Below are 55,681 nucleotides of genomic sequence, written 5' to 3'. Positions count from 1 at the left end.
TTGCGTGCGACGGCGGTGGCGGGCCGGCGCCGGGCGCCGCCGAGCCACCACGGGCTGCTGTAGGCCAGTCCGCGGTCGTTGCACGGGTGGTCGAACGGCGCCGGCGCGTCGTTCGGGCGGGCCGGGTCGGAGACGCGCAGCACCACCCAGTCGCCGTCGGCCGGGTCCAGCGGCACGCTGAACCGGATCGGCTCCGGGCCGCCGGCCGTGGCCTCGACGACGGCGGCGACGGCGGGCACCTGCGGCCCGGGCCGCAGCACCTGGATGGTCACCGGCGTGCCGCCGAGGTCCGGGCCGAGGTCGAGGTCGAGCTCGAACGCGACGTCGCCGGTGGGCTCCGGCACCGGCTGCCCCATGGGGATGCCGTCGGCGGTCGCGGCCAGCGCCAGGCCGGCCTCGCGGGTGGCGAACACCCGGCGCGACAGCAGCGCGTCGCGGACGCCGCGGCGGGTCAGCGTGCGCAGCCAGAGGCCGGCCCGGCCCTTGCCGACCTCGGACCCCCAGTTCGGCTCGTGCTCGTCGGTGACCCCGATGATGCCGACGTGCCAGCCCGCGTTCAGGCAGGCCACCAGCGGCGAGGCCATGCCGTCGCGGACGCCCTCGAACAGGTAGTCGTCGCGGCGGTTGAACAGCTCGAGGCTGACGACGCGGCCGGCCACCCGCTCGTCATAGCGGAAGCCGTCGAACACGTCGGGCTCGCGGTTGGGGTGGTTGAAGCCGACCAGCGCGTCGGAGCCGCCGCCCTGCGGGTGCCCCGGCCGGCGCAGCATCCAGTCGTACAGACGGCGCATGCCGGCCGGGTCCTGGTCGCGGACCGACGCGATGAAGCCGGCGATCTCCGCCTCGGTGAGCAGCGCGCCGAACTCGGTGCGCAGCAGCACGGCCAGCAGCTCCACCGGCAGCCCGATGCCGGCCAGCCCGTCAGCCGTCAGGCCGCCGGTGCGCAGCGGGTCGACCCACTCCTCGCTGAACCAGACGTTCATGTGTCCGAGGTACGGGCTGGACCACTCGAACCCGGACAGCGCCGTGTACTGCGCCGGGGCGTCGGCGTCGTCGGCCAGCGACCGGACCAGCTGCCAGCCGTCCTCACCGAGGCCGAACAGCTCGCGGCACGGGTTGCGCTCGCCGACGGTGTTCGGCACCGGCGCGCACACGTCGCGGCCGAACGCCGACGCGCCCACCGTGTGATCGGTCAGCGCGGCGACGTCGATGCCGGCCGCACGCAGCGTCGCGTAGAGCTGGGTGGGGTCGCCCATCCCGTCGGACAGGTGGCTGTGGTTGTGCAGGTCGCCGTGGACCAGGCGCACGCCCGGGAACAGCGCCGAACGCCGCGAGGCGCCCTCGGCCCGCCCGGTCCAGAGCGGCTGGGCGAACGTCTGCGCCGGCTGCAGCGCGAGCACGGCGCCGGTGGCGAGGCCTCCGGCGAGCAGCGTGCGGCGGTCGATCCTCATGATGCGCCCCCGGATGTCCGAATGATGAGGATCCAGGATGCGCCGGTCGCGTGTCCGCCCGGCGACGTGCAGGCGAGCAGTACCCGTCGGAACCCCGGCCGAGAGGTGTCACCGGCCGGAGTGCAACGGCGGCGTCGAGCCGCCGGCGCCCTCGGCCATGCCCACCAGGGCCTCGCGCAGCGCCTGCCGGCCGGTGCGGACCGGCTGCCAGCCCAGCTCCCGGCGGGCGCGGCCGCTGTCCAGCGTCGGCAGCGACAGCAGCAGCCGCAGCAGCTCGTGGTCGGCCGGGACCAGCCGCAGCCGCCAGGCCGCCTCCGTCGCCAGGACCGTCACGCTCTCGGGCACCGCCACTGTGCGCGTCCCCAGCACCTCGCCCAGCGCGGCCACGTCGATGACGTCGTCGGTGGCCAGGTTGTAGGCGCCGCGGGCCTCGCCCGTCACCACCCGCCGGACCGCGTCGGCGACGTCGTCGGCGTGCACGGCCTGGAACCGCAGCCGCGCGGGCACCGGCACGACCGGCAGCCGGCCCGGCCGCAGCAGCGTCCGGGGCAGCAGCGGGCCGGCGAAGATCCGCGCCTGCTCGCTGGCGGCCGGCCGCTGGAAGACGAAGCAGGGCCGCAGGCGCACCACGCGCACGTCGGGGTGGCGCAGCTCGAACGCGTCGAGGTAGCGCTCGAGGTAGGCCTTCTCGCGCCCGTACGCCGCGGTCGGCAGGCTGTGCGTCGGCCAGGTCTCGTCGACCTGCCGGCCCGCTCCCGGCGAGTAGGCGCCCACGGACGACACGTACACGAGCGTGCGCACACCGGCTCGCGCTGCCGCCTCGAACGTGGCGATGCCGCCGCGCACGTTGACGTCCCAGGTCCGCAGCGGGTCGTGCGTCGGCTGGAACGCCCAGGCCAGGTGCACCAGCGCGTCGCTGCCGGCGAGCGCGGGCCCCGGGTCGCCCCGCGCGATGTCGGCGACGGCGAAGGTGGCGCGGGCGGGCAGCCGCTCGGGCCGGCGCCGGGCGATCGCCACCACCTCGGTGACCCCGTCGGCGCCCGCCAGCATCGGCACGATGCTGCTGCCGAGGTTCCCGGTGGCGCCGGTGACGGCCACACGCATGGCATCCACTCCCCTCAGGCCGGCACGCCGAAGACGCGTGCGGCGGCGCGGATCCGCAGCGTCTCGAGCAGCGCGGACTGCGACGTCGCCCGGTCGATGAGGTGATCCACGCGCTCCGGGTCGGGCCGCCCGCGAGCCGCGCCGACGGCCCGCAGCGTGCGCCAGCCGCTGGCCTTCCCCTCGATGCCCAGGCGCAGCATCTCCAGCTCGACCACGGTGCTCAGCGGCGACCGCGTCAGCAGGTGGCCGTTGAGCTTCAGCCGCCCCGCGAGCTCGGCGGCCGCGGCCGTGTAGATCTTGTAGCGGCGGACCGGGACATTCAGCTCGGCCATGATCGCGAGCAGGTCGGCGTGGTCGGCGGCGATCTCCTGCGCCAACCCGGCCAGGGGCTCCTTCAGCGGAGTGCCGCGCAGGCCGCGCGCGAGCCGGCGGACCAGCCGGACGCCGGCCGTCGAGCCGGCCAGGTGGTCGTTGAGGTAGATGCCGAGCAGCCGGGGCTCCGGCCGGACGGCCTCGTCTGCGGGTTCGGACACCGCGACTCCTCACGGGTGGGCGACGTGCGTCCGATTACCCGGTCCGGCGGCGCACACACTCCGCACGGGGAACAGTTGAAGGTTGCGACCCCGGCCTCCGCAGCGAACCGGGGCCGCAACCTGCACCCGACGTCATCGTGGTACGTCGGGCGTTCTGGGGCCCTGACGGTCTGGACCGTGAGGGCGATCGCCGGAGCCGTTCCCGCTGCCCTGGCCCTGGCCGTTTCCGTCTCCGGAGCCGTTGCCGTTCTCCTGGGAGCCGCCGTTGCCGTTGGGCTGGTCCGGCGTCGCGGGCCTGTCCTCCTGCCCGGGAGGCGTGTCGGGCTTCCCCGGACTCTCGGGCTTGCCAGGCGGGGACTCGGGCTTGCCAGGCGGGGACTCGGGCTTGCCAGGCGGGGACTCGGGCTTGCCAGGCGGGGACTCGGGTTTGCCCGGAGGCTCCTCCGGCCTGCTCTCGGGCTTCTCCGGGTTGCCCGGCTCATCGGGCCTCCCGGGAGGTGTCTCTGGCTTGCCGGGCGGCTGAGTCACCGGCGAGCCAGGGTCTTCGGTGGTGGACGAGTCGCCTCGGCCGGAACCGGGGTCGCGGACGTCCTCGACGGTGTCCGGGGCGGGCTCGTCGCGCTGGAAGCTGATCGGCGTCACCGTCTCGATGATCGTCTGCATGCGCGCCTGGGCGCCGCCTGGCAGCGCGCCCGCGGCGGTGGCGGCCGTGAGGCCGGTGACGAGGACGACCGCGCCGGTGACGACGCGGGCCCGCGGGCTGACGCCGGCGAGCCAGGTCCGCAGCCGGTGCGAGGGCGGCTGCGGGGCGGGCGAGATGCCGGTGAAGTCACCGCTGGCCAGCCGCTGCGCCAGCTCGGCCGACGGCCGCACCGGCTGCCGGGCGGCAGCCCTCAGCTCCCCGACGGCCCCGGCCAGCGGCGCCAATCCGGGCGTGACCGGGCGACCGGCCAGCAGGGCCTCGACGGTGTCGTCGTCGAGCAGGTGGAGTGGAAGCATCTCGTCCCTGTGATCGCCGCGAGCGCCCCCGGGGGTACGGGGTCACCCGATTTTTTTCCGCAGCGCCGCCAGGCCGCGTCGCTGCAGGGCCTTCACGGCGCCGACGGAGCGGCCGACGGTGCGGGCCACCTGCTCGACGGTGAGGTCGCCGACGATGCGCAGCAACAGCACCTCGCGCTGGTCCGGCGAGAGCGTGGCGCACAGCTCGTACACCCGGCGCAGCCCCAGCGCGTCGAGGGCCTCCGCCTCGGTGTCGCCGCCTCGGCCATCGAGCATCGCGGGGTCGGCGGTGGGCTCCGCCGGGCGTCGCACCGCCCGCCGTCGTTCGTCGACGAGCCTCCGGTGCGCGATGGTGAACACCCAGGACCGGAACTGTTGCTCGGACCCGGTGAACGAGGACAGCCCGGCGAACACACCGAGGAAGACCTCGCTGGTCAGATCGTCGGGTTCGGCCGAGCCCTGCAGGCGCAGATAGCCGGTGACGACGGGCGCGAGATCGGTGTACAGGCGCTCGAAGGCCCACGGCGCGCCCGCGCGCGCCGCGCCGAGAACGATCTCGAAGTCTTCGCCGATGACCGCTCGCCTCCCCGTGGCGCCCGCCGCACAGTGTGATCACCTCGCTGGCCAGAAGGTTACGGGCAGACGGAGCCCAGCCGGAACGCCGATGGCGGCGAGCGGTCACAATGGTCCGGTGGACAGTCTGATCATCGACCTGCGCACGGGCACCGACCTGGTCACCGACGTGACGCGCGAGGTGCTCGAGTTCTGCCGCGGCCGCGGCGACGGGCTGTGCCACCTCTTCGTGCCGCACGCGACGGCCGGGCTGGCGCTCATCGAGACCGGCTCCGGCACCGAGCCCGACCTCGCCGGCGCGGTCGACCGCCTGCTCCCCCGCGAGGACGTCTACCGGCACCGCCACGGCAGCCGGGGCCACGGCCGCGACCACGTGCTGCCCGCCTTCATCGCGCCGTCGCTCACCCTGCCGGTCCTGGGCGGCGCGCCGGCGCTGGGCACCTGGCAGAGCGTGGTCGTCGTCGACTCCAATGTCGACAACCGCGAGCGCCGGCTGCGGCTGTCGTTCCTCGCCGGGTGACACGCCCCGCACCGCGGCCGGACGGTCAGCCGGCGGCCTCGGCCAGGACGGCGTCCCAGTCGGAGAGGAAACGCTCGAGACCGTAGCGCGACAGCGCGGCGTCGCGGGCCGCGGTCCCGGCCGCGCGGGCGGCGTCCGCATCGCGAAGGAACGAGGCCACCGCGTCGGCCAGCTCCGACGGCCGCACCGAGACACACCCGGCGGCGGGCGGCACCGCGAACGGCGCCTCGGTGCAACCCAGCACCACCACCGGCATCCCCAGGTGCATCGCTTCCAGCAGTGACAGCCCGAGCGATGTCCAGCGGTGCAGGTGGACGTACACCCGGCGGCGCGCCAGCTCGGCATGCATGCGGTCCTGAGACAGGTCGGCGAACGTCCGCAGCCGCCCCGCCGGCACCAGCACGGCGCCGTGCAGGTCGTCGACCGCCATGCCGAACACGTCGAGTGGTGCGGCGCGCGCCAGCTCCGGCACCAGGTCGGTGCCTACGGCGCGGCCGCGGCGGACCGGTTCGTTCACGACCACGCCGGCCGCCTCGATCTCGCCGGTGTAGCGGTGTCCGGGGTCGACGATCCCGTGCTCGATCACCCTCGCCGGCGCCGCGCCGGAGTCCCACACCAGGGCGTTGAAGTGGGTCACGTGCACGATCGGAATGTCCCTCTGCCCGGCCAGCGGGTGCACGGTCGTCACCGCGCCGCCGCCTCCGGGCGTGTTGTGCTCGAGATACACCGCCGGCACGTCTGCTCCCGGCCGCCGGTCCAGCCACTGCGCCGCCAGCGTCACCTCGTGCGGCCGCTGCAGGATCACGACGTCGACCTCCTGGTCGCGCAGGTCGCCGGGCGACACCTCGAGGGCGCTGCGCGGCCACAGGTAGGTGTCGGCCCGCCCCCGTCCGTAGGGGCCGCGATCCGGCATCACCGGAACCAGGTAGTCGTGGCCGCCTTGGACCAGCGACGTGGTGTAGGCGCCGTGCACGTGCCAGACGAGAACCCGCATGCCGCGGCAATGCCCGGCGTTACTCGGTCCATGCACCCTGAGAAACGCTTCGCAGTCGAGGTGTTTCTCATCGGCGAACAGGGGAATGGAGGCGGGGACCCGCCATTCGCCCGGAAGGCACGTCCCATGAAAGTACTGGGCATCAACGCGATCTTCCACGACCCCGCAGCCGCCCTGGTGATCGACGGCGAGGTCGTCGCCGCCACAGAGGAGGAACGGTTCAGCCGCCGCAAACACGGCAAGCGGCCGGTCCCGTTCTCGGCGTGGGAACTGCCTGAGGAGTCGGCGCGGTGGTGCTTGGAATACGCCGGCCTCGAGCCGGCCGACCTCGACGCCGTCGGCTACTCCTTCGATCCGGCGCTGGCCCGGCCGACCGCGGAGATGGGCCTGCACGACCCCTGGGACCACCTGCGGCTGACCTACGCCGAGGCCGCACCCCGGTTCATCGCGACCGCGCTGCCCGGGCTCGATCCGCGCCGGGTCCGCTACGTCGCCCATCATGTCGCCCACGCGGCATCGGCCGGGCTGGCCGCGCCCTTCGAGGGCTGCGACGTGCTGGTGCTCGACGGCCGAGGCGAGCGCGCCAGCCATCTGGCCGGCCGGTACGACGAGTCCGGCGCGCTGAAGACGCTGGTCACGCAGGAGCTGCCGCACTCGATCGGGCTGCTCTACGAGGATGTCACCGAGCACCTGGGATTCCTGCGCAGCAGCGACGAGTACAAGGTCATGGCACTGGCGGCCTATGGTCGTCCGCGCTACCTCGACGCCGTCCGCGACGCGGTGTACGCCACGGCCGACGGCGGCTTCCGCACCGACCCGGTCGACTGGGCCGTCTACGCGCCGGCCCGCAGGCCCGGCCAGGAGTGGACCGAGGCGCACGCCGACCTCGCCGCGAGCGTGCAGCGCCGGCTGGAGGAGGTGCTGGTCGAGCTCACGTCGTGGCTTCGGGCACAGAGCGGCGGCACCAGGCTGACCCTGGCCGGGGGCGTCGCGCTGAACTGCGTGGCCAACACCGTCGTCGCTCAGGAGAGCGGCTACGACGAGGTGTGGGTGCAGCCGGCGGCCGGTGACGCCGGGACGGCGCTCGGCGCGGCTCTTCACGTGGCCCGGTCGGTCGGCGACGCCGTGCGGCCGATGCCCGGCGCCGATCTCGGCCGCGAGTGGACCGACGACGAGCTCGAGGGCGTCCTGCGGACCGCCCGGCTCCCGTACGAGAGGCCGGCCGACGTCGCAGACGCGGTGGCCGGCGCGCTGGCCGCTGACGGCATCGTCGCCTGGTTCCAGGGCCGCAGCGAGTACGGACCGCGGGCGCTCGGGCACCGGTCGCTGCTCGCGCACCCCGGTCGGGTGGCGAATCTGGCCCGGCTCAACGACGTCAAGGGCCGCGAGCAGTTCCGGCCGGTCGCGCCGATGGTGCTGGCCGAGCGGGCCGGCGACGTGTTCTCCCGCGGCCCGATCCCGTCGCCGTACATGCTGTTCACCCATGAGGTGAACCCGGCGTGGCGCGATCGCGTCCCGGCCGCCGTCCACGTCGACGGCACCGCGCGCATCCAGACGGTCGACCAGAGGGCCGAGCCGCTGGTGGTCCGCATGCTCTCCGCCTTCGAACGGCGCACCGGGCTGCCCGTCGTCATCAACACCAGCCTGAACACCGCCGGCCGGCCCATGGTCGACAGCCCGCGGGACGCGCTGGAGTGCTTCGGCTCCGCGCCAGTGGACCTGCTCGCGCTCGGTCCGTTCGTCGTCCGCCGCCCGGGGGCTGGGTGATGCCGGTGCTGCCCACCACCGTCGTGATCCCCACGGTCGGGCGGCCGAGCCTGGGGGTGTTGCTCCGGTCGCTGCGCGAGTCGCGCGGTCCGCGACCGGCCGACGTCATCGTCGTCGACGACTCCGCGACCAGGTCCGGCCCGGCCGCCGCTCGCAATCGCGGCTGGCGGCGGGCCCGGACGCCCTGGGTGAGCTTCCTGGACGATGACGTGATCGTGGGGCCGGACTGGCTGCAGCGCCTCGCTGAGGATCTGGCGACGGCCGCCGATGACGTCGCGGGCAGCCAGGGCCGGGTGACCGTGCCGCTGCCGGAGCACCGGCGTCCGACCGACTGGGAGCGCAGCACCGCCGGGCTGGAGGCGGGACGGTGGATCACAGCCGATCTGACCTACCGCCGGGAGGCACTGGCTGCAGCGGGCGGCTTCGACGAACGATTCCCGCGCGCGTACCGCGAGGACTCCGACCTGGCGCTACGGGTGCGGGCCGCCGGTGGCCTGCTGGTCCGCGGCGGCCGCGGCATCGTCCACCCGGTTCGGCCGGCCGGCTTCTGGACCAGCGTGAAGGTGCAGGCCGGCAACGCCGACGACGTGCTCATGCGGCGGCTGCACGGCCCGGACTGGCGGGCACAGGCCGGCGCCGGGCCGGGTCGCCGCCGGGCCCACCTGGTGACGACGGCTCTGGGCGCCGGTGCGCTCCTCGCCACCGCCGCGGGCCGGCACCGGGCGGCCGCCATGGCCGCGGCCGGCTGGCTGGCCGCGACCGGGGACTTCGCCGTCGGCCGGATCACCCCGGGTCCACGCGACCCCGCCGAGATCGTCATGATGCTGGTGACCAGCGCCGTGATTCCGCCCGCCGCGATGTGGCACACCGCCCGCGGCTGGTGGCGGCACCGCGGCGCCGGCCAGTGGCGCGGCGTCCCGGAGCTGGTACTGCTGGACCGGGACGGCACCCTGGTGCGCGACGTGCCCTACAACGGCGATCCGGAGCTGGTCGACCCGATGCCGGGCGCGGAGGCCGCACTCGGCCGATTGCGTGCCGCCGGTGTCCGGCTCGGCGTGGTCACCAACCAGTCCGGCGTGGCCCGCGGACTGCTCGCCGAGGACGACGTCGAGCGCGTGAACACCCGCGTCGAGCAGCTGCTGGGCCCCTTCGACGTCTGGCGGGTGTGTCCGCACGGACCCGGCGACGGCTGCGGCTGCCGCAAGCCCGCGGCAGGCATGGTCCTGGCCGCGTGCGCCGAGCTCGGCGTCGAGCCGGCCCGGTGCGTCGTCATCGGCGACATCGGGGCCGACGTCGACGCAGCCGAGGCGGCCGGTGCGACGGGCCTGCTCGTGCCCGGCCCGCAGACCCGTTCGGCCGAGGTGAGCGCCGCGCGGCACGTCGCTCCCGACCTCGGGCGCGCGGTCGAGACGGTGCTGGGAGGTGCGTGGTGAGCTCCCGCGTGCTCTGCGTGCGCCTCGACGCCACCGGCGACGTACTGCTGGCGGGGCCGGCCATCCGTGCCGTCGCCGCGTCCGGTGCCACGGTCGACGTGCTGGCCGGCCCGCGTGGGGGCACGGCGGCCCGGTTGCTGCCCGGCGTCGAGGACGTCCTCGTCTGGCAGTGCCCCTGGGTCGGCCTGAACCCGTCCCCCGCCGATCCCGGCGACGTGGCCGCCCTGGTCGCGACGCTGCGGGACCGGCGGTACGACGCGGCGCTGGTCTTCACGTCCTTCCACCAGTCCCCACTGCCGACGGCGCTGCTGCTGCGACTGGCCGGCGTCGGCTGGGTCGGCGGCATCAGCGAGGACTACCCCGGCGCGCTGCTGGATCTGCGCCATCGCCTGACCGACGACCGCCCGGAGTCGGAGCGAGCGCTGTCGCTGGCGCTCGTCGCGGGATACCGGCTGCCCGCGGGCGACGACGGCCGGCTCGCGGTGCGGCGGCCGCTGCCCGACGTGCGGTCCCTGACGGGAGCGCCGCCCTACGTCGTCCTGCATCCGGGTACGTCGGCGCCGGCCCGGGCCTGGCCGCCGGACCGGTTCGCCGCGGTCGCACGGCTCCTCCATGACGCCGGCCACCGGGTGGTCGTCACGGGAGCCCCGGCCGAGACCGCGCTGACCGGCATGGTCGCGGCGGACGTCGCCGTCGATCTCGGCGGCCGCACCGACCTGGCCCAGCTGGCCGCCGTGCTCTCCGGGGCCGAGGTGGTCGTGGTGGGGAACACCGGTCCGGCGCACCTGGCGGCCGCCGTCGGCACGCCGGTCGTCTCGCTGTTCGCCCCGACGGTGCCCGCCGCCCGCTGGGCGCCGTACGGGGTGCCGCGCGTCCTACTCGGCGACCAGCACGCCCCTTGCCGCGACAGCAGGGTGACGACGTGCTCGGTCCCCGGACATCCCTGCCTGTCGTCGGTGACCGCGGACGAGGTGGTCCGCGCCGTCGCCGCGATGTCCCGTCTCGTGGAGAAGGTGGTCTGATGCGGATCGCGATGGTGTCCGAGCACGCCAGCCCGCTCGCCGTCATCGGCGGTGTCGATGCCGGCGGCCAGAACGTGCACGTCGCCGCGTTGGCCGCACACCTGGTCGCACGTGGTCACGACGTCACGGTCTTCACCCGGCGCGACGACCCTCAGGCGCCGCCGCGCGTGCGGGCGCCGGACGGTTACGTCGTCGAGCACGTCCCCGCCGGGCCTCCGGCCGACGTCCCGAAGGACGAACTGCTGCCACACATGGACGCGTTCGCGGCGTACCTGACCGACCGATGGGCCACCGAGCATTACGACGTCGCCCACGCGCACTTCTGGATGAGCGGCCTCGCCGCGGTCCGGGCCGGACAGGCGACTGGTGTGCCGGTCGTGCAGACCTTCCACGCCCTCGGCACGGTGAAGCGACGCCATCAGGGCCGCAAGGACACCAGCCCGGCGGAGCGCATCGCGGTGGAGTCCGGGCTCTGCCGCCAGGCCGACCACGTCATCGCGACGTGCACCGACGAGGTGGCCGAGCTGTGCGGGATGGGTCTGGGCCCCGGCCGCGCGACGATCGTCCCGTGCGGCGTCGACCTCCAGGCGTTCGGCCCGCAGCCGGCCCCGCCGCCGGACCGGCGGCCGCGGCTGCTGGCCGTCGGCCGGCTCGTGGAGCGCAAGGGCCTCGCGGACGCCGTCGAAGCCCTCGCCGAGGTGCCGGGCGCGGAGCTGGTGGTCGCCGGCGGGCCCTCCGCCGACGCACTGGCCATCGACCCCGAGGCCCAGCGGCTGCTGGCGCGGGCGCGGGACAACGGCACGGCGGACCGGGTCCGGCTGCTCGGCCGGGTCGACCGCGCCGCAGTGCCGAGACTGATCGCCTCCGCCGACGTCGTGGTGGCCGTGCCGTGGTACGAGCCGTTCGGCATCGTGCCCGTCGAGGCGATGGCGTGCGGGCGGCCGGTCGTCGGCACCGCGGTCGGCGGCCTGCTCGACACCGTCCGGCCCGGAGTCACCGGCGAGTTGGTGCCACCGCGACGGCCGGACCTGCTGGCACGGGTGCTGCGCGACCTGCTGGCCGCCCGGCCTCGGCGCGAGGCCTACGGCCGCGCCGGCGTGCGCCGCGCCCGCCGGCTCTACGGCTGGGACCGCGTGGCCCGCGACACCGAACGCGTCTACGCCCGCGTCGCCGCGGCCGTCTCGACGGAGGCGCCGGGATGACCGTGCGACTCACCGTGATCGGCGACGTGCTCCTCGACGTCGACCTGGTCGGACAGGCGACCCGGCTGGCCCCGGACGCACCGGTGCCGGTCCTGGAGGACCTCACCGAGCACCCGCGTCCCGGGGGCGCGGCGCTGGCCGCCTGGTTGGCCGCCGGCGGTGCCGACGTGACCCTGGTCGCACCCATGGCCCACGACGACGCGGCGCGCACACTGTGTGACCTGCTGGCCGGGCGGGTGACGGTGCTGCCGCTGTCCTCCGTCGGGCACACACCAGTGAAAGAGCGCATCCGCGCAGGTGGGCAGTCCGTCGCACGGCTGGACAGGGGCGGCGAGCCCGCGGAGATCGGCGAGCTCACCCGCCCGGCGGTCAACGCGCTCTCCGAGGCCGACGCGGTGCTGGTGTCGGACTACGGGCGCGGGGTCACGGCGGTGCCGAGCATCCGGTGGTTCCTCGAGACTCTGCCGCGGAGGGCACCCGTCGTCTGGGACCCGCACCCGCGCGGCGACCGCCCCGTTCCTGGCGTCCATCTCGTGACGCCCAACGCGATTGAGGCGAGCACGTGGGTCCGGCGCACCGGTGGGACCGGTGACTACAGCGCGAGCAGTTCGTGGGCGCGGGCGGCGCATGACGCTGACACCCTGGTGCGCGAGTGGGGCGCCGGCGCGGTGGCCGTGACGCTGGGCGCCCGGGGTGCATTGCTGTCGCACGGCCAGGGCGCCCCGGTGGCGGTCCCGGCGCCGTCCGCGCCGGACCTCGACCCGTGCGGGGCCGGCGACATGTTCGCGGCGGCGGCGGCGACGCTGCTGGGTGCGGGCCGGATGACCGGCGAGGCGGTGCGGCACGCTGTCGTGGCTGCGACGGCGTACGTGGCGGCCGGGGGCGCGACGAGCCTGGCGATCTCCGACGGTGCGGAACCGGCGTCCGGGCCGGGCGGGCGGTACGGCCGCGACGTGATCGCCGAGGTCCAGGCCCGCGGCGGCGTGGTGGTGGCGACCGGCGGCTGTTTCGACCTGCTGCACGCCGGGCACGTGGCCAGCCTGCAGGCGGCCCGGCGGCTCGGTGACGCCCTGGTCGTCTGCCTGAACTCCGACGCGTCCGTGCGCCGGCTCAAGGGCCCGGCCCGTCCCGTGGTCGCCGCCGCGGACCGGGCCCGGGTGCTCCAGGCGCTGGAATGCGTCGACGCCGTCGAGATCTTCGACGACGACACCCCGGTGCCGGTGCTGCGCCGGCTGCGACCGGACCTGTGGGCCAAGGGCGGCGACTACGCCGGAGCCGAGCTGCCGGAGGCGGCGGTGGTCCGCGAGTGGGGCGGGCAGATCGTCACCCTGCCGTACGTCGACGGGCACTCCACGACGGCGCTGGTCCGCGCCGTCGCCCGCTCGGCGGCCAAGATCCCGGAACTGACCACGAGGAGGAGCTCATGACGCTGGGAACCGTGCTGGTCACCGGAGGAGCGTCGGGTCTGGGCGCGGCAGTGGCCCGGGCCGTCGACGACGCCGGCGGCCGGCCCATCGTGCTGGACCGGGTGGCACCGGACGCGCCGCTGGAGCACGTCGTCGCCGACCTCGCCGACCCGGGCGCCGCGGACGGCGCCGTCCGCGCGGCCGTGGAGCGGACCGGCGGGCTGGACGCCGTCGTCACCTGCGCCGGGGTCGACGCGTGCGGGCGGCTGGAGGACGTGCCGGCGACCGACTGGGAACGGGTGATCCAGGTGAACCTGCTGGGCACGGTCAGGGTGGTCCGGGCCGCGCTGCCGCTGCTGGAATCCCGGAACGGGCGCATCGTGACGGTCGCGTCGACGTTGGGGCTGCGGGCGGTGAGCGATGCCACCGCCTACTGCGCGTCGAAGTTCGGCGTGGTCGGGTTCACCCGGGCGTTGGCGGCGGAGACGGCCGGACGGGTCGGCGTCACGCTGCTCGTGCCCGGCGGCATGGACACCCCGTTCTTCGACGGCCGCGACGAGCAGTACAAGCCACCGCCGGACGCCAAGCTGAACCGGCCCGCCGACGTGGCCCGGACGGTGCTGTTCGCCCTGGAGCAGCCGCCCGGCTGCGAGGTCCGCGAGCTGGTCGTGACGCCGTCGGTCGAGAGCTCGTGGCCGTAGTCCTGGTCTACCGCGCGATCGGCCTCGGTGACTTCCTCACCGGCGTGCCGGCGCTGCGGGCGGTCCGGCGCGCCCTGCCGCAGCATCGCCTGGTGCTCGCGACGTCGCCGCCGCTGGCCCCGCTGGTCCCGCTGGTGGGCGGCATCGACGAGATGCTGCCGACTCGTGCGCTGCGGCCGTTGCCCTGGGCCGGCGATCCGCCCGACGTGGCGGTGAACCTGCACGGGCGCGGGCCGCAGAGTCACCAGGTGCTGGCGGCGTTGCGCCCTCGCCGGCTGATCGCGTTCGGCAACGAGGAGGCGCGTCTCCGCGGCCCGGTGTGGCGGGCGGCCGAGCACGAAGTGCGCCGTTGGTGCCGGCTGGTCGCGGCCGAGCTGCGGGTCTGCGCGCCGGACCACGATCTGGTGCTGCGCCGACCGGCCGCGGCGCCGCAGGTCGAGGGCGCGCTGATCGTGCATCCGGGTGCCGCGGCCGCCGCCCGGCGCTGGCCGGCCGGCCGCTTCGCGACCGTGGCGCGGTGGCTGGCGGCGTCGAAGGCCGGACCTGTGGTCGTCACCGGCTCGGCCGCGGAGACGGAGCTCGCGCGGGCCGTCGCCGACGCCGCCGGGCTGCCGCCGTCAGCCGTCCTCGCCGGCCGGACGGCGCTGGACGAGTTGGCCGCGCTGGTGGCCGCCGCACGGCTGGTCGTGGCGGGCGACACCGGCATCGCGCACCTGGCGTCGGCCTACCGGACGCCGTCGGTGGTGCTGTTCGGGCCGACGTCGCCGCGCGCCTGGGGGCCGCCGGAGACAGGGCCGCACATCGCGTTGTGGCACGGTCCCGCCGGCGACCCGCACGCGGACGTGCTCGACCCGGCGCTGGACCGCATTCAGGTCGACGAGGTGATCGCGGCCGTCGACACGCTGGCATCGCTGGTGCGCGTCTGACCCGTGGGCACACCATCGATCCCGTGGTCGGCGAACCAGCGCACCGTCTGGGCCAGGCCGTCTGCCAGCCGCACCCGCGGCTGCCAGCCCAGCAGGCGCACGGCTCGGGACAGGTCCGGCCGGCGCAGCCGTGGGTCGTTCTCTGGGAGCTCCACGAACCGGATCGGCGACCGCGAGCCGCTGATCGCGCGGATCCGCTCGGCCAGCTCCAGGACGGTGACCTCGTGGGTGCCGCCGATGTTGACCGGACCCGCGTGCTCGCTCTGTGCCATGGCCAGCAGCCCGCGCACGGTGTCCGTGACGTGGCAGAGAGTGCGGGTCTGGCTGCCGTCGCCGGCGACGGTGATCGGCTCGCCCGCCAGTGCCTGCCGGATGAACGTCGGCACCGCCCGGCCGTCGTGGGCGCGCATCCGCTCCCCATAGCTGTTGAAGATGCGCACGATCGCGGTGTCGACGCCGTGTTCGGACCGGTAGGCGCTGGTCAGCGTCTCGGAGAACCGCTTCGACTCGTCGTACACCGCACGGGGCCCGATCGGGTTCACGTTGCCCCAGTACTCCTCCGGCTGCGGATGACACAACGGGTCGCCGTACACCTCCGATGTCGACGCGAGGAGGAACCGGGCGCCCTTGGCCCGGGCCAGTTCCAGGGCGTGCGTGGTACCCGCCGAGCCGGCCCGCATCGTCTCCAGCGGGAGCCTCAGGTAGTCGGCCGGAGAGGCCGGCGACGCCAGGTGCAGCACGAGGTCGACGGCACCGTCCACCGCGACGGCGTCGGACACGTCGCAGCGCACGAACGTGAACCCGGTCCCCTCGCGCAGCCGATCGAGGTTCGCCGGTGTCGAGGTCACGTAGTTGTCCAGGCAGACGACATCGGCGCCGGCCTCGACCAGCGCCTCACACACATGCGATCCCAGGAACCCCGCTCCGCCGGTGACCACGACTCGCGATCCGTTCAGCATCGGTACGTACCTCCTCGCGGGCCCGGTACCCCTCCCGCCGGAGCGCACGCACGCCGTAGCGTCCGGCGGGTTGGGCCGCTCGATCGGGGGTATCGGTCGTCGGTCCGTATCGGGAAGGAGCAACCATGGCGGCGACCAGTCACACCACGACCGACCACGACGAGATCCGCAGGTGGGTCGAGGAGCACGACGGCATACCCGCGATCGTGCGCGGCACCGGCGATGGCGACGGGGGCGTCCTGCGCATCGATTTCCCCGGCGGCGCGGGCGAGGACGAGCTGGAGCACGTGGACTGGGACACCTGGTTCGCCACGTTCGATGACCGCGGCCTCGCCTTCCTCTACCAGCAGGAGAAGGCCGACGGCACGGACAGCACGTTCGTCAAGCTGGTGAGACGCGACGACGCCGGCTGATCGTCAGCCGGCGTCGTCGTCCTCGACGGTGTCCGTGTCCGCGTCCGTGTCCGGGTCCGTGTCCGTGTCGGGGACGATGGCGCCCTCGCCCGCGTCATTCGGGTCGGGCACCCGCAGGTCGCCGTCGGCGCCCATGACGCGGTCGGTCTCGTCGGCGTCACCGCGCACGCGGGTCTCGTCGTCGAGGGAGTGCACCGCCATCGCGCGGTCGCGCTCCTCCTGCGTCGTGTGGTGCACGCCATCGGGGTGTTCGGTCATCGCTGTCTCCCTGTGCCGGTGCCCGGGCGCTTCTCCCGAGTCTCCACGGCCCTTACCCCACACGAGCCGATGGGCCCCGCCGAATCTCGGCGGGGCCCATCGATGTGCACTGATCTCAGCCGGCCCACTCCAGCAGCGGCTGGTGCCGCTTGGGGTCGCGCAGCTCGGAAAGCGCCAGCTTCTCCAGCTGCCGCACCCGCTCCTTGGTGAGGCCGACGCGCTCGGCGACCTCCTGCAGCGTGTGCTGCTCGCCGTCCTCGAGGCCGAAGCGCATCGAGACGATCAGCGCCTCGCGCGGGGCGAGGGTGCCAACCAGCTCGCGGACCTGCTCGCCGAGTACCTTGAACTCGATGACGTCGGTGGCCTGCGGCGTCTCGGTGTCCTCGATGAGGTCGCCGATGCTGGCGCTGCCCTCGTCGCCGAGGGGGGTGTCGAGGCTGACGGTGTCGCGCGAGATGCGCCGCAGCTCCGTCACCCGTGCGGGGGCGAGGTCGGTCTCGGCGGCCAGCTCGTCGGCCGTGGGCTCGCGGCCCAGGCTGACGGCGAGCTTGCGCTCGGCCTTGCCGATCTTGGACAGCGTCTCGAGCACGTGCACCGGGAGCCGGATCGTCCGGGCCCGCTCGGCCTTGCCGCGCTCGATGGCCTGCCGGATCCACCACATCGCGTAGGTCGAGAACTTGAACCCCTTCGTGTAGTCGAACTTCTCGACCGCACGGATCAGGCCCAGGTTGCCCTCCTGCACGATGTCCAGGAACGGCAGGCCGCTGTTGCGGTAGTACTTGCGCGCCGCCGACACGACCAGGCGCAGGTTGGCCCGGATCATGTGGTCCTTGGCCTGCTCGCCGTCGCGGACCAGCGCCTCGAGCTCGGCCCGCGACGCGTCGCCGTACACGCCGCCGTCCAGCAGCGACGCGGCGAACACGCCTGCCTCGATGCGCCGTGCCAGCTCGACCTCCTGGGCCGCGCTCAGCAGCGGCGTCGTGCTGATCTGCCTGAGGTACTGGCCGACCATGTCGTAGTCCTCGTCGCGTCCCCGTGCCGGGGCGCGCACATGCTCCTCCACCATCGTCATTCCCGTTCGTTCTCCTCTGCTCGTCGACACGTCTGTGACGACCCACGGCACACCGACGCGGCAGCATCGCTCGCATGGGCGCGAACGACGGCACGGACCGCCGATGCGTGTAGTGGGTTCGCCCTGCGGGAGCCGTGGACCTTCCGGTCCGTCTCCCTGAGTCCCGGGGCCGATGACGGCCTGCCGAAGACTTCCGATCGATAGAACGCCCCGGCCGTGCCGGGTATTCCATGGTGCCCTGCTTGTCGCCGGGCCGCGACCCGACGACGATGGAACGGATGAGCGACGACGACGGTTCCGGCGGCCTCGCGGAGTACCAGCGCAAGCGGTCCTTCGACAAGACCCCGGAGCCGCGCGGCCGCCGTCGTTCCTCGAAGGAGCAGGCCGAGCCGCGGTTCGTCGTCCAGGAGCACCACGCCCGCCGGCTGCACTGGGATCTGCGGCTGGAGCGCGACGGCGTGCTGGCGTCGTGGGCATTGCCGCGCGGGTTCCCGCGCACGCCCGAGGAGAACCACCTCGCCGTCCACACCGAGGACCACCCGCTCGAGTACCTCACGTTCGACGGCGAGATCCCGGCCGGCGAGTACGGCGGCGGCAGCATGACCATCTGGGACCACGGCACGTACGAGGCGGAGAAGTTCCAGGACGACAAGGTCGTGGTGCGGCTGCACGGTGAGCAGGTCAGCGGCCGGTTCGCGCTGTTCCGGACCAAGGGCCAGGACTGGATGATCCACCGCATGGACGGCCCGGCCGACGACGGCGAGCCGCTGCCGGACGACCTCGTCCCCATGGCGGCGACGCTGTCCACGCTGCCGCCGGACCAGGACGCGTGGGCCTTCGAGATCAAGTGGGACGGCGTGCGCGCCCTCGCCTACGGCGAGCCCGGGCGGCTGCGCCTGGTGGGCCGCAACCTGCGCGAGTTCACCCGGCAGTACCCCGAGCTGCGGCCGCTGATGAACGCCGTCGGCGCCCACCGCCTGGTGCTCGACGGCGAGATCGTGGCGTTCGACGACGACGGCCGGCCCAGCTTCCAGCGGATCCAGCCGCGCATCCACCTCGCCTCCGAGGCCGACATCCGCCGCCAGTCGCAGCTCACGCCCGTGGTCTACGTCATCTTCGACCTGCTCTACCTGGACGGGCGGTCGCTGCTGAAGGAGCCCTACGAGGAGCGCCGCCGCGAGCTGGCGAAGCTCGAGCTGGCCGGGCCGCACTGGCAGGTCCCGGACTACCAGCGCGGCGACGGCGACGTCCTGCTCGACGCCACCCGCGCGCAGGGACTCGAGGGCATCGTCGCCAAGCGGCTGGCCAGTCCGTACCAGCCGGGGAGACGCAGCCGCGACTGGCTCAAGGTCAAGAACGTCCGCCGGCAAGAGGTCGTCGTCGGCGGCTGGGTGGCCGGCCAGGGCCGGCTGAGCGGCGGCTTCGGCGCGCTGCTGGTGGGCGTGTACGACGACGGCGGCAGCCTGCGGTTCGCGGGCAAGGTCGGCACCGGCTTCGACAGGCGCACCCGCGACGACCTGCAGCGACGCCTCGACGAGCTGCGCACCGACGAGAGCCCGTTCACCGGCCGGCAGCCGCAGAAGGAGGCCGTCTTCGTCCGGCCGGAGCTGGTCGCCGAGGTCGAGTTCGCCGAGTGGACCAGCGGCGGCACGCTGCGGCACCCCTCGTACGAGGGGCTGCGCGAGGACAAGCCGGCCCGCGACGTCGTCCGTGAGGAGCCGGTGCCGCCACCGGAGAGCTGAACTCGGACATTTCGGGTACGAGTTCAGCGCCGCGGCCACCGTGGCCGCGGCGGAGGGAAGGTGCCCGACATGAGTACCGAGCTCGTCATCGTGCTGATCGTGCTGGTGGTGCTGATCGCGATCGCCGCCTGGGTCGTCGCCCAGCGGCGCCGACACGGGGCGGAGGCGCGGCGCGAGGCCGCCATCCAGGAGCGCAGAGAGGCGGAGGCCGCCGAACGCACTGCGGCGCTGCACCGCTCGGAGGCCGACGAACTGGCCGCCCGGGCCCGGCGCCAGCAGGTCGAGGCGGAGGAGCGGGCGGTCGAGGCCGAGCGCATGCGCGCCGCCGCGGAGGACGAGGCGGCCGCCGCAGCGGAACGCCGTCGCTCCGCCGACGCGCTGCACCCCGACGCCGACGCGACCACCGGCGACCGCGACGTGGTCGACGGCCACCGCACGGTGGCGGACGACCGGCGCACGGTGGCCGAGGACCGTACCGACGACGACGTCGTGACCGATCACGACGTCGTCGCGGACGACCGGGATCGCGGGGGCCGCGGCTGGTGAACCGCGCGGCAGGGTCAGCGGGTCAGCTGGAGCGGCGCAACCCCCGCCTGCGCCGTTCCAGCTCCCGCCGCTCCTCGGCGTCGAGGCCGCCCCAGACGCCGTACTGCTCGCCGCGGGCCATGGCCTCATCGAGGCAGCGCTCACGCACCGGGCAGGTCTGGCAGATGCCCTTGGCCTTCTTCTCCTGCGCCCGCTTGCGGCTGGGTGACACGCCGTCCGGCACACAGAACAGGTCCGCGTCCCACGCCCGGCACAGCGCGTACTCCCACCACGAGGTGGCGTCGACCCGCGCGCCGGGATCGTCCGGACTGGGGACCACCACGCCGCTGCGGTGGTCGGCGTCGGCCCTCCGGATGATCCGCATCAACCCGACTGTCATGCACCCCGGTTACCCAGGGGTCGAGCGGACAAACCGGGCTGCCAGGAGGCCGGGGAGAACCGGCGGGGAGCAGGCCGGAGGTCTCCTCCGATCAGGGCTCGTCGGGCAGCCGGCCGGTGGCGATGACCCGCTCGGCGACGCTGCGCAGTTTGGTGTTCGTGTGGCGCGAGTAGCGGCGCAGGACGGCGAACGCGCGATCGGCGTCGAGGCCGTACCGCTCCATGAGGATGCCCTGCGCCAGCCCGATGAGATGACGCGCGCCGATGGCCTGGCGCAGCCCGTCCTCCTCGCGGGCCGACGCCAGCGCGATGGAGGCGTGCCGGCCGAAGATCTCGGCGACGTCGACGTCGTCGTCGTCGAACATGCCGGGCCGGCCGCCGTAGAGGTTCAGCGCTCCGAGCGTGGTGTGGGCGGTGTGCAGCCGCACCGACAGCACGCTGCGCAGGCCGAGCTCGGCGGCCCGCGGGCCCCATTCCGGCCAGCGCGGGTCGGTGGCGGTGTCGTCGACGAGGGTCGAGATCTGGCCCTGGATGGCCTGGAAGCACGGGCCCTCGGCCAGCTCCGTCTGCAGCTCGTCGGCCTTGCGCACCCGCGGGTCGCTGGCGACGGCGGTCTCGAGGCGGCCCTGCCCGTGCTGCAGGATCAGCCCGGCGTCGTCGCACACGGTGGCCTGCCGCGCATACCCGACCACACGTTCGAGCGTCTGCTCGACATCAGGCTCTTCGTGCAGCGCGAGTGCCATCTCGGCGAAGTCGCTCGCATCAGGCTCGGTCATGCCCGCCCCTTCGGCCACGTCGAGCACGGTACTCGGCCTGTCCATCATCCTCGTCACCGGACCGCCGTGTCGATCCCGTCACAGCGGGTATGCACGCATCATGGTGGACGCGGGAGCCCAGGAGCGACATGCGGTGGTCACTGGTGGCGCCGGCTTCCTCGGTTCCCATCTCTGCGACGCCCTGATCCGCGCCGGGCAGCGGGTGACGTGCATCGACAACTTCGAGACCGGGCGCTCGGCGAACGTGCGGCACCTGCGCGACGAGCCCCGCTTCACGCTGCTGCGCCGCGACCTCAACGAGCAGATCGACGGCGAGGTGACCGGGCCGGTCGACGTCGTCTTCCACCTGGCGGCGCCGGCCGCGCCGAGCGACTACCTGCTCGACCCCGTCGCGACCATGCGGGTCGCCAGCGTCGGCACCCTCAACGCGCTGGACCTCGCCCGCGACCGCGCGGCCGGGTTCGTGCTGGCGTCGACGTCGGAGGTCTACGGGGCGGCCGGTGACGAGCCGCACCGCGAGGACGACCCCGGCCACGTCAACCCGGCCGACGGCTACGGCGCCTACTACGAGTCGCGCCGGTTCGCCGAGGCGCTGACCACCGCGTACCGCTCGACGTACAACCTGCGCACGGCGATCGCCCGCATCTTCAGCACCTATGGGCCGCGCATGCGCCTCGACGACGGCCGCGTGCTGTCGAGGTTCATCCGGCAGGTGATGTCCGGCGCGCCGCTGACGGTGCCCGGTCCGGGCACCCAGACCCGCTCGCTCTGCTACGTCGACGACGCCGTCGCCGGCCTGCTCGCCCTGGCCGACGGCGCCTACCCCGGCCCGGTGAACATCGGCAGCCCGGAGGAGATCTCGGTCTTCGCGATCGCCCAGGAGGTCGCCGAGATCGCCGGACCGAGCGCCGAGATCCTCTTCGTCGAGCCGCCGCCCGCCGAGACGCACGCGCGGCGTCCCGACATCTCCCTCGCCGGTCAGCTGCTGGACTGGCAGCCGCAGACCACCGTGCGCAAGGGCCTGGCGACGACGCTGGCCTGGTTCCAGGATGCCGGCGTCCGCCATGCCTGACGCCGCGGTCCCGTCCACGTCGTCGCTGACCCGGCTGCGCAGCGCGGCGGCGGACTGCCGGGCCTGCGACCTGTACCGCGACGCCACCCAGACGGTGTTCGGCGAAGGCCCGAGGGACGCGGCCGTGATGCTCGTCGGTGAGACGCCCGGCGACGTCGAGGACCGCGAGGGCCGGCCGTTCGCTGGTCCGGCCGGGCGGCTGCTGGACCGGGCACTGGAGGAGGTGGGGCTCGACCGCGAACACGCCTACGTCTCCAACGCCGTCAAGCACTTCAAGTTCCACCGCGAGGGCAAGCGCCGCATCCACGAGAAGCCCGACGCGGGCGAGATCGCGGCCTGCCGGCCGTGGCTGCGGGCCGAGCTGTCCGTCGTCCGGCCCCAGGTCCTGGTGGTGCTGGGCGCCACCGCGGCGGCGACCATCCTGGGCCGGTCGTTCCGGGTCACCAAGCAGCACGGTGAGCCGCTGGAGTGGGCCGACTACGCCGAGAGCTCGCCGCTGACGACGGACGACGGCCCGCCGATCGACGACGCCGTGGTCGTCGCGACCGTGCATCCGTCGGCGGTGCTGCGCTCCCGCGACCGGAACGCGGCGTACGCCGGCTTCGTCGCCGACCTGCGGGCCGTCCCGCGCGTGCTGTCGCCGTCGTCCTGACGGCGGGTCCCCGACGGCGTGGACTCGGCCTGCCGTGGGTACGGGCCGGAGCACAGTCACGCTCGACGCGGAGGGAGTCCCATGGCGCAGAGCGACGTCGCGTTGTTCGCCCCGTTGCCCGTGCTGACGCTGACCGTCGAGGACCACGCCGGCCGGCCCGACATCCACCTGCACGCCGGCAGCCAGGGCGTCTGGCAGGCCCGGATGCTGGTCACGCTCGGCGCCTCGGTGACGATGTGCTGCGTCCTGGCCGGCGAGACCGGGACGGTGCTGCGGCATCTGCTCGAGGACGAGGGGGTCGTGGTCAAGGCCGTCCAGGGCACCGGCCGCAACGGCGCCTACGTACACGACCGCCGCGACGGCGAGCGGGTCGTGGTGGCCGAGGCTCCGTCGGACCCGCTCTCGCGGCACGAGCTGGACGAGCTCTACGGCGTCACGCTCAGCGCGGCGCTCGACGCCGGGGCGGTGCTGCTGAGCGGGCCGGCGGACCACCAGACCGACGAGGACGCCGTACCCGCCGACGCCTACCGCCGGCTCGCGGCCGACCTGCGTGCCGTCGGCAAGCCGGTCATCGCCGATCTCGCCGGCGACCGCCTCGGCGCCGTGCTGGAAAGCGGGGTGACGGCGGTCAAGGTCAGCCACCAGGAGCTGCTCGAGGACGGCCGGGCCGGCGCCGACGACCCGGACTCGCTGATCACGGCGATGCACGAGGTGCACGAACAGGGCGCCGAGTACGTCATCGTCACCCGCGCGCACGAGCCGCTGCTGCTGCTCGCCGACGGCGTCGTCCGGATCGTCCGGATGCCGCAACTGCAGGCCGCCGACACTCATGGCGCCGGCGACTCCCTCACCGCGGGCGTCACGGCGACGCTGGCCCGCGGCGGCGACGTCGAGGACGCGATCCGGCTGGGCGCCGCGGCGGGGATGCTCAACGTCACCCGGCACGGCCTCGGCACCGGCGACGTCGAGGCCGTGCTGAAGCTGCGCGAGCTGGTGACGGTCGAGACGCTGGGCGAGGCTCGGCAGCACACCGACGACCCGCCCGAGAAGGTGACGCCGCGCGATCTGGCCGAACGGACCCGCGAATCGTGAGCGCGGCGAAGCGCGCGCTCATCACCAACGACGACGGCATCGACGCACCCGGCCTGCGCGTCCTGGCCATGACGGCTCGCGAGATCGGCCTCGACGTGGTCGTGGCGGCGCCGGCGGTCCAGTTCAGCGGCAGCGGCGCGTCCATCGTCGCCGGACTGGAGGACCGCGACCGCATCGCGCTGGAGCGGCGCCGGCTCGAGGGCCTTGACGACGTGCTCACCTATGCCGTCGGCGCCGCGCCAGGACTGATCGCGCTGATCGCGGCGTTCGGCGCGTTCGGCGACCCGCCCGACGTCGTGCTCTCCGGGGTCAACCACGGCGCCAACGTCGGGCGCGCGATCCTGCACTCGGGCACCGTCGGCGCCGCGCTCACGGCCGGCATCAACGGCAGCCGCGGCCTGGCCGTCTCCCTCGACGTCGGCCTCGCCGCCGAGTTCCACCTGAAGCCGCAGGCCACCGAGCCGCGCTGGTCGACGGCGGCCGACCTGGCCGGCCGGGTGGTCCCGTTCCTGCTGCAGCAGCGGCCGGGGACGGTGCTCAACCTCAACGTCCCCGACCGCGACCCGGACGACGTGGCCGCGCTGCGCTCGGCTCCGCTGGCGGAGTTCGGCATCGTCCAGACGACCATGACCGAGCACGCCGATGACCACATCCGGCTCACCGTCACCGACATGTCCGAGCCACCCGCGCCCGGCACCGACGCCGCGCTGCTGGCCGACGGCCACGCCGTCGTCACCGCGGTGCAGTCGGTCCGCGAGACGGACTCGCCGGCCCTCGACGCGCTGGTCGACGCCGTCGCCTCCGCCGCTCCGGCTACGGCGTCGGAGTGAGCTCGACGGCGTAGACGGGGCCGTCGTGCTCCCACCGGGCGCCCACCCGCGTCGATCGTGGAGCAACCGCGGGACAGACCGGACATGTCGGCACGCGCACCTCCGCAGGTGCTTCACGATCGGCGTGGAGGTGAGGCGGGACGTGGGGTTCCGTTCGACCGGGATGATCGTTACGATCCGGGCAAACGCTTTCCAGCCCGGAGGGTGATGCACATGTCCGCTCCCGAACCGACCCGCCGGACCGTTCTCGCCGGAGCCGGCGCCGGCGCCCTCTGGCTCGCGACCGGTGCCTCCACTCCCACCGCGGCCGCAGCCGACGCCGTCGTCGGCCCTGATGAGAACCCCGGCCTGCGCTACTGGTACCCGGTCCCCCGCGACCCGGGCGTCGTGCGGACCGACGTGTGCGTGTACGGCGGCACGTCGGCCGGGGTGACGGCGGCGGTGCGGGCCGCGCAGGCCGGCCGCAGCGTGGCCCTCGTGGTGTTCGGGCGGCACCTGGGCGGACTCAGCTCGGCCGGGCTGGGGGCGACCGACACCGGGCGGATCGAGTCGATCGGCGGGCTGAGCCGCGAGTTCTACCGGCGCCTCGGCGCGCACTACGGCCGCCCGGAGTCGTTCACGTTCGAGCCGCACGTCGCCGAGCAGACCTTCGACGCGTGGGTCGAGGACGAGGGCATCGACGTCTACCGCGACCACCGGCTCGAGGACGTCCGCATGGTCGGGGACCGGATCCACTCGCTGCGCACCGAGAACGGCAAGGTCTTCGTCGCCGGCGCGTTCATCGACGCGAGCTACGAGGGCGACCTGATGGCGGCGGCGGGCGTGAGCTACACCGTCGGCCGCGAGTCGAACGCGACCTACGGCGAGACGCTCAACGGCGTGCAGTTCCGCACCGGCCACCAGTTCCAGCGCCAGATCGACCCGTACGTCACACCCGGCGACCCGTCCAGCGGCCTGCTCGCGGGCGTCTCGGCCGACGACCCCGGCACGACCGGCCAGGGCGACGACCGCATCCAGGCGTTCAACTTCCGCATCTGCCTGACCCGCGCGGCCGACCGGCGCCCGTTCCCGCGGCCGCCGTCCTATGACCCGAGCAGGTACGAGCTCCTCCTGCGCTACCTGCAGGCGGGCGTCTGGGACGCGATGCGGCTGAACACGCCGATGCCGAACGGCAAGACCGACATGAACAACAACGGCGCCGTGAGCACGGACAACATCGGACGCAACTACGCCTGGCCCGACGGCGACCACGCCACCCGCGAGGCGATCTTCCAGGACCACGTGACCTACCAGCAGGGGCTGCTCTGGTTCCTGGCCAACGACCCGCGAGTGCCCGAGGCGATCCGGGCCGAGGTCAACGGCTGGGGCCTGACGAACGACGAGTTCACCGCGACCGGCGGCTGGTCGCACGAGCTGTACATCCGCGAGGCCCGCCGCATGCTCGGCGACTACGTCATCACCGAGCACGACTGCCGGTGGACGGTGGCCGCCCCGGACCCGATCGCGCTGGCGTCGTACACGATGGACTCGCACAACTGCGCCCGCGTGGTCGTGGGCGGCTTCGCCCGCAACGAGGGCGACGTGCAGGTGCCGCCGGCCGGGCCGTATGGGATCTCCTACCGCGCCATCGTCCCGCCCCGCGGCGAGTGCACGAACCTGCTGGTGACCTGCGCGATCTCGGCGTCGCACATCGCATTCGGGTCGGCACGCATGGAGCCGGTGTTCATGGCGACGGGGCACGCGGCGGCGGTCGCGGCCGACCTCGCGCTGGCCGGTGGCATCGCCGTGCAGGACGTTCCCTACCCGACGCTGCGGCAGCGGCTGCGCGCGGAGCAGATGGTGCTCAGCTGGCCGCCCAACGCCGGCGTGCTCGCGTTCGACGCGCCGGACGAGCTGCGCCCGGGCACCGCCGACGACGTCACCGTCACGTTCACCAACGAGGAGCTGACGACGGTGTCAGCGGTGCGGCTCGCACTGACCGCCCCCGCCGGCTGGACGGTGACGCCGTCGACCCCCGTGGAGGCCGATGCCGTCGAGCCGGGCGCGGAGTTCGCGGCGACCTGGCGGGTGACGGCAACAGCACCGGCCGAGCCCGTCGCCCAGGCCACCCTGGAGGCCGCCGTCACGTATGCCGGCGCCGCCGGCCACACAGCGACGCACGCGGTCGCCGTCGTCGAACCCGTGCAGGCGCCGCTGCGGACGGCGGCGTCGACGCGGGCGCACTTCGGGCAGCGCGGCTCGCGGCTGGCGATCCTGGCCAACGGCGCGGACCTGTGGACCGGCATCGACCAGTACGGCGCGATCTTCCACGACGGCGCCGCCGGACCCGCCACGACGGCGACGGTCACCGTCGTGTCCCAGGAGGCCACCGACCCCAACGCGCGCGCCGGCCTGGTGATCCGCAACGACCTGCGCGCGGCCGGCACGTCCACCGGCTACGTGGCGCTGGTGGTCAAGCCGGAGAACGGCCTGCTGCTGCTCTGGGACGCCGACGGCAGCGGGACGGTGGAGTCGGTGCTGCGGGCGGTGGTGACGCCGTCGCCGTACCCCGTCCACCTGCGGCTGGTCCGCGAGGGCCAGCGGTTCCACGGCTCCTACAGCCTGGACGGCGCGCAGTGGTCGTCGATCGGCTCGGCCGACCTGCCGTCCGCCGCTGCCGTCCAGGACGTCGGCGTGCTGTCGTGCGCGCACGTCCAGGACCGGCTCGGCCTGGCGGTCTTCGAGAACCTCTCGGTCAGCGCTCCTTCATGATCATCCAGGATCGACCCGCAGGGTGTGGTCGATCCTGGATGATCATGGGGAGCGACGCGCCGACGGTCCTCGTCGTCAGTCGCTGAAGGTCGCCACCACTGGGGCGTGGTCGGAGTCGGTGGCCGCGGCCCGGGCCTGCGGGTCGTCGGTGACCGACGGGAGGCCGCGGTCGACCAGGCTGTCGACCTTCTCGAGCCGCTGCAGCAGCTCGTGCGAGACGAGGACGTGGTCGATCAGCTCGCCGCGGCCGCGGTAGACGCGGCTGTAGCGGCGCGGCTCGGGGATCAGCGGCGCGGTGTTCCAGAGCCGCCAGGCGTCGCCCTTGTCCGGGGTCTTCTCGCCGGCCGTCCCGATCTCCGAGCCGCCGGGGCCGAGCAGGATCTGCGTCGTCGCGGCGGCGGGCTCGTCGTTGAGGTCGCCGCAGACGACCAGCGACCGCCGCTGCCCGTCGCCGCCGAGCAGGGAGTTCGCCCATGCGCGGACGGTGGCCGCCTCGGCTGACCGGCGGTACAGCGCGAAGGCGCCGTAGCGGGCCCGCTCGCCCTCGTCGCGCGGGTTGAACCGGCCGCCCGGGTAGCTCAGCAGCTTCGACTTGAGATGGCAGGTGACGACGTCGACGAGGTCGCCGCCGGGCGTGCGCACGCGGGCCCGCAGCGCGCCGCGGCCCATCTCCGTCGACAGCGCGCCGCCGTCCGACGCGCGGACCGGGCCGACGCCGTCGGCGTAGGCGACCAGGTCCTCGGTCTCCTCGACGGGCAGCCTCGAGATCACGGCGACCCGGATGCCGCGCGGGTCCGGGTTCGCCGACACATGCGCGGACCAGTCGCCCGCGAGCCGCGCGACGAGGTCGTCCAGCGCGACGGACTCGCCGATCTCCTGCAGGCCGAGCACGTCGGGCGCCATGCGGTCGACGGTGCCGGCCAGCGCGTCGAGCTTGACCTCGTACGTGGCCTGGTCCGGCGGCCGGCCGTCCTCGTCGCCGGGCCGGAACAGGTTCTCCAGATTCCACGTGCCGATGACGACCATGACGGACCCCCCGAGTCTCCGCGCCTGCCTGCATGATCGACGCTAGCTGAGCCGGCGGTGCGCCACCAGAGCCTATGCTCGGTGGGACACCGCACGGACCGACGGCGTGGGAGCAGTCATGCAGGACGACGACATCAGGGCCCGGATCAGCGCGCTGGTCGAAGACGAGCACGACCTGCGGCAGCGGCTGCAGGCCGGCGACATCTCCACCGACGAGGAGCACTCCCGGCTCCGCCAGGTCGAGGAGCAGCTCGACCAGTGCTGGGACCTGCTGCGCCAGCGCCGGGCCCGGGTCGAGGCCGGGCAGAACCCCGACGAGGCCGCCGCTCGCCCCGTCGGCGAGGTCGAGGGCTACCTGCAGTAGCCGGGCCGGCCGGCGGCGCGGGTGGTCCCCTTTCCGCGCCGCCGATGGGAAGCTGGACCCATGAACCTCGACGACGCGGCGGACGAGCTGTACGCGCTCCCGCCCGAGGAGTTCGTCGAAGCCCGCAACGCGCTGGCGAAGAAGGTCAAGAGCGAGGGCGCGGCCGACGTCGCCGCGCGCATCAAGGCGCTGCGCAAGCCCACGCTGGCCGCCTGGCTGACCAACCGCCTGGCCCGCCGGCACGCCGACGAGGTCGCCGAGCTGGCCGAGCTCGGTGAGCGCATGCGCGAGGCGATGTCCGGCATGGACGGCGCCGCGCTGCGCGAGCTGACCGGTGAGCGGAAGAAGCAGGTCGACACCCTGCTCAAGGCGGCCCGGAAGATCGCCAAGGACGCCGGGCAGAAGGCGAGCCCCGACCTCATCGAGACGATCGCCGGGTCGCTCGAGGCCGCCATCGCCGACCCCCGCGCCGCCGAGCAGCTGCTGGCCGCGCGCCTGTCGCACGGGCTGCAGCACGTCGGCTTCGGCGCCGTCGACGACGACGGCGAGCCGGCCGAGGTCATCTCGCTCTCCGAGGCCCGGGTCGCCCGCGGCCAGCGGCTCGAGACCACCCGCCGCTCCCGGTCGAAGGGCGACTCGCCCGCCGAGGAGGAGGCCACCGACGCCGACGAGGCCGAGAGCGACGACGAGGCCGCCGAGCAGGCCGTCGACGGCGACGAGGTGGCGGCCGCCCAGCGCGATCTCGAGCAGGCCGAGACCGCCGTCGACGACGCCGAGGAGCAGGTCGACGACGCCGAGGCCGCCCTCGACGAACAGCGCCGCCGGCTCGAGGAGGCCCAGGCCACGGCGGAACGGCTCACCGAGGAGCTGGCCGCGGCGCGGCGGGAGCTGGAGCAGGCCCGCGACGACGTCGAGTCCGCCGAGGACGACGTCGAGGCCGCCCGCAAGGCCTCCGAGGCGGCTCGCCGCCGTCGGCGCGAGGCGAAGCAGAAGCTGAGCCGGCTCACCTGATCCGAAACGTGCGAGACCCGTAGCGCACCTAGGATCGCGGCATGGCCACCGGGCAGACGCCACGGTCGCGCCGCCTGGCGTCGCCGATCCGCGAGTTCATCGCGACGCAGAGCTCCGGCGCGGTGGTGCTGCTGGCCGCCACCGTCGTGGCGCTGGCCTGGGCGAACTCGCCGTGGTCGGACACCTATGAGGAGTTCTGGCACACCGAGTTCGCGCTCCGGCTGGGCGGCGCGGAGCTGTCGCTCGACCTGCGGCACTGGGCCAACGACGGGCTGATGGCGCTGTTCTTCTTCGTGGTCGGGCTCGAGGTCCGGCGCGAGTTCGACATGGGTGAGCTGCGTGAACGCCGGCGGGTCGCCACGCCGGTGCTGGCGGCGCTCGGCGGCATGGCCGTACCGGCGCTGCTCTACCTGGCCGTCAACGCCGGCGACTCGGCCGTCCACGGCTGGGCCATCGCCATGGGCACCGACACCGCGTTCGCGCTGGGCGTGCTGGCGCTGGCCGGCGAACGCGCGACGCCGCGGACCCGGACGTTCGTGCTGACGGCGGTGATCGTCGACGACGTCATGGCGCTGACCATCATCGCGATCGCCTACTCCGACGACGTGTCGCTGGCCGCGCTCGCCGTCGCCGTCGCCCTGTTCGGTGTCGTGCTGGTGCTCAAGCACGCCGGCGTCCGCCACGGCGTGCCGTACTTCCTGGTCGGCACCGGCATCTGGCTGGCCACGCTCGTCTCCGGGGTGCACGCGACGCTGGCCGGCATCGCGCTGGGCCTGATCGCGTCGGCCTTCCCGCCGTCGCGCGAGGACCTGGAGCGGGTCGGCGCGGTGTGGCGGCTGTTCCGCGAGCAGCCGGTGCCGGAGTACGCGCGGACCGCCAGCCGGACGCTCGCGACCGCGATCTCGCCGAACGAGCGGCTGCAGCACCTGTTCCATCCGTGGACCAACTACCTCATCGTCCCGGTGTTCGCGCTGGCCAACGCCGGCATGGTCATCAACGGCGACGTGCTGCGCGAGGCGGCGACGTCGCCGATCACGCTCGGCATCGTGCTCGGGCTGGTGGTCGGCAAGCCGGTCGGCATCGTCGGTATGACCTGGCTGGTGAGCCGGTTCGGGTTCCCGCTGACGGTGCCTTGGCCGCAGCTCATCGGCGCCGGGACCATCGGCGGCGTCGGGTTCACCGTCTCGCTGCTCATCGCCGGCATCGCGTTCGACGGGCGCGAGCTCGACGACGCCAAGCTCGGCATCCTGGCGGCGTCGCTGATCGCCACGCTGCTCTCGCTGCTGGTGTTCCGGGTCATCGGCCGGCTGCCGCAGCGGGCGCGGGCAGCCGGGCAGGCAGGGCTGGCCGCACCGATCGTCGACCTCGCCGACCCTGTCGACCCCGAGGTCGACCACATCCGCGGCCCCGTCGACGGCAAGGTCACCCTCGTCGAGTACGGCGACTTCGAGTGTCCCTACTGCGGCCGGGCCGAGCCGGTGCTGCGCGAGCTGACACAGGCCTTCGGTGACGACCTCACGTTCGTGTTCCGGCACCTGCCGCTCACCGACGTGCACGAGCACGCCCAGCTCGCCGCCGAGGCCGCCGAGGCCGCCGGCAAGCAGGGCCGGTTCTGGGAGCTGCACGACCTGCTGCTCACCCGCCAGGACGCGCTCACCCACGAGGACCTGCTGGGCTATGCCACCGACCTGGGCCTCGATGCCGACCGGTTCGCGCGCGACCTCTCGTCGCGGCACTTCGCGCTGCGCGTCACCCGCGACGTCGAGAGCGCGGAGCAGAGCGGTGTCGCCGGCACGCCCACGTTCTTCGTCAACGGACAGCGCCACCACGGCGCGTACGACCTCGAGTCGCTGCGCGCGGCCATCACCCGCGAGCTCGCCGCCGCGAACACCATGCGTGTGACTCGGTCCCAGGACGACGATCCGGGCAGATGATCGGCGTATCGCCACCATCCCGAGGAGGACCCCGTGACCACCGATCGACGTCCCGTCGTCTTCGTCCACGGCCTGTGGCTGCACGCCGACTCGTGGGACCCGTGGGTCGAGCTGTTCCGCGAGGCCGGCTACGACCCGCGGGCCCCCGGCTGGCCGGGCGATTCGCCGACGCCCGAGGAGACCCGCGCCGACCCCGGCCGGGTCGCCGGGTTCGGCATCGACGCCGTCGTCGGCCACTACGCCGGCCTGATCCGCGAGCTGGACCGGCCGCCGATCCTCGTCGGTCACTCGTTCGGCGGCCTGATCGTGCAGCGGCTGCTCGGCGAGAACCTCGGCGCCGCGGCGGTCGCCGTCGACCCGGCGCCGATCAAGGGCGTCATGTACCTGCCGCCGTCGTCGCTGCGGGTGGCCTCGATCGCGCTGCGCAACCCGGCCCACCGCAAGGGCGCCGTCGCCCTGACCCGCGCGCAGTTCCGGTACGGCTTCGGCAACGCGCTCACCGAGCAGGAGTCCGACGAGCTGTACGAGCGCTGGGCGATCCCGTCGCCCGGCCGTCCGCTGTTCGAGGCCGCGTTCGCCAACGTCAGCCGATCGTCGCCGGCGAAGGTCGACGTCCGCAACGCCACCCGCGGGCCGCTGCTGCTGACGCTCGGCGGCGAGGACCACACCGTCGCGCCGGCGATCGTCCGCACCACCGCGCGGCTGTACCGGAAGTCCCCGGCCGTCACCGAGCTGCGGCAGTACCCCGACCGCGGCCACAGCCTCTGCATCGACAGCGGCTGGCGGGTCGTCGCCGACGACGTCCTCGCCTGGCTGGGGGCTCGCGTCCCCTGACGTCGGGTGAAGCAGTACTGACACCAAGGTGAAAGGCGCCTCTCCTACGGTCTCGAGCAGCAGCACTCCAAAGGGAAGGAAATGCCTGATGCGCCCGTCCGTCCGATCGTTCGCGCTCAGCCTGGTGGCCGGCGTCCTCGGGCTCTCGCTCCTCGGCACAGCGCCGGCCCAGGCCGGCCCGCAGCCGAGTCCGGCGAAGAGCCCGGCCTCCGTCGGCGCGCCGGCCACCGCCGAAGCCCGAGCCGGCGGCGTCGCCGTCAACCAGCGGCGGATCTACCTGAGGTTCCCCGCGCCCAACGGCGCCCGGGCCTGCACGACGCGGAAGATCGATCTCGCCGCCGGCCGCTACCGGTGGACCCAGATCGGCGGCGCCACCCGCGAGTACGACCTGCGCAAGGGCAGGTACTACTGGAAGGACTGCATCGAGTACCACATCACCCCGTCGTATGACTGGGTCTACGCCCGGCACTCGACGTTGCAGAACGACACAGGTGGAACGGTCTCCCTCCCCGGAACGCTGCAGTACGGCAGCTCAGGATGGTACTGGTTCGGTTCCCACCTGCTCCGGTTGTAACGAGACGGAAGCGGCACAGGGTCTCTGACGCCGTACCCTTGGGGCACCGACCGTTCGGCGCTTCATGGAGGGCACGTGCCACGACAGGGACCTGTGCTGCTGACCGTCGAGGACGACCCGGCGGTGAGCCGGGCCATCGCCCGCGACCTGCGCCGCCGCTACGGGTCGGACCACCGCGTGGTGCGCTCCGAGACCGGGGCCGGCGCGCTCGAGGTGCTGCGCGAGCTGACGCTGCGCGGCGAGGCCACGGCGCTGATCCTGGCCGACTACCGCATGCCCGGCATGAACGGCATCGACTTCCTCGAACAGGCCATGGACGTCGTGCCGCAGGCCAAGCGGGTGCTGCTGACGGCGTACGCCGACACCCAGGCCGCCATCCGCGCCGTCAACGACATCGACCTCGACCACTACCTGGTCAAGCCGTGGGATCCGCCCGAGGAGCACCTCTACCCGGTGCTCGACGAACTGCTCGAGAACTGGGCGCGCGACAGCCGGCCGGGCTTCGAGGGCGTCACGCTGCTGGGTCACCAGTGGGCGTCCGAGACCCAGGACCTCAAGGAGTTCCTGACCAGCAACCAGGTCCCGTACCGGCACCTGCGCGGCCCCGAGGGCTCGGCGCTGCAGGACACGGCGGCCATCCCGGACGAGTCCCTGCCGGCGGTCATCATGCCCGACGGCGTCGTGCTCACCTCGCCGCCGCTGCGCGAGGTGGCCGAGCGGCTGGGCCTGGCCACCACCGCCGGCAGCCCGCTCTACGACCTCGTGGTCATCGGCAGCGGGCCGGCCGGCCTCGGCGCCGCGGTCTACGGCGCCAGCGAGGGCCTGCGCACGCTGCTGGTCGACCGCGCCGGCGTCGGCGGCCAGGCCGCGCGGAGCAGTCTCATCGAGAACTACCTGGGCTTCCCGCAGGGCGTGTCCGGCGCCGAGCTGGCCCAGCGCGCCCGCGACCAGGCGGTCCGCTTCGACGTCGAGATGCTCACCGCGGCCGCCGCCGTCGACGTCGTCGCCCAGGGCGAGGGCAGGGTCGTCCGCTTCGACGACGGCCACGAGGTCACCGCGCACGCCGTCGTCATCGCCACCGGCGTCTGGTGGTCGCAACTGCCGGCCAAGGGCGCCGACGACTACGCCGGACGCGGCATCTACTACGGCGCGTCCGCGCACGAGGCGGCCGGCTGCAAGGGCGAGGACGTCTTCGTCGTCGGCGCGGCCAACTCCGCCGGCCAGGCCGCGCTGCACTTCGCCCAGTACGCCAACCGCGTCGTCATGCTGGTGCGCGGCCCCGACCTGCGGCTGCGGATGTCGGAGTACCTGGTCGAGCGCATCGAGGCCGACTCCCGCATCGAGGTGCGCACCTGCACCGAGGTCACCGCCGCCCAGGGCGACGGCCGGCTCGAGCGCATCGTGGTCACCGACACCGTGAGCGGCGGCACCGAGACCCTGAACGCCACCCGGCTGTTCGTGTTCATCGGCGCCGAGCCGCCGACGTCGTGGCTCGGCCCGGAATTCGCGCGCAACGAACGCGGTTTCCTCTTGACGGGTCCCGCCCTGCTCGACGCCGACGGCCGTCCGCCGCGCGAGTGGCCGCTGACCCGCACCCCGTACCACCTCGAGTCCAGCGTCCCGGGCGTGTTCGTCGCCGGCGACGTGCGCGCGGAGTCCGTGAAGCGCGTGGCGTCCGCCGTCGGCGAGGGCGCCATGGCCGTCACGCTGGTGCACCGCTACCTGGAGGCGACGTGACCACCGGTACGCCCATCGACGTCGAGGAACTGCGCACGCTGTTCCTCTTCGAAGGCATGTCCTCGGAGCAGCTCGACGAGGTCGCCGCCGCCTGCGAGGTGCGCGCGTACCCCGCGGGCAGCACCATCTACCGCGCCGGCGAGCCGTCCGTCGCGCTCTGGGTGCTGCTCGACGGGACCCTGCGGCTGGTCCGCCACGCCGACGGTGAAGAGGTCATCGTCAACGAGACCGACTACCGCGGCGCCTACGCCGGCGCCGTCCGCGCCTTCGCCACGTCGGCCGAGGCGGCGGCCTACCCGACGTCGCTGCACGCCGTCACCGACTGCCGGTTCCTCCGCTTCCCCGCCGACGCCTTCGCGGCGTTCGTGCGCAAGTGGTTCCCCATGGCGGTGCACCTGTTCGACGGGCTCTACCTCGGCATCCGCACCACCGAGGCGACGGTGCGCCAGCGCGAGCACCTGGCCCAGCTGGGCACGCTGTCGGCGAACCTCGCGCACGAGCTGAACAACCCCGCCGCCGCCACCGTCCGGGCGGCAGGGCAGCTGCGCGACCGGGTGGGGCACATGCGGCGCAAGCTCGGCATGATCGCGTCGGGCACGCTCGACCCTGCGATGATCGCCCGGCTCATCGGCATCCAGGAGCGCGCCGTCGAGATCGCCGCGAAGAAGCGCGACCCGCTCAGCCCGCTGCAGGAGAGCGACCTCGAGGACGAGCTGATCGACCATCTCGAGGGCCTCGGCTTCGACCACGCCGTCGACGTCGCCCCGGTCTTCGTCGCGTCCGGCCTCGACACCACCTTCTTCGACGACGTCGCCGCCGAGACCGGCGAGAACCTGCCGTCCGCGCTGGCCTGGCTCGGCTACACGCTCGAGACCGAGGCGCTCATGGACGAGATCGAGGACGCGTCGAACCGCATCTCCACGCTGGTCGCCTCGATCAAGCAGTACACCCACCTCGACCAGGCCGCCCATCAAGAGGTCGACCTGCACCCGGGCATCGACAGCACCCTCGTCATGCTGGGCCACAAGCTCGGCGAGATCGAGGTGAAGCGCGACTACGACACCTCGCTGCCGCCGGTGCCCGCCTTCGCCGCCGAGCTCAACCAGGTGTGGACCAACCTCATCGACAACGCCGTCGACGCCATGAAGGGCCACGGCACGCTGACCCTTCGCACCCACCGCGACGGCGAGTACGCCGTCGTCGACGTCACCGACACCGGCCACGGCGTCCCCGACGAGGTCAAGGGCCGGCTGTTCGAGGCGTTCGTCACCACCAAGCCCATGGGCGAGGGCAGCGGGCTGGGTCTGGACAACGCCAAGCGCATCGTCGAGAAGCGGCACCGCGGCACCATCGACTACACGACGAGCCCCTCAGGGACGACGTTCAGCGTGCGGCTCCCCCTGTCCCCCGCCACCTGACCGTCGGCGGCCCGGACCGCGTCCGTCGGGAGGGACTTCTCCCCGCCATAGCGGGTGAAAGTCCCACGCGACGCCGACCTGCCGCAACCTCGATGGCAGGAACCGTCCATGAGGCCGCAACACAGGTCCACTCGTCAGGCCGTGGCCGGCTCAGCCGTGCAGGGTGGGCCGGTAGACCAGCTCCTGGATGTGGCCGTCGAGGGTCCGGCTCTCGATCAGCTCGAGGTCGAAGTCGGCCGCGCCGCCGAAGACCGGCTCCGTCCCGGTCCGGCCCGTGATCACCGGGAAGAGCGTCACCTGGACGCGGTCGACCAGGCCGGCGGCCATCAGCGTCCGGTTCAGCGACAGGCTGCCGTGCGAACGCAACGGCACGCCCGACTCCTCCTTGAGCCGGGCGACGACGTCGACGGCATCGCCGCTCGCGACCTGGGCGTCGGGCCAGTCGAGCGGCCCCCGCAGGGTGTTCGACACCACGGTCGTCGGGAGGTTCCGCATCCGCGTGACCCAGGGATCGCGGACCTCGGACTCCTCGGTGCTCTCGGCCAGCATCCGCGCGAACGCCCGGTACGTGGTCGCGCCGAAGACCATCCGCTGCTCGTCGCCGTACACGGCGAGGCGGTGGCCGAGCAGCTCCGGCCCCTGCTTGCCCCAATAGCCGGTCCAGTCACCGCCGGCGGTGCCGAAGCCGTCGAGGCTCGAGAAGACGTCGAAGGTGTAGGTCGCGGTCATGATGCTCTCCTCAGGACGGTGGACGCCCCTGTAGGCGCCGCTCACCCCTGCTACGAACAGCGTGGCCCCGATCCGACACCTTCTCGCGGGTTGATCCGCCGCAGATCAGCCCACGGGGGCCGGCGTCACCACGGATCCGTCGGCCAGGCGCAGCCGCAGGGAGGCGACGGCGACCGCGGCGAGCTCGCCCGCCCGGTCGCCCGACGGGTCGACGGCGAGGACGTGGCCGGCGCGGTCGTTGTTGTCGCGCGGACGGCGCACGGCTCCCGGCACGTCGAGCTGCCAGCGCTCGACGGCCGGGTTCGCGTCCAGCGTCTCGCACCCCTCGACGGCGGTGACAACACCGTCGACCGGGGACAGCACGAACGCGACCGCGGCCGTCCCCGTCGTCGTCACGTCGGCGCCCGGACCGCGACCCAAGGCGAGAGCGACGAGCAGCTCCAGCGGGTGCACGCCGGTCACCCGGTGGACCAGGTCGAACACGTAGCCGCCGGCCTGCCGCGGGTTGATCTCGACGATCCGGGGTCCCGACGGCGTCAGCTTCAGCTCCGTGTGGCTCAGCCCGTGCGAGTAGCCGATCGCCGTCAGCGCGGCCCGGACGTGCGCCTCGACCTCGCGGACGACGGGCGAGGGCAGCGGTGCGGGGAAGACGTGCCCCGCCTCGACGAACGAGGGCGTCACGCTCTTGCCGGTGATGCCGAGGACCGTCGTCTCGCCGGCGACGGTGACCGCCTCGACGCTGAGCTCGGGCCCGGTGAGGACCTCCTCGAGCAGCAGCCGGCGCGCCAGTGGCTGGTCGCGGGTGTTCCGCTCGACGCTGGTGACCTCGTAGAAGGCGTCCTTCAGCCCCGCCTCGTCGGTGACCAGCTGCACCGACGTGCCGGAGTTGAGGTCGACCGGCTTCGCGACCAGCGGGAACCCGATCTCGGCCGCGCCGGCCTGCGCGTCGTCCCAGGTGGCGGCGACGGCGAAGCGCGGGCCGGGCAGCCCGGCCCGCTTCAGCACCGTCCGCACCGCGTCCTTGCGCACCGCGCGGCGCACGATGTCCGGCGACGCGCCGGCCAACCCCAGCATCCTCGCCAGCTCTGCGACCGCGTCGAGGTAATAGTCGCAGGTCGTGAGCACGCCGTCGATGCGCCGCCGGCAGACGATCCCGATGACGGCGCCGGTCATGGCCGCGCGGTCGTTGGTGTCGACGACGACCACCTCGTCGGCGTCGCGCACGACGGGGTGCCGCTCGCCGTCCACGTCCGGGTAGAGCGCCGGATCCCTGGTGAACAGGATGTAGTCGTGCCCCAGCTCACGCAACAGCGGCGGCAGCGCGAGCCCCGTCGACTGCACCCAGCTCTCGACCATGAGTAGCGTCGCCACGTCAGCCCCCTGCCCGGGCCAGGATCGCCGAGTTGATGACGTCGTTCACCGGGTGCACCTCCGTCAGGAGCTCGAACCCGTCGAGCGCGGTCCGGTCGATCGGCGGGTAGAGCAGCGTGCGCAGGCCGCGGGCGCTGCGGGCGAGCAGGATCGCGCCCGGCCGCATGGTCCGCGCGAGCCGGCCGAGGATCCGCCGCTTCGCCTCGGGGGTGTCGCCGACCAGCGCGGCCAGCACGACCACGTCGTAGCCGGACAGGTCCGCGTCCAGCACGTCGGCCTCGCGGAAGCAGAGTGCGTCGTGGCCGAGCGCCGCCGCCACCCGGGCGCCGGCCGCGAGCGCCACCGGGTCGCGGTCGAAGTTGTCCACGTGGACCTCGAGCTCGGCGGCGAGGTACAGCGAGCTCAGCGGCAGCGGGCCGGAGCCGACGAACGCCAGCGACCGCACCCTCGGCGGCAACGCCGACGCCAGCATGCCGACCTCCATGCGGCTGAGCCGCCGGTAGTTGCCGGCGTACGGGAACCTCAGCAGTTCGTCGCGTGCCGAGCGGGCGGCGACGATCCGGTTCGCCCAGGCGTGCTCGAGCTCGCCCTCGCCGCGGGCGCACAGGGCGCGCAGCCGCGGGGCGAGGTGCCGCATCTCGATGTCGTCGAGGACCGCCGGCACCGTCTCGGCGGGAGCGGTGAGAACGAGCCGGACCAGGCGGTCGAAGAGGCCGTCGACCTCGAGTCCGGGACGAAGATCGTCGCGGCTCGCCAGTTCGCGGTACACGTCGCCCACCGACGCAGTAATGTCCTCGGCCGTGGGCCGGCCGGGGTCGGCCAGGTCGGTTTGACCGAATTTGTTGCTAGTGAGACTCATGTTCATCGCGATCGATGGTCCCACATCTCACCGCCCCGCCGTGGCCGAACGAGCGAAGATCACCCGGAGGGTCGCCGGGCGCCCGCGGAGGCGGGCCGGCGTCGTCCCCCGTCGCCGGCCGGAAGGCCCGGCCGACGACGCGCTCGAGGCGGTAGCCGACGGCGGCGGGCACGTCGCGGCGGCGTCGACCAGCGAGGCGCGGAAGACCGCCGGCCGGCCGATCGTGCTGCTGTACGTGTCGTGAGCCGCTCGAACGTCTCGGTCCACGACGTCATCGCGCCCGGGTCGTGTCCGGTATTCCCAGATACGAACAAAAGTTCGCTTTGGCAGCGAAAATCTGCGAAGATCGAACTTTCGCCACGACACGACGAGTCCGAACCGACGGGGAGAGGGGGTGCCGTGCCCGGTTCCAAGGTCGTGCGCTCGGTGGACCGCGCACTGGACGTCGTCGAACTGCTGGCCCGCAGCGAACGGCCGCAGACGCTCGCGGAACTGTCGAGCACGCTCGACATTCCGAAGAGCACGCTGCACGCACTGCTCTGGACCCTGACCGGCCGCGGCTGGATCGAGTCCGACGAGGCCAGTGGGCGATTCCGCATCGGCCTGCACGCGCTTTTGGTCGGCCGCTCGTACGTCGAGTCCGACACCCTGGTGGCACTGGCGGCGTCGGCGCTGGACCAGCTGGCCGCCGAGACCGGCGAGACCGTGCACCTCGGCCGGCTCGACGGCACGTCGATCGTCTACCTCGACAAGCGCGAGTCGGTCCACCCGCTGCGGCTGTTCTCCGCCATCGGCCGGCACCTGCCCGCCTTCACGACGGCGCTGGGCAAGTCGATCCTCGCCGAGCTGCCCGACGACCGGCTGCGGGAGCATCTCTCCCAGCCGCTCACTCGCCTGACGCCGCACACGAAGACCGATCTCGCGGAGTTGCGGGCGGATCTGGCGTTGACGCGGGAGCGGGGATACGCCGTCGACAACGAGGAGAACAGCGAGGGGATCAAGGGCTTCGCGGTGGCGTTGCGAACGGCCGAGCCGCCGCACGATGCGCTCAGCTGCGCCGTCCCAGTGGCCCGCGTCCACGACGAGACCGAGGAGACGGTGGTCGCGCGGTTGCGCCAGGCCGCCGATTCGATCGCAGGCCTGGCGTCCAGCCGAACGTCCTGACGCGTTCGCAGCGCTCAGCCCTGCTCGACGGGGACGACGACCAGCTCGGCCAGGTTGACCCGCGGCGGAGCGGCGACGGCGTAGGCGATCACGTCGGCGATGTCCTCGGACACCAGGATCTCCATCGACTCGCGCCACTGCACCAGCCGCTCGCGGTTGCCGTCGTGCTGCATGCCGTCACCGAGCTCGGTGCCGACGAAGCCGGGCTCGACGTTCTTGACCCGGACCTTGCGCGGGCCGAGCTCGGCCCGCAGGTTCCGGGTCAGCTGCGCCACGGCCGCCTTGGTGGCGCCGTAGACGGCGTACTGCGGGAACACCAGATGACCGCCGACGGAGCCGACGTGCACCAGGTCGGCCGCGCCACCGTCGGCTGCGGCGGCGATGAGGTCGGCGGCGAACGCGCGGCCGGTGTGCAGCAGCCCCGTGATGTTCGTGCCGATCATCTGGTCCCACTCGCGGGTGTCGGCCGACTCGAACGGCGCGGCCAGCATGACGCCTGCGTTGGCGACGACGAGGTCGACGCGGCCCAGCTCGGCGCGGACGATCCCGGCCGCGGCGGCGACGGCGTCCTGGTCGGTGATGTCGACCGGCACCGCGAAGGCGCCGATCTCGGTGGCGAGGGCCTTGAGCCGGTCCTCGCGGCGGCCCACCACGGCGACGGCGGCACCGTCGGCGGCCAGCCTGCGGGCCGTGGCGCCGCCGATCCCGCTCGTGGCTCCGGTGACGACCGCGACGCGGCCGGTCAGGGGTCCTTCGGTGGAAGTTGTCATGCACCCAGGCTGCGGCCGGAAGCGGAACCCAACCAGCTCCCCCGACGACCAGGAGAACAGACCCTGGGAGTCGCACGGCCACCCACGGCCGGCGGCGCAGCGCCTAGGCTCGGGACCATGGCGGACGGCGACAACCGGCTCGGCGAGTACCTGCGGGCGCGGCGCGAGCTGGCTCAGCCGGCCGACGTCGGGCTGCCCGACGGGTTCGGCCGCCGGCGGGTGCCGGGACTGCGCCGCGAAGAGGTCGCGATGCTGGCCGGGGTCAGCGCCGACTACTACGTCCGCCTCGAGCAGGGCCGCGACAAGCACCCGTCCGAGCAGGTCATCGAGGCCCTGGCCGGGGTGCTCGGGCTCGACGACGACGCCGTGGCCCACGTGCGCGAGCTGGCCCGGCCGGTGAGCCGCCGCCGTCGCCCGCAGCCCCGGCCGGAGCGCGTGAGCCCGGGCGCGGAGCGGCTGATCCAGAGCTGGACGTTCACGCCGGCACTGGTCGTCGGCCGCTACCTCGACGTGCTGGCGGCCAACCCGCTGGCCACCGCGCTCAACTCCTGCCTGCAGGCCGGCGTCAACCAGGTCCGGGCGTTCTTCCTCGACCCCGCCGCCCGCGACATCTACCCCGACTGGGACGCGGTCGCCGTCGACACCGCCGCCAGCCTGCGCGCCGCGGCGGGCGCCGACCTCGACGACCCGCGACTCACCGAGCTGGTCGGCGAGCTGTCACTGAAGAGCGACGTGTTCCGCCGGCTCTGGGCCCGCCACGACGTCCGCGCGAAGGTCTCCGGGACGAAGCGGTTCCGGCACCCGATGGTCGGCCAGCTCACGCTCGACTACGAGACGCTGGCCGTCACCAGCGCGCCCGGCCAGCTGGTCATCGCCTACCACGCCGAGCCCGGCAGCCCGTCCGAGCAGGCGCTCGCCCTGCTCAGCAGCACCATCGCCCCCGGCGGCGCGAACGCGTCCGGTCCGGCCGGAGCCGAGCCGGACGCGTCCCGGGCGACGAACGTCACGTCGTCCGGATCAGCTCGATGACGTCGTGCTCACCCGGCACCGGCCTGAACCGCACCGACGAGATCGGACACCCGTCGTCGACTCCCCGCAGATCACCCGGGAGAACGCGCAGGAGCACATCGACCGGCTGAACGAGATCACCAGCGGGTCCTGACCGCCGCTCATCTGCGCAAGCGCCCCCCAGGCCGCGGCCGGCCGCCCGGAAATCCCGGTGCGGCCGGCCGCGGTCGCATGTGACCATCGGGCACATGCCACCGTCCTGGATGCTCGACGAGGCCGCCCACGCCGGGCCGGAACACCTCGACCCCGAGTTCGTCGCCGGCTTCGACGGCAAGCAGGGCCACCCCGACCCGGCGCCGGACCTGGACCTGCTGGCCTCGTACGGCGTCGAGTCCGTGGTCGACCTCGGCGCCGGCACCGGCCAGTTCGCCGTACCGGCCGCCCGCCGGTTCCGCCGGGTCGTGGCCGTCGACGTCTCGCCCGCGATGCTCGGGTACCTGCGGTCGCGGGCCGAGGCCGAGGGCGTCACGCTGGAGCTGGTGCAGGCCGGCTTCCTCGGCTACGCCCACGTGGGCGAGCCCGCCGACGCCGTGTACACCCGGCACGCGCTGCACCAGCTGCCCGATTTCTGGAAGGTCGTCGCGCTGCACCGCATCGCACGGGTGCTGCGGCCGGGCGGTGTGCTCCGGCTGCGCGACCTGATCTACGACTTCCCGTCCGAGTCGACCGAGCAGATCATGGACGGCTGGGTGACCGGCGGCGCCGACGACCCGTCCCAGGGCTACACCGGCGCCGACTACGCCGAGCACGTGCGCACCGAGCACAGCACGTTCCGCTGGCTGCTCGAGCCCATGCTCGACCACGCCGGCTTCGACATCGCCGACGTCTCCTACGACGACGGCGGGCTGTTCGGCGCCTACACCTGCATCAGGCGTCCGGCCTGACGGCGGAGGCGGTGGTGACGGCGGCCGGGCGGCGGCCGTGGGCGAGCAGGATCCGGATCGCCCACACCGTCTGGTAGCCGCGCCACTCCAGCGCACCGGCCGCCGACGACGAGTCGAAGTCGACGACCCAGCCGCCGTCGTCCTGCTGCAGCGCCTCCAGCCGGTCGAGGTCCTTCTCGACGGCGGCGGGGTCGAGCAGCGCGCGCAGCGGCCGGCCGGGCTCCGGCGACAGGTCGAGCAGGTGCATCGCCTCGCCCTCGATGCCGCCCTCGACGGGGATGCCGCCGTCCGACGGCACCAGCGCACCCAGCCGCTCCAGCTGCGCGGCGGCCTCGGGCCGGCTGTCGTGGACGGCGTCGAGGAACACCAGTGAGAACATCAGCTCGTGGGCGCGCGGCCGCTCGGTCGCGGCGATGGCCCGCAGGCAGAAGTCGGTGGCGCGCTCCAGCCACGGGTGCGCGGCGACGACGGGGTCGAGCCGGGCGGCGCGCTGGGCCTGGCCGGCGACGGCCGAGGTGATCTGCAGCGACGACTCCGCCGGGTCGGCGCCGATCCACCAGCGCGACGTGCCGGCCGGCACCCTGACCGGCAGCGCGAACGGCAGCCCGCCGTCGGGCAGCGTCACCGTCGCCAGCCAGTCGCACAGCGGGCCGGCCAGGTCGCCGTCGCCGGGACCGGTCTCGGCCAGCACCTCGAACGCGTGCAGCGCGGCCGGCGGCTGGCTCTCCGGCGAGCGCAGGTCCGGCTCGAGGCCCCAGCCGAAGCCGCCGTCGGAATTGCGGTAGCCGGCGAGGGCCGCGAGAGTCGCGCGACGGTCGCCGGTGCCGGTCAGCAGCTCGAGCCGTCGCCGGTCGAGCTGGCGGGCGTGCCCGGCCATGAACGCGGAAGCAGCGGTGAGATCCATACCGCCATGCTCCCGCGCGCCGCCCCGCGGTGCTTGAAGGTTTCGGACGTCAGCCGGCGCCGACGAGCTCCGGCTCGGAGACGCACTCGTGCGCCACCGCCGCACTCACCGTCGCAGGGACGCCGCCGCGCGCCGACCCGCGGGCCAGCCCGACCAGGAGCACGCCGGTCAGGACCGCCGTCGCCAGCACCAGCCAGCCCGCCGATCGCACGCCGCCGCCGTCGATCACCGCGCCGGCGACCAGCGCGACCGGCAGGAACGCCATCCAGGACAGCGCGCTCACGCCGGACGCGACCCCGGACCGGACGGTGGACGGGACGGCGTCGTGCAGCAGCTTCGAGAGGTGGATGCCGGCGAGGATGGTGAGCACCGCCATGACGACCTGCGCCGGCACGATCAGCGCCGCCGTCGCGCCCGTGGTCAGGACCAGCCCGGTCCCGGCCAGCAGCACCGTCGCCGCCGACGTCACCGCCGGGGAGTCCAGCCGGACCCGTCCCGCCAGCACGCCGGCGAAGCCGAACGCCGCCGTCAGCGCCGCCCAGTACGGCCCGAACGCGACGGCGGGCACGGCCAGCGCGACCAGCCAGAGCGGACCGAACTCGAACAGCAGCGACGTGGTGCCCGCCGCCAGCACGATCGCGGCCACGATCGGCAGCACGTGCCCCCGGTCGCCGAGGATCCGCGCCGTCTGCGCCAGGTGGCAGCGCAGCGACTCCGGCCGGCCGGTCTCGTGCAGCCGCGGCTCGCGGAACCGCAGCAGGGCCACGGCCGCCAGCACCATGAACGGCACCGTCAGGAAGTAGGTCGCCCGCAGCGACAGCAGCCCGGCCAGCCAGCCGCCTGCCAGCGAGCTGGAGACCAGCGAGACGCTCTCGATCAGCCGGACCCGGCCGATGGTGCGCTCGAAGAGGTCGCTGCTCCCGGTCTCCTCGAGCACGGTGTCGTAGACCACGGCGTCGAGGGTGCCCGTGGACATCGCGAAGTAGATGCCCAGCGACATCGCGCTCACCAGGTACAACGGGACGCCCGTGCTCAGGCCGCCGATGAGCGCCGCGCCCGCCAGGCCCGCGGTCCCGACGAGCAGCACCGACCGCCGGCTCCACCGGTCGGCCAGCACGCCGGAGGGGATCTCGATCAACGGCACCATGGCGGCGTAGACGGCGGTCATGATGCCGATGGTCATCGGGTCGAAGCCGATCTCGCCGAGGAACAGCTTCTCGATCGGCACCCAGAGCAGGATGCCCTGCAGGGTGACGGCCAGCTGCAGCGGACGCAGCCGGCGCCGCAACGCGCTCGGATGGGACTGTCGCTTCGACATGGCGGTCTCCGGTGACGGCGGACGGGGTCTCTGCCCGTGCAGTGTCAGCGGGACCGCCGAACGTTACGCAGTCAGCCGGAGGAATCTCGGAACGTCGCCAGCAGCCGCTCGCGGTCGGCGGGTGACAGCGGAGCGCCGCCGGACAGCCCGGCCAGCACGTCGGTGGTCTGGCGCACCTGGTCGACGTAGAGGTCGCAGCCGTCGCAGAGGGAGATGTGGTCGATCACGCGCCGTTCGGTGGCGGGGTCGAGGTCGCCCTCGAGGAAGACGGTGACCAGTTCGACCAGCTCGTTGCAGGCGAGGTGGTCGACGGGCTCGTTCGACGGCTCGGCCGGATCGGTCATGGCACCTCCTCTGCGGCGCGGGCGGCGGCGTGGTCGAAGTACCGCTCGAGCCGGAGCCGGACCGCCGCCCGGGCCCGGTGCAGCAGCACCCGCTGGTTCGCCACCGAGATCTCCAGTATCGAGCACACTTCGGCGGAGTCGTAGCCGTGCACGTCGCGCAGGGTGATGACGACCCGTTGCCGGGCCGGCAGCCCGGCCAGCGCGGCGGCCACCTCGGCTCGGACCTCGGCCGCCAGCAGCGCCTGCTCGGGGCCGGGCCAGGGCGCCGGCGGCTGCTGCCAGTGCCCGGCGAAGGGGTGTCCGGGTGCGGCGAACCGGGCGGGGTCGACGGTGGGGCCGCCGGTGTCGCCGGTGCCCGGGCCGGCGTCGTCGGTGCCCGGGCCGGCGCCGAGGCTGCTGGCCGGGACCGTCCGCGCCTCGCGCCCGCCGCGGCGGCGCGCGATGTTGGCGACGATGCGGTAGACCCAGGTGCGCAGCGACGACCGGCCGGCGAACGTCGCGATGCTGCGGACGACGGCCAGCCAGGCCTCTTGCACCACCTCGGCGGCGGAGTCCTCGGTGGACACGTAGACCCGGGCCAAGCGGACCATGCCGGGCGACCACGCGTCGACGACCTGCGCGAACGCCGTCTCGTCGCCGGCCAGCAGGAGGCCGGCGAGGACGTCGTCGGGCGGCAGCGCGGTGTGCGGCACCGCACCAGGATGGCATCGGGTACCGACATTGTCGGACCGGCACGGCATGCTGGTCACTTGCCAGGTGGACCAAGGAGGTTCCCCATGGATCTGGCCATCCAGGCCGAAGGGCTCGTGAAGCACTTCGGCGAGACCAAGGCGCTCGACGGCGTCACCCTCGGCGTTCGGCCCGGCACGGTGCTGGGCCTGCTGGGTCCCAACGGCGCCGGCAAGACCACCGCCGTGCGCATCTTCGCCACCCTGCTGCGCCCCGACGACGGCCGGGCCACGGTCGGCGGCTACGACGTCGTGCGCCAGGCCCACCAGGTGCGCCAGCTCGTCGGCCTCACCGGCCAGTTCGCCGCCGTCGACGAGATGCTCACCGGCACCGAGAACCTGCTGCTCATCGGCCGGCTGCTCGGCATGCCCAAGCCCGACGCCAAGGCGCGGGCGCGCGAGCTGCTGTCCGACTTCGACCTCACCGATGCCGCCGACCGCGCGGCGAAGACCTACTCCGGCGGCATGCGACGGCGCCTCGACCTCGCCGCCAGCCTGGTCGGTCGCCCGTCCATCCTGTTCCTCGACGAGCCCACCACCGGGCTCGATCCCCGCGCCCGCACCGAGCTGTGGACGCTCATCCGCCGCCTCGTCGCCGGCGGTGTCACCGTCCTGCTCACCACGCAGTACCTCGACGAGGCCGACGCCCTGGCCGACGAGATCACCGTCATCGACCACGGCCGGGTCATCGCCACCGGCACGCCCGACGAGCTCAAGGCGAAGACCGGCTCGCAGACCCTGGTCGTGCGGCCCGAGGACGAGTCGCACCTGCCGGTCGTCGTCGGCGTCGTCGAAGAGCTCGCCAAGGCCACGCCCGAGGTCGACGGCGCCCGGGTCAGCGCGCCGGTGACCGACCCCGCCGTCCTGCCGGCGGTGGTCCGGCGGCTCGACGACGCCGGCGTGCTGGTCACCGAGCTGACGCTGCGCGGCGCCAGCCTCAACGAGGTGTTCCTCTCGCTCACCGGGCGACCGGTCGAGGACGAGACCGAGTCCGAAGGGAGGCCGGCATGAGCACCACCACCGCGGCCCGCCCCGCACCGGCCGAGCTGAGTCCGCGCGTCGGCGTCGGCGAGGGCATCCGGCAGACGCTGACCCTGGCCTGGCGCACCATCGTGCAGGTCCGGCACAACCCGTGGGAGCTGGGCGACTTCAGCATCCAGCCGATCATGTTCGTGCTGCTGTTCACCTACGTGTTCGGCGGGGCCATCGCCGGCACCACCGGCGACTACCTCACGTTCGCGCTCCCCGGCATCATCGTCATGAACATGCTGTTCATCACCATGTACGTCGGCACGGGGCTGAACATCGACCTCACCAAGGGCGTCTTCGACCGCCTGCGCTCGCTGCCCATCGCCCGCTGGGCGCCCATGGCCGGGCGCATCCTCGCCGACCAGGTGAAGCAGGCGTGGTCGATCTTCCTGCTGTTGGCCATCGGCATGGTGCTGGGCTTCCGCATCGGCACCGACGTCTGGTCGCTGCTGGCCGCGGTCGGGCTCATGCTGGTGTTCGCGCTGGCCTTCTCGTGGGTGTCGGTGCTGGTCGGCGTGGTGGCGAAGGATCCCGAGAAGGTGCAGCTGTTCGGGTTCACGGCGCTGTTCCCGGTGACGTTCGTCAGCAACGTGTTCGTCCCGACCAACACCATGCCCGGCTGGCTGCAGCCCATCGTCGAAGCCAACCCGGTCACCATCCTCTCCGACGCGTGCCGGGCGCTGATGGTGGGCGACGACACCGCCGGCACCCAGTGGTACGTCGAGTCGGCCACCACCCCGGCCGTCCAGTCGCTGCTGTGGGCGGCCGGCATCGCGCTGGTGTTCGCGCCGCTGTCGGTGCGGGCGCTGCGACGGCGGGTGTGAGGGCACGGCGCGTGGCGGATTTCTGACATGGCGGGCATCGGCCACCACCGACCCCTTCGGTGCGGGTGGCGAGCGCCCCTAGGCTCCGGGGCAGTTGCGCCGGTTTCGGCGCCTGTGCCCGGGAGGTCCCATGCGCCGGTCCCTGACCCTGCTCGCCACTTGTGTCGCCGGTGTGCTGGTCGCGGCGGCTGCCCCGGGCGCCTCGAGCCCGGCGCCGTCCGCCCTGCGGGTCCCCCGTCCCGCGGCGGACGGCGCCGTCGACACCACGACGGTCACGCTGGTCACCGGGCACCGGCTGCGGGTCGACACCCTCGGCGACGGCCGGCACGCCGTCACCGCCGTGCCCGCGGCGGAGGCCGTCCGCGCCAACCTCAAGCTGGTCGAGCGGCCCGAGGGCCTCTACGCCATCCCGGCCGAGGCCGAGCCGTACCTCGCGGCCGGCTCGCTGGACCGCGAGCTGTTCAACGTCACCGGCCTGATCGAGCAGGGCTACGACGGCGACACGCTGCCGCTGATCGTCAGCTACGCCGACCCCGGCCGCGGCGGCACCGCCCGCGCGGCCGCCCCGGCGCCGCCCGCGCACGCCGTCGTCACCGCCACCCTCGAGAGCGTCGGCGCGGTCGCCGTCGAGGCCACGGCCACCGACCTGCCCACGTTCTGGAGCAGCATCACCGCGGATCTCCCGGGTTCTGGCGACACCCGCCGGGCGGCACCGGCCATCGAGAAGGTCTGGCTCGATGCGCGGGTCCGGCCGGCGCTGTCCGAGAGCGTGCCGCAGATCGGCGCGCCCGAGGCGTGGGCCGACGGGTACGACGGCACCGGCGTCACCGTCGCCGTGCTCGACACCGGCTACGATCCCGCGCACCCGGATCTCGCGGGCCGGGTGACGCAGGCCGCCGACTTCTCCGGCACCACCGTCCACGACGTCAACGGGCACGGCACGCACGTCGCGGCGACGGTCGCGGGCACCGGCGCCGGCTCCGGCGGCGCCCGCCGCGGGGTCGCGCCCGGTGCCGGGCTGCTGATCGGAAAGGTCATCGGCGACGACGGCACCGGCCAGAACTCCTGGCTCATCGAGGGCATGGAGTGGGCGGTCGCGCAGGGTGCGGACATCGTCAGCATGAGCCTGTCCAGCGAGGTGACCGACGGCACCGACCCGCTCAGCCAGGCGGTGAACGACCTCACGGCGGCCAGCGGGACGCTGTTCGTGGCGGCCGCCGGCAACGAGGGCCCGGGCGCCACGAGCGTGCGGGCGCCCGGCGTGGCCGACGCGGCGCTGAGCGTCGGCGCCGTCGACAAGTCCGACGTGCTGGCCGGGTTCTCCAGCCGCGGCCCGCGTTTCCGCGACAACGCGGTCAAACCCGAGATCACTGCGCCGGGCGTGGCGATCGTCGCGGCCCGGGCGGCCGGCACGTCGCTCGGCGACCCCGTCGACGCGCTCTACACCAGCCTGAACGGCACCTCGATGGCGACGCCGCACGTCTCCGGCGCGGCCGCGCTGCTGCTGCAGCGGCACCCGGACTGGACGGCGGCGGAGCTGAAGCGGGCGCTCATGCAGTCGGCGCACGAGCTCGACGACTACACCGTGTACCAGCAGGGCGCCGGCCGCCTCGACGCCGCCCGCGCTGTCACCCAGACGACGTTCGCCGACACCGCGGCACTGAACCTCGGCACCTACGACTGGCCGCACGACGGCACGGACCCGCGGGTCACCCGCACGCTCACCTACACCAACGACGGCGCCGCCCCGGTCACACTGACCCTCGACGCCACGCTCGACGCCGACACCGGGGCCGCCGTGCCGGACGACATGCTGACGCTGAGCAGCCCGACGGTGACGGTGCCGGCCCGCGGCTCGGCGACGGTCGACGTGACGCTCGACCCGAACGTCGGCGACCCCGCCGTCTACGGCGGCCGCGTCACCGCCCGCTCGGCCGGCGGCGGCACCGTCGTGCACACCGTCGTCGGCGTGACGAAGGAGCCGCGGACCATCGAGGTGACCATCGAGGGCATCGACCACGAGGGGGCGCCGGCGACCGGCACCAGCTCGGCGGAGCTGTGGAGCCTCGACACCGACTGGTGGGGCACCGGGTTCTTCGGCGGCAAGGGCGGCGGCAGTCAGCCGGCGGTGTTCCGGGTGCGACCGGGCACGTACAGCCTGCTCGGCATCGTGTTCACGCCGGACGAGTCCGGTGAGCAGGCCCGCGAGGTGGCGTTCATCGGCGAGACCGAGCTGGAGCTGACCGAGGACACCCGTCTGGTCGTCGACGGCCGAGCAGCCACCCGGGTCGCCGTCGACACCCCGGAGCCGACCGAGCACCAGGGCCTGACGCTCGGCTGGTATCGCAGCTCCGAGGCGCACATGTTCAACCTCAAGTACATGCTCGACGAGTACATCGACGTCGCCTACGCCACGCCGACGGACCCGGTCGAGCGGGGCACGTTCGAGTTCAGCAGCCTGTGGGAGCTGTTCGCGCCCGAGCTGGCGTTGCGGGTGGGGCCTGACGACGTCGACGCCGAGTACGCCGTCGGCTCACCGAGGCTCGACGGCCGGCACCGCCACCCCGTCGCCGACGCCGGCACCGGCACCCCCGCCGAGCTGGCCGGCCGCGACCTCGCCGGCAGCATCGCGCTGGTCCGCCGGTCCGACGCGATCAGCGTGGCCGACCAGGTGCTGGCGGCCGCCGCGGCGGGTGCCGAGGCCGTGATCGTCCACCACGACCGGCCCGGCTGGCTGCTGGAGCGGGTGGGGGCGGGGTCGCCGATCCCGTCGGTGACGATCTCGCAGGCCGACGGCGCCGCGATCCTCGACCGGCTGGCGGCCGGGGGGTCGGTCGAGGCGCGGTTCGACGGTGTCGCCGTCAGCCCGTACCTCTACGACCTCATGCAGTCCGAGGCCGGCCACATCCCGTCGTCCCTGCAGTACCGGGTCCGTCCCCGCGACCTCGCCGAGCTGGACACCACGTACGTCGCGACCGGCCCGGCGCACCTCGGCAACGAGGCACGGCACGCGTTCCGGCCCTACGACAACTACTCCATCCGCAGCCCGCGCGAGATGCCGCTGCCGTCGCACCGCGACGAGTGGGTCTCGCCCGGCGACACCCGCTGGCAGCAGTTCGTGTGGGCGGAGCGGCTGCTGGTCGGCGGCATGATCGAGGGCGAGCGGACCTACTCCGCGGGCGAGTCCGACCCGCGGTCCTGGTTCGGCCCCGTGGTCCGCCCCGGCGTGCCGCTCGACACCGACCACTACGGCCAGTTCGGCATGCCCGGCTTCCGCGAGGCCGACCAGTTCACCGTCCTGGTGCGCTCGTTCCTCGACGGCAGCGACCGCAACGGCGACGAGACCGGGTACGACACCACGGCGGCCAGGCTCTACCGCGACGGCACGCTGATCGCGCAGCGCGACGGCGTGTACGGGACCTGGCCGGCGGTTGCGGGCGAGGCGACCTACCGGCTCGAGCTGGACGTCGACCGCGACGCACCCTGGTGGCAGCGATCCACCTCGACCCGCACGGCCTGGACCTTCACGTCGTCACGGCCCCCGGCCGGTGAGCGGGCGATGCTGCCGCTGCTGCAGGTCGGCTACGCGGTGCCGGCCGACGCCTCGGGCACGGTGAGCGACCGCGCCCGTACCCGGGTCGAGCTGACCGTGCACCGGCAGGCGTCGGCCGAGCCGGTCGGCGGCGGCGGGCTGCGGCTCTGGGCCTCCTACGACGACGGCGTCAGCTGGCAGCCCGCGCGGGTCACCCGCCGAGGATCGACGTACACCGCGATGCTGGACCCGCAGCGCGGCGCCGCCGCCGTCGGCCTCCGAGTCGAGGCCTGGGACGGCGACGGCAACCGGATCGAGCAGACGGTGCTCCGGGCGTTGGGCCTCCGCTGACCCCACAGAAGTTGATCTTGGAGTCATGGGGCAAAAGCCGCCCTGAATGTCCGGTATATGGCCCGCTTTCTCCAAGATCAACTTTGAGTGGTGGCGATGGCCGGCGCCGCCGGCTGTCGAGCGAGACTGTCGGTACCCGCCCGTAGGGTGGGGACCCTCCCTCACCGGGCGGGGTCCAGGCTCGGCTACAGCGAAACCGCCGCACCGCGACCCGGCTCACCCCCGCCAGCCGGCGAGCAACACGCCTAATCCGCGCCGCCGCGGGCGCCGGACGGTCCGTAGCCGTCGAGCCAGCCGTGCTGGGCGGCGTGCCAGCCCAGCTGCATGCGGGTCGAGACCTGGGCCCGGTCCAGCAGCGCGCTGATGCGCCGGTGGACGGTGCGGATGCTCAGGCCGAGCTGGCCGGCGATCGCCTTGTCGGTCAGCCCGGCCAGCAGCAGAGAGATCAGCTGGGCGTCGGCGGGCGGCAGCGGCGACCGCGCGCCGTCCGGGCCCTGCGCCGTCAGTGCCGACAGCTCGAAGGCCCGATCCCAGAGCGACTCGAACAGCGCGATCAGCGCCGCGAGCAGGCCGCTGCGGTGCACGACCATGAACGTCGGCTCGGTCTCGGGGTCGTCGGGGGTCAGCGGCACGAACGCCTCGGACCCGTCGATGAGCGCGAACTTCACCGGCAGCTCGTCGACCACGCGGGCCTGCTCGCCGGCGGCGACGTAGCGGGCGATGGCCGCGCTGCCGCCGTCGGACTCCAGCACCGAGCGCTCGTAGACCGCACGAGCGGTGACGCCACGGGCCAGGAGGTCCAGCTCGGTGTCGTTGGCCTCGTGCGGGATCGCGAACGGCGGCTTGACCAGCACCAGCACCTCACGCTCGGCACGGCGCTGCAGCTGCTGGAACCGCTGCGCCACCGCGGGCCGGCCGACGACCACCTCGACCAGCTCGGCGGCCTCGCGCGGCCGGCGGCTTGCGCGGTAGCGGCGCAGCAGCTCGTCGACGGCGCGGCGGGTCTCGTGCAGCTCGGCCTGGCGTTGCAGGATCAACGGCTCGATGGCGATGTCGGGCGGGGTGGCGAGGAACCGGGGCGTGCGGTCGGCCGTGCGGCTCATCAGCCCCTTGGCCTCGAGCGACGTCAGGACGGCGATGGTTTCGTCGAGCGACAGCCCGAGCCGGGTCGCGATGGCGGCCGCGGCGTCGGCGGGCGAGTCGACGAGGGCGCCGTACACCTGCTCCTCGACGGCGGTGACGCCCGCGGCTTCCAGCATGCCGCCAAGGTAGCCGCTGTGGTCAGGCCGGGAACAGTTCCGGCAGCAGGCGGTGGGCGTCGGCCCGGGCCGGCGCGACGGCGGTGCCGGGCGCCGACGACGCGGGCCAGCGCAGCCGGGTGCCGATGTCGGCCCAGCCGCCGACGGTGGCGAGGAACTTGTCGAGCGCCGGGTTGGACAGCCCGGCGGCCTGCAGCGGGGCGATGTGCCGGTGGAAGAACTCGGCGATGCGCGCCTCGAGGTCGAGCGCGTCCTCGGGATCGGTCGTCATGAGTCGGTACCAGGCGACGGCGCCACGCGGCGACATCGCGGCGACGTTGGAGTAGCTCCCATGCGCTCCACGGGCGATCCCCGTCGCGAGCAGGTGCCCGGGGACGAAGATGGACAGGTCGCCGGCCGACTCCGTCATCGCGGTGTACCAGTCCTCGTCGCCGCCGGCCATCTTCACCCCGATGAGCGACGGCGTGCCGTTCGCGGCGCGGGCCAGCAGCTCCGGCCCGACCTGTGTCTTGGCGTGCGGCGGGTTGTACAGGACCAGCGGCACGGGCCCGGCGGCCTCGGCCGCACCGGCGAGGAACCGCACCACCTCGTCATCGTTCAGCGGCACCCAGTCGGGCAGGATCACCTGGACGGCGCCCGGCTCGAGCGACGCGGCGCGGCGGATCCGGCTCATCATCACCGGCGTGGCCGGGTGCGACCCACCGATCTGGAACGGCAGCCCGGCCGCCTCGCAGCGGGTCGCCAGGGTCTCGTTGACCCCGTCGAACTCGTCCTCGGTGAGCGCGTGGAACTCCCCCGCCGTCCCGTGCGCGTAGACGCCGTCGACGCCGCTGGCGACCAGCGTGTCGACCTGCGCCGCCAGCCGCTCCCAGCCGATGGCGCCGCCGTCGTCGATCGGCAGCAGCACCGTCCCCCACACGCCCCTGACATCGACCGCCCGCAACGCCTTCATGGGCACGACCTTACGGTCGGCGCGGCGGCACGCCATGATGCCCCCATGCGCATCGTGGTCATCGGCGGAACCGGACATGTCGGCACCTACCTCGTCCCGCGGCTGGTGGCCGCCGGGCACGAGGTCGTGAGCCTCAGCCGCGGCACGCGCCGTCCATACACGGAGCATCCGGCCTGGGCCGAGGTGGAGCAGCTGGTCGTCGACCGCGAGGCCCAGGACCGGGACGGCACGTTCGCCGCCCGAGTCGCCGATCTCGAACCCGAGGTCGTCGTCGACATGGTCTGCTTCACCGAGGAGTCCGCGCGCCGGCTGGTCGACGGGCTGCGCGGCCGGGTGGCGCACCTGGTGTCCTGCGGATCCATCTGGATGCACGGGCCGAGCCGCTCGATCCCGCTGTACGAGGACAGCGAGACGGTGCCGTTCGGCGACTACGGCGTGCAGAAGGCGGCCATCGCCCGGCTGCTGCAGGAGGAGACCGCTCGCGGCGGCCTGGTCACGACGTCGCTGCACCCGGGGCACATCAGCGGTCCGGGCTGGCGCCCGATCAACCCGCTGGGCAACCTCGACCCGTCGGTGTGGACGACGCTGGCGTCGGGTGCGCCGCTGGCCGTCCCGGGCATCGGGGCGGAGCTGCTGCACCACGTCCACGCCGACGACGTCGCGCAGGGCTTCGAGCTGGCGATCTCGCAGCGCGACGCCGCGGCCGGTCAGGCGTTCCACGTCACGGCGGCCTCGGCGATGACGGTGCGCGGGTTCGCCGGGTACGCGGCCGGATGGTTCGGGCGTGAACCCGCACTGGAGTTCGTGAGCTGGGACGAGTTCCGGTCCCGCACCTCCGAGGCGTACGCCGAGCAGAGCTGGGACCACCTGTCGCGCAGCCAGTTCGCGTCGATCGACAAGGCGGCCCGGACGCTCGGCTACGCCCCGCGGTACGCGCCGGAGGAGGCGGTCCGCGAGGCGGTCGAGTGGCTCGCGCGCAACGGCGAGCTCGACGTCGAGCTCAGCGCCGGATGAGGTAGGTGGCGAACAGCACCACCGACGCGGTCGAGCTGAGCAGCCGGACGTTGTTCCACGGGATCCAGCGGGCCCGGTAGCGCTCCCAGACCTTCGCCCCGGCGGGGCTCTCCGGGTCGACGGCGGCCAGCTCGTCGTTGAGCGGGACGTTGGCGGCGACCGTCACGACGAACATGCCGACGAAGTACACGAGGGCCGCGGCCAGCAGCAGGCCCGACGCCGGCCGGTCCAGCCGGAAGAACGTGCTGATGACCAGGCCGAGCGAGAGCAGAGATGACCCGCCGAACGCCAGCCAGAAGACCGGGTTAAGGATGACGACGTTGGTCTTCTGGATCAGGGCGATCGCCTCGCGGACCGGGCGCTGCGCCAAGGCCGGCATCAGGGTGTTGGAGTAGAAGAACGTGATGCCGGCCAGGAGGGCACTGCCGGTGATCATGACGACGGTGGCGATGGTCTCGAGGCTGTCCGACATGGCCGGTCTCTCCTTCGCGTGCGTGGGTGGGTGTGGGAG

The 55,681-nt window shown here is 73.7% G+C and carries 54 protein-coding genes (1 of these 54 cut by a window edge); 31 read left to right on the top strand and 23 right to left on the bottom strand.

Features of this window, described 5'->3' with window-relative positions; translation table 11 throughout:
- The 5 genes from E1212_RS09925 to E1212_RS09905 form a co-directional block, all read right to left on the bottom strand.
- Window positions 1-1,451 carry the 5' portion of a CehA/McbA family metallohydrolase domain-containing protein gene (locus E1212_RS09925; RefSeq protein ID WP_131981839.1) on the bottom strand. Its footprint begins 61 nt before the window's first position, so only the first 1,451 of its 1,512 coding nucleotides appear in the window; the start codon lies at window positions 1,449-1,451; its stop codon lies beyond the left edge, outside the window.
- A gap of 108 nt (window positions 1,452-1,559) precedes the next feature.
- Window positions 1,560-2,555, bottom strand: a complete 996-nt coding sequence (locus tag E1212_RS09920; RefSeq protein WP_131981837.1) for an NAD-dependent epimerase/dehydratase family protein — start codon at window positions 2,553-2,555, stop codon at window positions 1,560-1,562.
- Between the two features lie 14 nt (window positions 2,556-2,569).
- Entirely contained in the window at window positions 2,570-3,088 is a 519-nt protein-coding gene (locus E1212_RS09915; protein ID WP_131981835.1) for a hypothetical protein, read from the bottom strand.
- Window positions 3,089-3,220: 132 nt separating this feature from the next.
- The gene (locus E1212_RS09910; RefSeq protein ID WP_131981833.1) at window positions 3,221-4,087 is read right to left on the bottom strand and encodes a hypothetical protein; all 867 of its coding nucleotides are present in this window, start codon (window positions 4,085-4,087) and stop codon (window positions 3,221-3,223) included.
- A 42-nt stretch (window positions 4,088-4,129) separates the two neighbouring features.
- Entirely contained in the window at window positions 4,130-4,594 is a 465-nt protein-coding gene (locus E1212_RS09905; RefSeq protein ID WP_275296160.1) for an RNA polymerase sigma factor, read from the bottom strand.
- A gap of 193 nt (window positions 4,595-4,787) precedes the next feature.
- Here E1212_RS09905 and E1212_RS09900 point away from each other — a divergent pair, with 193 nt between their 5' ends.
- Window positions 4,788-5,180 (top strand): YjbQ family protein, encoded by a 393-nt coding sequence (locus tag E1212_RS09900; RefSeq protein ID WP_420814365.1) that lies wholly within the window; start codon window positions 4,788-4,790, stop codon window positions 5,178-5,180.
- Between the two features lie 25 nt (window positions 5,181-5,205).
- Here E1212_RS09900 and E1212_RS09895 read toward each other — a convergent pair whose 3' ends face one another.
- Window positions 5,206-6,174: a glycosyltransferase gene (locus E1212_RS09895; protein ID WP_131981827.1), complete on the bottom strand. Its 969-nt coding sequence runs from the start codon at window positions 6,172-6,174 to the stop codon at window positions 5,206-5,208.
- A gap of 126 nt (window positions 6,175-6,300) precedes the next feature.
- Here E1212_RS09895 and E1212_RS09890 point away from each other — a divergent pair, with 126 nt between their 5' ends.
- The 7 genes from E1212_RS09890 to E1212_RS09860 are packed head-to-tail and all read left to right on the top strand — an operon-like array spanning window position 6,301 to window position 14,631.
- On the top strand, window positions 6,301-7,941 hold the full coding sequence (locus E1212_RS09890; RefSeq protein WP_131981825.1) for a carbamoyltransferase family protein: 1,641 nt from the start codon (window positions 6,301-6,303) through the stop codon (window positions 7,939-7,941).
- Window positions 7,941-9,374 (top strand): HAD-IIIA family hydrolase, encoded by a 1,434-nt coding sequence (locus E1212_RS09885; RefSeq protein WP_131981823.1) that lies wholly within the window; start codon window positions 7,941-7,943, stop codon window positions 9,372-9,374. Before E1212_RS09890 ends, E1212_RS09885 begins: the two co-directional genes overlap by 1 nt.
- On the top strand, window positions 9,371-10,396 hold the full coding sequence (locus E1212_RS09880; protein WP_131981821.1) for a glycosyltransferase family 9 protein: 1,026 nt from the start codon (window positions 9,371-9,373) through the stop codon (window positions 10,394-10,396). Before E1212_RS09885 ends, E1212_RS09880 begins: the two co-directional genes overlap by 4 nt.
- Complete coding sequence (locus E1212_RS09875; RefSeq protein ID WP_131981819.1) at window positions 10,396-11,598, top strand: glycosyltransferase; 1,203 nt, start codon at window positions 10,396-10,398, stop codon at window positions 11,596-11,598. Before E1212_RS09880 ends, E1212_RS09875 begins: the two co-directional genes overlap by 1 nt.
- A complete protein-coding gene (gene rfaE2, locus E1212_RS09870; RefSeq protein ID WP_131981817.1) occupies window positions 11,595-13,025 on the top strand; it encodes a D-glycero-beta-D-manno-heptose 1-phosphate adenylyltransferase in 1,431 nt (476 codons plus the stop codon). The genes E1212_RS09875 and rfaE2 overlap by 4 nt, the downstream gene beginning before the upstream one ends.
- Complete coding sequence (locus tag E1212_RS09865; protein WP_131981815.1) at window positions 13,022-13,705, top strand: SDR family oxidoreductase; 684 nt, start codon at window positions 13,022-13,024, stop codon at window positions 13,703-13,705. The genes rfaE2 and E1212_RS09865 overlap by 4 nt, the downstream gene beginning before the upstream one ends.
- Window positions 13,696-14,631: a glycosyltransferase family 9 protein gene (locus E1212_RS09860; protein ID WP_131981813.1), complete on the top strand. Its 936-nt coding sequence runs from the start codon at window positions 13,696-13,698 to the stop codon at window positions 14,629-14,631. Before E1212_RS09865 ends, E1212_RS09860 begins: the two co-directional genes overlap by 10 nt.
- Here E1212_RS09860 and E1212_RS09855 read toward each other — a convergent pair.
- Window positions 14,574-15,590 carry an SDR family NAD(P)-dependent oxidoreductase gene (locus E1212_RS09855; protein ID WP_131981811.1) on the bottom strand — a complete coding sequence of 339 codons (1,017 nt, stop codon included), beginning with the start codon at window positions 15,588-15,590 and terminating at the stop codon, window positions 14,574-14,576. The genes E1212_RS09860 and E1212_RS09855 overlap by 58 nt on opposite strands.
- 125 nt (window positions 15,591-15,715) lie before the next feature.
- On the opposite strand from E1212_RS09855, the gene E1212_RS09850 reads away from it, so the two are divergent.
- Window positions 15,716-16,003: a hypothetical protein gene (locus E1212_RS09850; RefSeq protein WP_131981809.1), complete on the top strand. Its 288-nt coding sequence runs from the start codon at window positions 15,716-15,718 to the stop codon at window positions 16,001-16,003.
- A gap of 3 nt (window positions 16,004-16,006) precedes the next feature.
- Here the strand turns inward: E1212_RS09850 and E1212_RS09845 are convergent, their stop codons facing one another.
- Window positions 16,007-16,261, bottom strand: a complete 255-nt coding sequence (locus tag E1212_RS09845) for a hypothetical protein (RefSeq protein WP_131981807.1) — start codon at window positions 16,259-16,261, stop codon at window positions 16,007-16,009.
- A gap of 115 nt (window positions 16,262-16,376) precedes the next feature.
- A complete protein-coding gene (locus E1212_RS09840) occupies window positions 16,377-17,333 on the bottom strand; it encodes a sigma-70 family RNA polymerase sigma factor (protein ID WP_131981805.1) in 957 nt (318 codons plus the stop codon).
- Window positions 17,334-17,611: 278 nt separating this feature from the next.
- Here E1212_RS09840 and ligD point away from each other — a divergent pair, with 278 nt between their 5' ends.
- Both ligD and E1212_RS09830 read left to right on the top strand, forming a co-directional pair.
- On the top strand, window positions 17,612-19,075 hold the full coding sequence (gene ligD, locus E1212_RS09835) for a non-homologous end-joining DNA ligase (RefSeq protein ID WP_131981803.1): 1,464 nt from the start codon (window positions 17,612-17,614) through the stop codon (window positions 19,073-19,075).
- A 69-nt stretch (window positions 19,076-19,144) separates the two neighbouring features.
- A complete protein-coding gene (locus E1212_RS09830; protein ID WP_131981801.1) occupies window positions 19,145-19,621 on the top strand; it encodes a hypothetical protein in 477 nt (158 codons plus the stop codon).
- Window positions 19,622-19,643: 22 nt separating this feature from the next.
- Here E1212_RS09830 and E1212_RS09825 read toward each other — a convergent pair whose 3' ends face one another.
- Window positions 19,644-19,985, bottom strand: a complete 342-nt coding sequence (locus E1212_RS09825) for a WhiB family transcriptional regulator (RefSeq protein ID WP_162605403.1) — start codon at window positions 19,983-19,985, stop codon at window positions 19,644-19,646.
- Between the two features lie 106 nt (window positions 19,986-20,091).
- Entirely contained in the window at window positions 20,092-20,775 is a 684-nt protein-coding gene (locus E1212_RS09820; RefSeq protein WP_131981797.1) for a GAF and ANTAR domain-containing protein, read from the bottom strand.
- Between the two features lie 100 nt (window positions 20,776-20,875).
- On the opposite strand from E1212_RS09820, the gene E1212_RS09815 reads away from it, so the two are divergent.
- From E1212_RS09815 to E1212_RS09795, 5 genes are all read left to right on the top strand, one after another.
- Window positions 20,876-21,847 carry an NAD-dependent epimerase/dehydratase family protein gene (locus tag E1212_RS09815; RefSeq protein WP_131981795.1) on the top strand — a complete coding sequence of 324 codons (972 nt, stop codon included), beginning with the start codon at window positions 20,876-20,878 and terminating at the stop codon, window positions 21,845-21,847.
- Window positions 21,840-22,499: a UdgX family uracil-DNA binding protein gene (locus tag E1212_RS09810; protein WP_131981793.1), complete on the top strand. Its 660-nt coding sequence runs from the start codon at window positions 21,840-21,842 to the stop codon at window positions 22,497-22,499. Before E1212_RS09815 ends, E1212_RS09810 begins: the two co-directional genes overlap by 8 nt.
- 81 nt (window positions 22,500-22,580) lie before the next feature.
- Window positions 22,581-23,591 carry a 1-phosphofructokinase family hexose kinase gene (locus tag E1212_RS09805; protein ID WP_131981791.1) on the top strand — a complete coding sequence of 337 codons (1,011 nt, stop codon included), beginning with the start codon at window positions 22,581-22,583 and terminating at the stop codon, window positions 23,589-23,591.
- On the top strand, window positions 23,588-24,421 hold the full coding sequence (surE, locus tag E1212_RS09800) for a 5'/3'-nucleotidase SurE (protein ID WP_131981789.1): 834 nt from the start codon (window positions 23,588-23,590) through the stop codon (window positions 24,419-24,421). Before E1212_RS09805 ends, surE begins: the two co-directional genes overlap by 4 nt.
- A 213-nt stretch (window positions 24,422-24,634) precedes the next feature.
- On the top strand, window positions 24,635-27,172 hold the full coding sequence (locus E1212_RS09795) for an FAD-dependent oxidoreductase (protein ID WP_162605402.1): 2,538 nt from the start codon (window positions 24,635-24,637) through the stop codon (window positions 27,170-27,172).
- A 75-nt stretch (window positions 27,173-27,247) separates the two neighbouring features.
- Here E1212_RS09795 and E1212_RS09790 read toward each other — a convergent pair whose 3' ends face one another.
- Window positions 27,248-28,198: an endonuclease/exonuclease/phosphatase family protein gene (locus E1212_RS09790; RefSeq protein ID WP_131981785.1), complete on the bottom strand. Its 951-nt coding sequence runs from the start codon at window positions 28,196-28,198 to the stop codon at window positions 27,248-27,250.
- A 118-nt stretch (window positions 28,199-28,316) separates the two neighbouring features.
- Between E1212_RS09790 and E1212_RS09785 the strand changes: the two genes are divergently transcribed.
- The 7 genes from E1212_RS09785 to E1212_RS09755 all read left to right on the top strand — a co-directional run bounded on the left by E1212_RS09785 (window position 28,317) and on the right by E1212_RS09755 (window position 36,070).
- Window positions 28,317-28,562, top strand: coding sequence for a DUF2630 family protein (locus E1212_RS09785; RefSeq protein ID WP_131981783.1), 246 nt, complete (start codon window positions 28,317-28,319; stop codon window positions 28,560-28,562).
- A 60-nt stretch (window positions 28,563-28,622) separates the two neighbouring features.
- Window positions 28,623-29,573 (top strand): hypothetical protein, encoded by a 951-nt coding sequence (locus E1212_RS09780; protein WP_131981781.1) that lies wholly within the window; start codon window positions 28,623-28,625, stop codon window positions 29,571-29,573.
- A 41-nt stretch (window positions 29,574-29,614) separates the two neighbouring features.
- Window positions 29,615-31,507 (top strand): Na+/H+ antiporter NhaA, encoded by a 1,893-nt coding sequence (gene nhaA / locus E1212_RS09775; RefSeq protein ID WP_131981779.1) that lies wholly within the window; start codon window positions 29,615-29,617, stop codon window positions 31,505-31,507.
- 33 nt (window positions 31,508-31,540) lie between these two features.
- Window positions 31,541-32,341 carry an alpha/beta hydrolase gene (locus tag E1212_RS09770; RefSeq protein ID WP_131981777.1) on the top strand — a complete coding sequence of 267 codons (801 nt, stop codon included), beginning with the start codon at window positions 31,541-31,543 and terminating at the stop codon, window positions 32,339-32,341.
- Between the two features lie 88 nt (window positions 32,342-32,429).
- Window positions 32,430-32,915 carry a hypothetical protein gene (locus E1212_RS09765; protein ID WP_131981775.1) on the top strand — a complete coding sequence of 162 codons (486 nt, stop codon included), beginning with the start codon at window positions 32,430-32,432 and terminating at the stop codon, window positions 32,913-32,915.
- A gap of 75 nt (window positions 32,916-32,990) precedes the next feature.
- Window positions 32,991-34,652: an NAD(P)/FAD-dependent oxidoreductase gene (locus tag E1212_RS09760; RefSeq protein ID WP_131981773.1), complete on the top strand. Its 1,662-nt coding sequence runs from the start codon at window positions 32,991-32,993 to the stop codon at window positions 34,650-34,652.
- The gene (locus E1212_RS09755; RefSeq protein WP_238992298.1) at window positions 34,649-36,070 is read left to right on the top strand and encodes an ATP-binding protein; all 1,422 of its coding nucleotides are present in this window, start codon (window positions 34,649-34,651) and stop codon (window positions 36,068-36,070) included. Before E1212_RS09760 ends, E1212_RS09755 begins: the two co-directional genes overlap by 4 nt.
- 150 nt (window positions 36,071-36,220) lie before the next feature.
- Here E1212_RS09755 and E1212_RS09750 read toward each other — a convergent pair whose 3' ends face one another.
- The 3 genes from E1212_RS09750 to E1212_RS09740 form a co-directional block, all read right to left on the bottom strand.
- On the bottom strand, window positions 36,221-36,799 hold the full coding sequence (locus E1212_RS09750; protein ID WP_131981771.1) for a dihydrofolate reductase family protein: 579 nt from the start codon (window positions 36,797-36,799) through the stop codon (window positions 36,221-36,223).
- A 105-nt stretch (window positions 36,800-36,904) separates the two neighbouring features.
- Window positions 36,905-38,170, bottom strand: coding sequence for an ATP-grasp domain-containing protein (locus tag E1212_RS09745; RefSeq protein WP_131981769.1), 1,266 nt, complete (start codon window positions 38,168-38,170; stop codon window positions 36,905-36,907).
- 1 nt (window position 38,171) lies between these two features.
- On the bottom strand, window positions 38,172-38,948 hold the full coding sequence (locus tag E1212_RS09740) for a nicotianamine synthase family protein (protein WP_203416710.1): 777 nt from the start codon (window positions 38,946-38,948) through the stop codon (window positions 38,172-38,174).
- Window positions 38,949-39,069: 121 nt separating this feature from the next.
- Here E1212_RS09740 and E1212_RS09735 point away from each other — a divergent pair, with 121 nt between their 5' ends.
- Both E1212_RS09735 and E1212_RS09730 read left to right on the top strand, forming a co-directional pair.
- On the top strand, window positions 39,070-39,273 hold the full coding sequence (locus E1212_RS09735) for a hypothetical protein (RefSeq protein ID WP_131981765.1): 204 nt from the start codon (window positions 39,070-39,072) through the stop codon (window positions 39,271-39,273).
- Window positions 39,274-39,428: 155 nt separating this feature from the next.
- The gene (locus tag E1212_RS09730) at window positions 39,429-40,193 is read left to right on the top strand and encodes an IclR family transcriptional regulator (RefSeq protein ID WP_131981763.1); all 765 of its coding nucleotides are present in this window, start codon (window positions 39,429-39,431) and stop codon (window positions 40,191-40,193) included.
- Window positions 40,194-40,207: 14 nt separating this feature from the next.
- Here the strand turns inward: E1212_RS09730 and E1212_RS09725 are convergent, their stop codons facing one another.
- The gene (locus E1212_RS09725; protein WP_131981761.1) at window positions 40,208-40,963 is read right to left on the bottom strand and encodes an SDR family oxidoreductase; all 756 of its coding nucleotides are present in this window, start codon (window positions 40,961-40,963) and stop codon (window positions 40,208-40,210) included.
- A gap of 117 nt (window positions 40,964-41,080) precedes the next feature.
- Here E1212_RS09725 and E1212_RS09720 point away from each other — a divergent pair, with 117 nt between their 5' ends.
- Together E1212_RS09720 and E1212_RS09715 are read left to right on the top strand one after the other, a co-directional pair.
- Window positions 41,081-41,992, top strand: coding sequence for a helix-turn-helix transcriptional regulator (locus E1212_RS09720; protein ID WP_131981759.1), 912 nt, complete (start codon window positions 41,081-41,083; stop codon window positions 41,990-41,992).
- 227 nt (window positions 41,993-42,219) lie between these two features.
- Complete coding sequence (locus tag E1212_RS09715) at window positions 42,220-42,915, top strand: class I SAM-dependent methyltransferase (protein WP_131981757.1); 696 nt, start codon at window positions 42,220-42,222, stop codon at window positions 42,913-42,915.
- Here the strand turns inward: E1212_RS09715 and E1212_RS09710 are convergent.
- The 4 genes from E1212_RS09710 to E1212_RS09695 form a co-directional block, all read right to left on the bottom strand.
- Entirely contained in the window at window positions 42,899-43,819 is a 921-nt protein-coding gene (locus tag E1212_RS09710) for a hypothetical protein (protein ID WP_131981755.1), read from the bottom strand. The two genes, E1212_RS09715 and E1212_RS09710, sit on opposite strands and share 17 nt — an antisense overlap.
- 49 nt (window positions 43,820-43,868) lie before the next feature.
- Window positions 43,869-45,137, bottom strand: a complete 1,269-nt coding sequence (locus E1212_RS09705) for an MFS transporter (protein WP_131981753.1) — start codon at window positions 45,135-45,137, stop codon at window positions 43,869-43,871.
- Window positions 45,138-45,208: 71 nt separating this feature from the next.
- A complete protein-coding gene (locus E1212_RS09700) occupies window positions 45,209-45,481 on the bottom strand; it encodes a zf-HC2 domain-containing protein (protein ID WP_131981751.1) in 273 nt (90 codons plus the stop codon).
- Window positions 45,478-46,173 carry an RNA polymerase sigma factor gene (locus E1212_RS09695; RefSeq protein WP_238992297.1) on the bottom strand — a complete coding sequence of 232 codons (696 nt, stop codon included), beginning with the start codon at window positions 46,171-46,173 and terminating at the stop codon, window positions 45,478-45,480. The genes E1212_RS09700 and E1212_RS09695 overlap by 4 nt, the downstream gene beginning before the upstream one ends.
- Window positions 46,174-46,257: 84 nt before the next feature.
- Here E1212_RS09695 and E1212_RS09690 point away from each other — a divergent pair, with 84 nt between their 5' ends.
- The 3 genes from E1212_RS09690 to E1212_RS09680 all read left to right on the top strand — a co-directional run bounded on the left by E1212_RS09690 (window position 46,258) and on the right by E1212_RS09680 (window position 51,945).
- Window positions 46,258-47,220 carry an ATP-binding cassette domain-containing protein gene (locus E1212_RS09690; RefSeq protein ID WP_131981749.1) on the top strand — a complete coding sequence of 321 codons (963 nt, stop codon included), beginning with the start codon at window positions 46,258-46,260 and terminating at the stop codon, window positions 47,218-47,220.
- A complete protein-coding gene (locus E1212_RS09685) occupies window positions 47,217-48,062 on the top strand; it encodes an ABC transporter permease (protein ID WP_131981747.1) in 846 nt (281 codons plus the stop codon). Before E1212_RS09690 ends, E1212_RS09685 begins: the two co-directional genes overlap by 4 nt.
- 130 nt (window positions 48,063-48,192) lie before the next feature.
- Complete coding sequence (locus E1212_RS09680) at window positions 48,193-51,945, top strand: S8 family peptidase (protein ID WP_131981745.1); 3,753 nt, start codon at window positions 48,193-48,195, stop codon at window positions 51,943-51,945.
- A 245-nt stretch (window positions 51,946-52,190) separates the two neighbouring features.
- On the opposite strand, the gene E1212_RS09675 is transcribed toward E1212_RS09680, so the two are convergent.
- Window positions 52,191-53,204 carry a helix-turn-helix transcriptional regulator gene (locus tag E1212_RS09675; RefSeq protein WP_131981743.1) on the bottom strand — a complete coding sequence of 338 codons (1,014 nt, stop codon included), beginning with the start codon at window positions 53,202-53,204 and terminating at the stop codon, window positions 52,191-52,193.
- A 22-nt stretch (window positions 53,205-53,226) separates the two neighbouring features.
- The gene (locus tag E1212_RS09670) at window positions 53,227-54,156 is read right to left on the bottom strand and encodes a dihydrodipicolinate synthase family protein (protein ID WP_131981741.1); all 930 of its coding nucleotides are present in this window, start codon (window positions 54,154-54,156) and stop codon (window positions 53,227-53,229) included.
- A 45-nt stretch (window positions 54,157-54,201) separates the two neighbouring features.
- Between E1212_RS09670 and E1212_RS09665 the strand changes: the two genes are divergently transcribed.
- Window positions 54,202-55,170 carry an NAD-dependent epimerase/dehydratase family protein gene (locus E1212_RS09665; RefSeq protein WP_131981739.1) on the top strand — a complete coding sequence of 323 codons (969 nt, stop codon included), beginning with the start codon at window positions 54,202-54,204 and terminating at the stop codon, window positions 55,168-55,170.
- Here the strand turns inward: E1212_RS09665 and E1212_RS09660 are convergent.
- The gene (locus tag E1212_RS09660; RefSeq protein WP_131981737.1) at window positions 55,157-55,642 is read right to left on the bottom strand and encodes an anthrone oxygenase family protein; all 486 of its coding nucleotides are present in this window, start codon (window positions 55,640-55,642) and stop codon (window positions 55,157-55,159) included. The genes E1212_RS09665 and E1212_RS09660 overlap by 14 nt on opposite strands.
- Window positions 55,643-55,681 lie beyond the last annotated feature (39 nt).

It is taken from the genome of Jiangella ureilytica, assembly GCF_004348545.1.
In the GTDB taxonomy this organism is placed as follows: Bacteria; Actinomycetota; Actinomycetes; order Jiangellales; family Jiangellaceae; genus Jiangella; species Jiangella ureilytica.
This window is presented reverse-complemented; position numbering and strand designations above follow the sequence as displayed.

What these genes read in the sequence shown, in the direction of transcription:
- E1212_RS09920 (WP_131981837.1), bottom strand. Translation starts at nt 2,555, where the DNA reads ATGCGTGTGGCCGTCACCGGCGCCACCGGGAACCTCGGCAGCAGCATC.
- E1212_RS09910 (WP_131981833.1), bottom strand. Translation starts at nt 4,087, where the DNA reads ATGCTTCCACTCCACCTGCTCGACGACGACACCGTCGAGGCCCTGCTG.
- E1212_RS09895 (WP_131981827.1), bottom strand. Translation starts at nt 6,174, where the DNA reads ATGCGGGTTCTCGTCTGGCACGTGCACGGCGCCTACACCACGTCGCTG.
- E1212_RS09890 (WP_131981825.1), top strand. Translation starts at nt 6,301, where the DNA reads ATGAAAGTACTGGGCATCAACGCGATCTTCCACGACCCCGCAGCCGCC.
- E1212_RS09885 (WP_131981823.1), top strand. Translation starts at nt 7,941, where the DNA reads ATGCCGGTGCTGCCCACCACCGTCGTGATCCCCACGGTCGGGCGGCCG.
- E1212_RS09875 (WP_131981819.1), top strand. Translation starts at nt 10,396, where the DNA reads ATGCGGATCGCGATGGTGTCCGAGCACGCCAGCCCGCTCGCCGTCATC.
- rfaE2 (WP_131981817.1), top strand. Translation starts at nt 11,595, where the DNA reads ATGACCGTGCGACTCACCGTGATCGGCGACGTGCTCCTCGACGTCGAC.
- E1212_RS09865 (WP_131981815.1), top strand. Translation starts at nt 13,022, where the DNA reads ATGACGCTGGGAACCGTGCTGGTCACCGGAGGAGCGTCGGGTCTGGGC.
- E1212_RS09855 (WP_131981811.1), bottom strand. Translation starts at nt 15,590, where the DNA reads ATGCTGAACGGATCGCGAGTCGTGGTCACCGGCGGAGCGGGGTTCCTG.
- E1212_RS09850 (WP_131981809.1), top strand. Translation starts at nt 15,716, where the DNA reads ATGGCGGCGACCAGTCACACCACGACCGACCACGACGAGATCCGCAGG.
- E1212_RS09845 (WP_131981807.1), bottom strand. Translation starts at nt 16,261, where the DNA reads ATGACCGAACACCCCGATGGCGTGCACCACACGACGCAGGAGGAGCGC.
- E1212_RS09840 (WP_131981805.1), bottom strand. Translation starts at nt 17,333, where the DNA reads ATGACGATGGTGGAGGAGCATGTGCGCGCCCCGGCACGGGGACGCGAC.
- ligD (WP_131981803.1), top strand. Translation starts at nt 17,612, where the DNA reads ATGAGCGACGACGACGGTTCCGGCGGCCTCGCGGAGTACCAGCGCAAG.
- E1212_RS09830 (WP_131981801.1), top strand. Translation starts at nt 19,145, where the DNA reads ATGAGTACCGAGCTCGTCATCGTGCTGATCGTGCTGGTGGTGCTGATC.
- E1212_RS09825 (WP_162605403.1), bottom strand. Translation starts at nt 19,985, where the DNA reads ATGCGGATCATCCGGAGGGCCGACGCCGACCACCGCAGCGGCGTGGTG.
- E1212_RS09820 (WP_131981797.1), bottom strand. Translation starts at nt 20,775, where the DNA reads ATGACCGAGCCTGATGCGAGCGACTTCGCCGAGATGGCACTCGCGCTG.
- E1212_RS09815 (WP_131981795.1), top strand. Translation starts at nt 20,876, where the DNA reads ATGGTGGACGCGGGAGCCCAGGAGCGACATGCGGTGGTCACTGGTGGC.
- E1212_RS09810 (WP_131981793.1), top strand. Translation starts at nt 21,840, where the DNA reads ATGCCTGACGCCGCGGTCCCGTCCACGTCGTCGCTGACCCGGCTGCGC.
- E1212_RS09805 (WP_131981791.1), top strand. Translation starts at nt 22,581, where the DNA reads ATGGCGCAGAGCGACGTCGCGTTGTTCGCCCCGTTGCCCGTGCTGACG.
- E1212_RS09795 (WP_162605402.1), top strand. Translation starts at nt 24,635, where the DNA reads ATGTCCGCTCCCGAACCGACCCGCCGGACCGTTCTCGCCGGAGCCGGC.
- E1212_RS09790 (WP_131981785.1), bottom strand. Translation starts at nt 28,198, where the DNA reads ATGGTCGTCATCGGCACGTGGAATCTGGAGAACCTGTTCCGGCCCGGC.
- E1212_RS09785 (WP_131981783.1), top strand. Translation starts at nt 28,317, where the DNA reads ATGCAGGACGACGACATCAGGGCCCGGATCAGCGCGCTGGTCGAAGAC.
- E1212_RS09780 (WP_131981781.1), top strand. Translation starts at nt 28,623, where the DNA reads ATGAACCTCGACGACGCGGCGGACGAGCTGTACGCGCTCCCGCCCGAG.
- nhaA (WP_131981779.1), top strand. Translation starts at nt 29,615, where the DNA reads ATGGCCACCGGGCAGACGCCACGGTCGCGCCGCCTGGCGTCGCCGATC.
- E1212_RS09765 (WP_131981775.1), top strand. Translation starts at nt 32,430, where the DNA reads ATGCGCCCGTCCGTCCGATCGTTCGCGCTCAGCCTGGTGGCCGGCGTC.
- E1212_RS09750 (WP_131981771.1), bottom strand. Translation starts at nt 36,799, where the DNA reads ATGACCGCGACCTACACCTTCGACGTCTTCTCGAGCCTCGACGGCTTC.
- E1212_RS09725 (WP_131981761.1), bottom strand. Translation starts at nt 40,963, where the DNA reads ATGACAACTTCCACCGAAGGACCCCTGACCGGCCGCGTCGCGGTCGTC.
- E1212_RS09720 (WP_131981759.1), top strand. Translation starts at nt 41,081, where the DNA reads ATGGCGGACGGCGACAACCGGCTCGGCGAGTACCTGCGGGCGCGGCGC.
- E1212_RS09715 (WP_131981757.1), top strand. Translation starts at nt 42,220, where the DNA reads ATGCCACCGTCCTGGATGCTCGACGAGGCCGCCCACGCCGGGCCGGAA.
- E1212_RS09710 (WP_131981755.1), bottom strand. Translation starts at nt 43,819, where the DNA reads ATGGATCTCACCGCTGCTTCCGCGTTCATGGCCGGGCACGCCCGCCAG.
- E1212_RS09705 (WP_131981753.1), bottom strand. Translation starts at nt 45,137, where the DNA reads ATGTCGAAGCGACAGTCCCATCCGAGCGCGTTGCGGCGCCGGCTGCGT.
- E1212_RS09700 (WP_131981751.1), bottom strand. Translation starts at nt 45,481, where the DNA reads ATGACCGATCCGGCCGAGCCGTCGAACGAGCCCGTCGACCACCTCGCC.
- E1212_RS09690 (WP_131981749.1), top strand. Translation starts at nt 46,258, where the DNA reads ATGGATCTGGCCATCCAGGCCGAAGGGCTCGTGAAGCACTTCGGCGAG.
- E1212_RS09685 (WP_131981747.1), top strand. Translation starts at nt 47,217, where the DNA reads ATGAGCACCACCACCGCGGCCCGCCCCGCACCGGCCGAGCTGAGTCCG.
- E1212_RS09680 (WP_131981745.1), top strand. Translation starts at nt 48,193, where the DNA reads ATGCGCCGGTCCCTGACCCTGCTCGCCACTTGTGTCGCCGGTGTGCTG.
- E1212_RS09675 (WP_131981743.1), bottom strand. Translation starts at nt 53,204, where the DNA reads ATGCTGGAAGCCGCGGGCGTCACCGCCGTCGAGGAGCAGGTGTACGGC.
- E1212_RS09670 (WP_131981741.1), bottom strand. Translation starts at nt 54,156, where the DNA reads ATGAAGGCGTTGCGGGCGGTCGATGTCAGGGGCGTGTGGGGGACGGTG.
- E1212_RS09665 (WP_131981739.1), top strand. Translation starts at nt 54,202, where the DNA reads ATGCGCATCGTGGTCATCGGCGGAACCGGACATGTCGGCACCTACCTC.
- E1212_RS09660 (WP_131981737.1), bottom strand. Translation starts at nt 55,642, where the DNA reads ATGTCGGACAGCCTCGAGACCATCGCCACCGTCGTCATGATCACCGGC.